General features: G+C 60.1%; 39 protein-coding genes and 2 tRNA genes. 25 read left to right on the top strand and 16 right to left on the bottom strand.

What is annotated here, in order from left to right:
* Positions 1-218 precede the first annotated feature (218 nt).
* Positions 219-306 (top strand) — tRNA-Ser (locus HMPREF2527_RS01500).
* A gap of 118 nt (positions 307-424) precedes the next feature.
* Positions 425-748 carry a type II toxin-antitoxin system VapB family antitoxin gene (locus HMPREF2527_RS01505; RefSeq protein ID WP_005507186.1) on the top strand — a complete coding sequence of 108 codons (324 nt, stop codon included), beginning with the start codon at positions 425-427 and terminating at the stop codon, positions 746-748.
* A 143-nt stretch (positions 749-891) separates the two neighbouring features.
* On the opposite strand, the gene HMPREF2527_RS01510 is transcribed toward HMPREF2527_RS01505, so the two are convergent.
* Positions 892-1,587: a TetR/AcrR family transcriptional regulator gene (locus HMPREF2527_RS01510; RefSeq protein ID WP_005509262.1), complete on the bottom strand. Its 696-nt coding sequence runs from the start codon at positions 1,585-1,587 to the stop codon at positions 892-894.
* Between the two features lie 109 nt (positions 1,588-1,696).
* The gene (locus tag HMPREF2527_RS01515) at positions 1,697-2,749 is read right to left on the bottom strand and encodes an alpha/beta hydrolase family protein (RefSeq protein WP_070505889.1); all 1,053 of its coding nucleotides are present in this window, start codon (positions 2,747-2,749) and stop codon (positions 1,697-1,699) included.
* Positions 2,750-2,983: 234 nt separating this feature from the next.
* On the opposite strand from HMPREF2527_RS01515, the gene HMPREF2527_RS01520 reads away from it, so the two are divergent.
* From HMPREF2527_RS01520 to HMPREF2527_RS01550, 6 genes are all read left to right on the top strand, one after another.
* Positions 2,984-3,712: a queuosine precursor transporter gene (locus HMPREF2527_RS01520; protein WP_070505891.1), complete on the top strand. Its 729-nt coding sequence runs from the start codon at positions 2,984-2,986 to the stop codon at positions 3,710-3,712.
* A gap of 107 nt (positions 3,713-3,819) precedes the next feature.
* On the top strand, positions 3,820-5,274 hold the full coding sequence (locus HMPREF2527_RS01525; protein ID WP_070505894.1) for an amino acid permease: 1,455 nt from the start codon (positions 3,820-3,822) through the stop codon (positions 5,272-5,274).
* Positions 5,275-5,500: 226 nt separating this feature from the next.
* A complete protein-coding gene (locus HMPREF2527_RS01530; RefSeq protein ID WP_070505897.1) occupies positions 5,501-7,006 on the top strand; it encodes an amino acid permease in 1,506 nt (501 codons plus the stop codon).
* Positions 7,007-7,352: 346 nt separating this feature from the next.
* Complete coding sequence (locus HMPREF2527_RS01540; protein ID WP_049340311.1) at positions 7,353-7,865, top strand: acyl-CoA thioesterase; 513 nt, start codon at positions 7,353-7,355, stop codon at positions 7,863-7,865.
* Between the two features lie 111 nt (positions 7,866-7,976).
* Positions 7,977-9,101, top strand: coding sequence for a phosphoglycerol transferase (locus tag HMPREF2527_RS01545; protein WP_070505899.1), 1,125 nt, complete (start codon positions 7,977-7,979; stop codon positions 9,099-9,101).
* Positions 9,102-9,319: 218 nt separating this feature from the next.
* The gene (locus HMPREF2527_RS01550; protein ID WP_070505901.1) at positions 9,320-10,009 is read left to right on the top strand and encodes a hypothetical protein; all 690 of its coding nucleotides are present in this window, start codon (positions 9,320-9,322) and stop codon (positions 10,007-10,009) included.
* Between the two features lie 122 nt (positions 10,010-10,131).
* On the opposite strand, the gene HMPREF2527_RS01555 is transcribed toward HMPREF2527_RS01550, so the two are convergent.
* The 5 genes from HMPREF2527_RS01555 to HMPREF2527_RS01575 all read right to left on the bottom strand — a co-directional run bounded on the left by HMPREF2527_RS01555 (position 10,132) and on the right by HMPREF2527_RS01575 (position 15,845).
* Entirely contained in the window at positions 10,132-10,641 is a 510-nt protein-coding gene (locus tag HMPREF2527_RS01555) for an SRPBCC family protein (protein ID WP_070505903.1), read from the bottom strand.
* Between the two features lie 32 nt (positions 10,642-10,673).
* Positions 10,674-11,984: a tRNA guanosine(34) transglycosylase Tgt gene (tgt, locus tag HMPREF2527_RS01560; protein ID WP_049340315.1), complete on the bottom strand. Its 1,311-nt coding sequence runs from the start codon at positions 11,982-11,984 to the stop codon at positions 10,674-10,676.
* Between the two features lie 184 nt (positions 11,985-12,168).
* Positions 12,169-13,107 (bottom strand): Dyp-type peroxidase, encoded by a 939-nt coding sequence (locus tag HMPREF2527_RS01565; RefSeq protein WP_070505906.1) that lies wholly within the window; start codon positions 13,105-13,107, stop codon positions 12,169-12,171.
* A gap of 152 nt (positions 13,108-13,259) precedes the next feature.
* Entirely contained in the window at positions 13,260-14,522 is a 1,263-nt protein-coding gene (locus HMPREF2527_RS01570; protein ID WP_070505908.1) for a glycoside hydrolase family 76 protein, read from the bottom strand.
* A 162-nt stretch (positions 14,523-14,684) separates the two neighbouring features.
* Positions 14,685-15,845 carry a pseudouridine synthase gene (locus tag HMPREF2527_RS01575; protein ID WP_070505910.1) on the bottom strand — a complete coding sequence of 387 codons (1,161 nt, stop codon included), beginning with the start codon at positions 15,843-15,845 and terminating at the stop codon, positions 14,685-14,687.
* A 570-nt stretch (positions 15,846-16,415) separates the two neighbouring features.
* On the opposite strand from HMPREF2527_RS01575, the gene HMPREF2527_RS01580 reads away from it, so the two are divergent.
* On the top strand, positions 16,416-17,000 hold the full coding sequence (locus HMPREF2527_RS01580) for a TetR/AcrR family transcriptional regulator (protein WP_005507171.1): 585 nt from the start codon (positions 16,416-16,418) through the stop codon (positions 16,998-17,000).
* Between the two features lie 284 nt (positions 17,001-17,284).
* On the opposite strand, the gene HMPREF2527_RS01585 is transcribed toward HMPREF2527_RS01580, so the two are convergent.
* Complete coding sequence (locus HMPREF2527_RS01585) at positions 17,285-22,894, bottom strand: DEAD/DEAH box helicase (protein WP_070505912.1); 5,610 nt, start codon at positions 22,892-22,894, stop codon at positions 17,285-17,287.
* A 142-nt stretch (positions 22,895-23,036) separates the two neighbouring features.
* Between HMPREF2527_RS01585 and HMPREF2527_RS01590 the strand changes: the two genes are divergently transcribed.
* Positions 23,037-23,624 (top strand): malonic semialdehyde reductase, encoded by a 588-nt coding sequence (locus HMPREF2527_RS01590; protein ID WP_049340324.1) that lies wholly within the window; start codon positions 23,037-23,039, stop codon positions 23,622-23,624.
* 152 nt (positions 23,625-23,776) lie between these two features.
* Here the strand turns inward: HMPREF2527_RS01590 and HMPREF2527_RS01595 are convergent, their stop codons facing one another.
* From HMPREF2527_RS01595 to HMPREF2527_RS01615, 5 genes are all read right to left on the bottom strand, one after another.
* A complete protein-coding gene (locus tag HMPREF2527_RS01595) occupies positions 23,777-24,730 on the bottom strand; it encodes a DUF4232 domain-containing protein (RefSeq protein ID WP_070505914.1) in 954 nt (317 codons plus the stop codon).
* A 2-nt stretch (positions 24,731-24,732) separates the two neighbouring features.
* Positions 24,733-25,053, bottom strand: a complete 321-nt coding sequence (locus HMPREF2527_RS01600; RefSeq protein WP_005507166.1) for a 2Fe-2S iron-sulfur cluster-binding protein — start codon at positions 25,051-25,053, stop codon at positions 24,733-24,735.
* Positions 25,054-25,346: 293 nt separating this feature from the next.
* Complete coding sequence (locus HMPREF2527_RS01605; RefSeq protein WP_070505916.1) at positions 25,347-26,612, bottom strand: cell wall biosynthesis glycosyltransferase; 1,266 nt, start codon at positions 26,610-26,612, stop codon at positions 25,347-25,349.
* Positions 26,612-28,204: a DNA repair protein gene (locus HMPREF2527_RS01610; protein WP_070505918.1), complete on the bottom strand. Its 1,593-nt coding sequence runs from the start codon at positions 28,202-28,204 to the stop codon at positions 26,612-26,614. The genes HMPREF2527_RS01605 and HMPREF2527_RS01610 overlap by 1 nt, the downstream gene beginning before the upstream one ends.
* A gap of 385 nt (positions 28,205-28,589) precedes the next feature.
* Positions 28,590-28,665: transfer RNA gene (locus HMPREF2527_RS01615), tRNA-Arg, on the bottom strand.
* A gap of 499 nt (positions 28,666-29,164) precedes the next feature.
* Here HMPREF2527_RS01615 and HMPREF2527_RS01620 point away from each other — a divergent pair.
* The 3 genes from HMPREF2527_RS01620 to HMPREF2527_RS01630 all read left to right on the top strand — a co-directional run bounded on the left by HMPREF2527_RS01620 (position 29,165) and on the right by HMPREF2527_RS01630 (position 33,638).
* Positions 29,165-31,015: a phosphoenolpyruvate carboxykinase (GTP) gene (locus HMPREF2527_RS01620; RefSeq protein WP_044150793.1), complete on the top strand. Its 1,851-nt coding sequence runs from the start codon at positions 29,165-29,167 to the stop codon at positions 31,013-31,015.
* A gap of 359 nt (positions 31,016-31,374) precedes the next feature.
* Positions 31,375-31,845, top strand: coding sequence for an RrF2 family transcriptional regulator (locus HMPREF2527_RS01625; protein WP_049340331.1), 471 nt, complete (start codon positions 31,375-31,377; stop codon positions 31,843-31,845).
* A 611-nt stretch (positions 31,846-32,456) separates the two neighbouring features.
* Complete coding sequence (locus HMPREF2527_RS01630) at positions 32,457-33,638, top strand: FAD-binding oxidoreductase (RefSeq protein WP_070505920.1); 1,182 nt, start codon at positions 32,457-32,459, stop codon at positions 33,636-33,638.
* 156 nt (positions 33,639-33,794) lie between these two features.
* Here the strand turns inward: HMPREF2527_RS01630 and HMPREF2527_RS01635 are convergent, their stop codons facing one another.
* A complete protein-coding gene (locus HMPREF2527_RS01635) occupies positions 33,795-35,201 on the bottom strand; it encodes a phosphomannomutase/phosphoglucomutase (protein WP_070505923.1) in 1,407 nt (468 codons plus the stop codon).
* A 137-nt stretch (positions 35,202-35,338) separates the two neighbouring features.
* On the opposite strand from HMPREF2527_RS01635, the gene manA reads away from it, so the two are divergent.
* The 3 genes from manA to HMPREF2527_RS01650 all read left to right on the top strand — a co-directional run bounded on the left by manA (position 35,339) and on the right by HMPREF2527_RS01650 (position 38,461).
* Positions 35,339-36,526 carry a mannose-6-phosphate isomerase, class I gene (gene manA / locus HMPREF2527_RS01640; RefSeq protein WP_070505925.1) on the top strand — a complete coding sequence of 396 codons (1,188 nt, stop codon included), beginning with the start codon at positions 35,339-35,341 and terminating at the stop codon, positions 36,524-36,526.
* A 299-nt stretch (positions 36,527-36,825) separates the two neighbouring features.
* Positions 36,826-37,095 (top strand): ACT domain-containing protein, encoded by a 270-nt coding sequence (locus HMPREF2527_RS01645; protein WP_070505928.1) that lies wholly within the window; start codon positions 36,826-36,828, stop codon positions 37,093-37,095.
* A gap of 10 nt (positions 37,096-37,105) precedes the next feature.
* Complete coding sequence (locus HMPREF2527_RS01650) at positions 37,106-38,461, top strand: PFL family protein (RefSeq protein WP_070505930.1); 1,356 nt, start codon at positions 37,106-37,108, stop codon at positions 38,459-38,461.
* Positions 38,462-38,575: 114 nt separating this feature from the next.
* Here HMPREF2527_RS01650 and HMPREF2527_RS01655 read toward each other — a convergent pair whose 3' ends face one another.
* Positions 38,576-39,718 carry a DNA polymerase III subunit delta' gene (locus tag HMPREF2527_RS01655; RefSeq protein WP_070505932.1) on the bottom strand — a complete coding sequence of 381 codons (1,143 nt, stop codon included), beginning with the start codon at positions 39,716-39,718 and terminating at the stop codon, positions 38,576-38,578.
* Positions 39,715-40,431 carry a dTMP kinase gene (gene tmk, locus HMPREF2527_RS01660; RefSeq protein WP_083294444.1) on the bottom strand — a complete coding sequence of 239 codons (717 nt, stop codon included), beginning with the start codon at positions 40,429-40,431 and terminating at the stop codon, positions 39,715-39,717. The genes HMPREF2527_RS01655 and tmk overlap by 4 nt, the downstream gene beginning before the upstream one ends.
* Positions 40,432-40,591: 160 nt before the next feature.
* Between tmk and HMPREF2527_RS01665 the strand changes: the two genes are divergently transcribed.
* The 9 genes from HMPREF2527_RS01665 to rlmB all read left to right on the top strand — a co-directional run bounded on the left by HMPREF2527_RS01665 (position 40,592) and on the right by rlmB (position 49,051).
* A complete protein-coding gene (locus HMPREF2527_RS01665; protein WP_070505934.1) occupies positions 40,592-41,794 on the top strand; it encodes a trans-sulfuration enzyme family protein in 1,203 nt (400 codons plus the stop codon).
* 48 nt (positions 41,795-41,842) lie between these two features.
* Positions 41,843-42,160 carry a DUF2516 family protein gene (locus tag HMPREF2527_RS01670; protein WP_005507153.1) on the top strand — a complete coding sequence of 106 codons (318 nt, stop codon included), beginning with the start codon at positions 41,843-41,845 and terminating at the stop codon, positions 42,158-42,160.
* 220 nt (positions 42,161-42,380) lie between these two features.
* Positions 42,381-43,118, top strand: a complete 738-nt coding sequence (locus HMPREF2527_RS01675) for a phosphoglyceromutase (protein WP_049338203.1) — start codon at positions 42,381-42,383, stop codon at positions 43,116-43,118.
* Between the two features lie 167 nt (positions 43,119-43,285).
* The gene (locus tag HMPREF2527_RS01680; protein ID WP_012904157.1) at positions 43,286-44,428 is read left to right on the top strand and encodes a sensor histidine kinase; all 1,143 of its coding nucleotides are present in this window, start codon (positions 43,286-43,288) and stop codon (positions 44,426-44,428) included.
* A 41-nt stretch (positions 44,429-44,469) separates the two neighbouring features.
* Positions 44,470-45,153 (top strand): response regulator transcription factor, encoded by a 684-nt coding sequence (locus HMPREF2527_RS01685; RefSeq protein WP_005507150.1) that lies wholly within the window; start codon positions 44,470-44,472, stop codon positions 45,151-45,153.
* Positions 45,154-45,168: 15 nt separating this feature from the next.
* The gene (gene ispD / locus HMPREF2527_RS01690) at positions 45,169-45,912 is read left to right on the top strand and encodes a 2-C-methyl-D-erythritol 4-phosphate cytidylyltransferase (protein WP_049358236.1); all 744 of its coding nucleotides are present in this window, start codon (positions 45,169-45,171) and stop codon (positions 45,910-45,912) included.
* Between the two features lie 73 nt (positions 45,913-45,985).
* Positions 45,986-46,468: a 2-C-methyl-D-erythritol 2,4-cyclodiphosphate synthase gene (ispF, locus tag HMPREF2527_RS01695; protein ID WP_005509302.1), complete on the top strand. Its 483-nt coding sequence runs from the start codon at positions 45,986-45,988 to the stop codon at positions 46,466-46,468.
* A gap of 82 nt (positions 46,469-46,550) precedes the next feature.
* Entirely contained in the window at positions 46,551-47,969 is a 1,419-nt protein-coding gene (cysS, locus tag HMPREF2527_RS01700) for a cysteine--tRNA ligase (protein WP_049358237.1), read from the top strand.
* Positions 47,970-48,064: 95 nt separating this feature from the next.
* Complete coding sequence (rlmB, locus tag HMPREF2527_RS01705) at positions 48,065-49,051, top strand: 23S rRNA (guanosine(2251)-2'-O)-methyltransferase RlmB (protein ID WP_005507146.1); 987 nt, start codon at positions 48,065-48,067, stop codon at positions 49,049-49,051.
* The last annotated feature ends 461 nt before the right edge of the window (positions 49,052-49,512 follow it).

Consider the following 49,512-nt stretch of genomic DNA (forward strand, 5'->3'; position numbering starts at 1 on the left):
ATAGTCGCCCCTACCCCCAGCACGGCATGACCCACGCCGACTGGGGAGGAATCCCGCCGCAGCGGGTACGCCTCGACACCCTTATCACCACCCAAAAACAGGGGCACAAGCATCCATAAATGTGCTTTCTGTTATTTTTATTGCTCAGGGCTTGCATGCTTAGCAAAAGCGTAGTAAGGTTTTATTTGTTGCCTACGCAATGCGTAGAAAACATAGCTGGAGGATTCGCCTAGCGGCCTATGGCGCACGCCTGGAACGCGTGTTGGGTTAACACCCTCGGAGGTTCAAATCCTCCATCCTCCGCCACCGATCCCCGGTCTTAGAATCTAAGACCGGGGATTTTTTATACCCCTTGGTACTATTTCTTCAGAACCCCACGGTTACACGTGCCGCCGAGGCGCCCCATACCTGAGAAAGCACCACCATGATTTTCAAAAAAGTAGGCGATAGTCGCCCCTACCCCCAGCACGGCATGACCCATGCCGACTGGGGAGGAATCCCGCCGCAGCAGGTACGCCTCGACACCCTCATCACCACCCAAAAAACCCTCAACCTCGAGACCCTACTCGCCGAAGACTCCACCTTCTACGGCGACCTCTTCCCTCACGTCGTCAAATGGGGAGGCGAACTCTACCTCGAAGACGGCGTGCACCGCGCACTGCGTAACGCCCTGCACCGCCGCGCCGTCATGTATGCGCGCGTACTGGACCTGGACTCCATCTCCCCGGCGCTGCTGCCCGGCGCGTAAAAACCTACTCGCGTAAAAACCTAACCGCGTAAACGCCTACCCGAATACAGAAAATGCCGCGGACCGATGCAAAGAAGCATCAGGTCCGCGGCATTTTTGTGACGTATAACTGAGCTACGTTCCGCTACGCAGAGATACCACGCTTAGGACGCAACCTTCAGGCCCGCCTCCTGCACCGGGGATTGCTCCGGCAGGGACTCCTCGGAATCCAGGCGAACCGGGTTGCCCTCGGCGTCAAAACGCGCGCCCAGGCCCATCTGAATAAAACGGATAGTATTCAGAATCTGGCGCTCACGGGTTTCCTCATCCGGTGCGTCCTCGGCGCGACCGGCGCTTGAGGAGAGGGAGCCGTGCACGAGCATCGCCAGTTCGCGAATGTCGTTCTTCGGAATGTAGTTCTCGGCAATGGCGGCAGAAAGAATATGCGCGAGCACCATCTGCAGCTCGTGAACGTGCTTGCCGAGCTTCGCGTAGGACTCGGGGGAGAGCATGGAGCGCATCGCAGGGCCCGGAGGCAGGTGGCGGCGCGCCAGGTCGTTGATTTGCAAGCGAATGTAGACCGCGAGCTGGTCAATCGGGTTTTCGATGCCCTCCAGGCCGACGCGCAGCTCGTTGAGGAAGCGTTCGGTCTCGTCCAGGGCGTAGGCGACCAGCAGTTCGCCCATGTCGGCGAAGTAGTTGTAGACCGCGGTGCGGCCGATTCCGGCGTTCTTGGCGACGTCGGTCATGGTCAGGCCGGAGAGGCCGCGGTTGTAGAGGATCTCGCCGAAGGAGTTGAGGATGGCGCGCTTGGTGTTTTCGCGCTGGGCGGCGTTGGTTGCTGCAGAAATACGAGGCATAGTGACACTCTACCCCAAATCGTCAGCAAATGACGAATTTATCGAATGTGTCACCAAGAAATTTGCCCAATCCATGCGAATTTTCACAAATATGACAGAACGACCGGCACTACAAGAAGCCCAAACGCGTAGCCACCGCCAAATCAGCACCCACCAACGACGCAATCGGATACCCCGTATGGCCACGCCCCGGAGTCACCTGCAACAAAGTCCGTGCCCCCAAACCCTCGTAGAACGCGCTACCCTCCTGCACCGCAATCCGCGCCGACCAACTCCCCTCAGAACTCGTCGCCATACGCCGACGACCCGACGGCGAGCGCCCATCCAGCACACCCACATGCCAACTCATCAACAGGTGCTCATGAGAGGAAGGATTCAACGCCGCCCGTTCACGCACCTGTGCCGGCACACCGTCGGCACCGCCGCCACCGATAAAAGTGGCGCCGCCTCCGCGAATCCACTCAATATCGTGCGACAGTAGCTCGTAGCTGAGGAACTCCGCGCCGCCCGAATAGCCCGCAAGCCACACGCGGCTCATATCCACCCCGTACGCCAGGGCAATCCCTTCAATGAGAGCGCGGACCATCCTGCCGTTCGAACGGGCGCGAACCCACCAGTTATAGGTCAGCGGAGGCGCATAAGAATCACCATCGGTCAGGCGCGGCTCCCGCAGACTACCCGGCGACAGCACCGGCACCGACAGCATATTGAACTCAGCCGCCACCTGCGCCAGCTCGGCACGCAGGGGGGAAGTTCGGCGCAACAGGCGGCTACCGGCACGCGAGAGATGATCACCATCAAAATAGAACAGCACACCGGGCGCAGACTCAGAATCGGTCAGAAGATACAGGTTATCGACCCGATAGTAGATATTGCGCCCGCGATGCGTAAACGATCGGTAACCGAGTAGCTCAGACGAAGCCAGAAGCACTGGCTCTAGCAGGGAAGCTCCGGTGCGCACAGCCTGCGCCGCATAGGTGAACAGCGGATGCAGACGCGGAATATGCGCGCTCAGCCGCCGCTGGTTACGGTGCCGCCGCCTCCGCACCTGCTGTGAAGAACCCCGTACCGACCGCCGAAGCGAGGCGCGTAGCGCACGCCCCGCCCCCAGCAGGGATACCACCTGCTCAGTGCGGTGAATTCCGTGGCCCAGATTCTTCATACATTTATTGTAAATGTGCGGTCAGGAAGGCTGGCGGGGTGGTCATGAGCGTCCACACTCTTGAACGAAGCCCGTAAACCTGCCGCCGCCACGGCATATAGGTACTATTAGATAGGCTCGGGTGGCAGACGAGCCGGTGAGTAGCGCCCTGCATAGCGCACTCACCCACCACACGTGAGGGCTCGTACCCTACGTGAAGAAACACATCGCATGAAGAAAGACTTGGGGAAAGTAATGGCTAAACCCGTTAGCGAATCTAAGGCTCAGACGAGCACCGTTACGGTGCCCTGGGCTGGTCGCCGCGGCTACTTTGATCTGCTGCTGGGCGCATCCTGCGTCATCCTGATCATTTCGAATATTGGTGCAACCAAGGGCGTGGAGTTCGGCCCGCTGCCCTTCGAGCTGCCCCTCATTGGTAACACCATCGTCACCGACGGTGGTTTCTTCCTCTTCCCGCTCGCCTACGTGATTGGCGACCTTCTTTCAGAGGTGTACGGCTTCAAGCGTGCCCGCCGCGCGATTGTAGCCTCCTTCGGCTCGGCTGCTTTTGCTGCCCTGTGCTTCTTGCTGATCGTGCACCTGCCCGCTGCGAGCTTCTACACCGGCCAGGAGGCATTCGCTAGCGTACTGGGCCCGGTCTGGCAGATTTTTGCGGGCTCCCTGCTCGGTTACCTCTTCGGTCAGACCCTGAATGCCTGGGTCATGGTGGCAATGAAGAAGGCAGGCAAGGGCCGTTTCCTGTGGCTGCGTATGATTGTCTCCACCCTGGTTGGTGAGCTGCTCGACACCCTCATCTTCTGCTCCATCGCGGCACCGGTGCTCGGCATCGACACCATGGAAGCATTCATCAACTACGTACTAATCGGTTATATCTACAAGTGCCTGGTCGAGGTGATCCTCATGCCGATCAGCTACCCGATTATTGGTTGGTTCAAGCGTCACGAACTCGAGTACGTGGCATAAGCTAACCTCCTGACAGCTGATGTGCAGAGCCGCCCGGCCTAACGCCTGGGCGGCATTGCCATTTCAGCTTTATTCAATACACAGCATGTCTAAGAAAGAGATACGTTATGTCTAAACTGCAGGGGAACACCCCCGCGCAGTCGGAGAAGAACGACTCGTTGAATCGTTCCCTCTCCCACGGCCAGTTGACCATGATTGCGATGGGCTTGGCGCTGGGTACGGGCCTGTTCCTGGGCTCCTCCTCCGCCATTAAAATTGCGGGCCCTGGCGCAATCCTCTCTTACGCTATTGGTTCGATGATTGCGGCAACCATTGCTGCCTGCGCGGGCGAAATGTCCGTGCGTCACCCCGTCCAGGGCGGTTTCGGTACCATTGCGAGCCGATACCTGAACCCCTTTAGCGGCTACCTGACTCGCTGGGCGTATTGGGCGTGCACCGTGCCGCTGGCTGGTGCTGAGCTGGTGGCGGTTGGCCACTACATGGCGTACTGGTTCCCGGACGTTCCCCTGGCTGTGTTCGTCGCCCTCTTCGGCGCGATTATTCTGGTGCTGAACCTGGTGAGCGTGAAGTCCTTCGGCGCGCTGGAGTTCATGCTCTCTTCGATTAAGGTTTCTGCCGTCATCGTGTTCATGGTGATTGGTGTACTGCTGGTGTTCGTGGGTCTGCCCGGCCACGCCGCGGCGGGTACCGCAAACCTCGTGAACGACGGCGGCTTCCTGCCCAACGGCCCGGCATCCATCTGGATTTCGATGGCTGTTGTCATGTTCTCCTTCGGCGGTGTGGAAATGATTTCTCTCTCCGCAGCGGAGGCGAAGGACCCGGCACGCTCGGTGGCAACCAGCGTGAAGGCAATGATTTGGCGCCTGTCCACCTTCTACGTGGTGTCCATGGCAATTATTCTGTGCCTGGTGCCCTGGCAGACCGCCGCACAGAACTCGGAGCTGACCGAGTCGCCGTTCGTGCTCGTCTTCTCTGAACTGGGTATCCCCTTCGCGGCGGACATCATGAACTTCGTGGTGCTCGTTGCTGCGCTCTCTGGCGCTAACGCCTCCCTGTACGCGGCAACTCGCCTGCTGCACGCCCTGGGCTCTGACCGCATGGCTCCCGCAGTGGCTGCCCGCACCTCCTCGCGCGGCGTGCCGGTCGTGGCCCTGCTCATCTCCTTCACCGGCGTTGTCGTGGCAACCGTGATGGCTGTTGCCAAGATTGGTGACATCTTTGCCCTGCTCATGGCGCTGGTGACCCTGTGCATCCTGATTGTGTGGATCATGATTCTGCTGACCTACCAGGCGTACAAGAAGGACCAGAAGGACGCCTCCTCCTTCACCGTGCTGGGTGGCCGCGTCACCGCAGGTCTGGCTCTGGCGGGTGTTCTGGCGACCCTGGCGGCAATGTTCATGCTGCCTGGCTCGGGCGTTCAGGAATCGATCATGGTCGGCATCGTCTTCTTCGTGCTGATTTCTATTGGCTACGCCATCTCCTCGAAGGTTCAGGGCGGTTATGAGCGCCCCGACCTGGACGCTATGCACGCCGACGAGAACACCAGCGCGGCACAGCACTAAATAAAGCCTCGCGAGGCTAAAACATAAAAGGCACCGGATGGGGGAGCACCCCCGTTCGGTGCCTTTTCGCTTTTGTACCCTAGACGGCGCTGTTCTGAGCGGTGTGAGTGTGCCCGTAGAATAGTTAACTATTCGTACCCGTCAACGAGGCTAGAAGCCGCAGAAGCCGGGTGCGAGCACACATTGCACATCACGCCCCTAAGGCGTACTGACGGAAGGCACCTTCGTGTCCCACAACGACGATACCCGCAGCCACGCTGCAGCGGGGACCGCCGGATCGCGCACCCTGAAGCGTTCTCTGTCCCACGGACAGATGACCATGATCGTGATGGGTTCCGCGCTCGGTACGGGCCTCTTCTTGGGTTCGGGCACCGCCATTGCGATGGCTGGTCCCGCGGTCATTCTCACCTACGCTATTGGTTCTGCGCTCGCTTCGGTGATTGGCGCGGCAACCGGTGAAATGGCGGTTCGCTACCCTGTCCGCGGCGGTTTCGGTACTATTGCTACCCGCTACCTGGGCCCCTTCGCGGGCTTTTTGACTCGCATCGCCTACTGGACGGCGACTGTGCTGATTGCCGGTGTTGAGCTGGTGTCGGTTGCGATGTACTTGAATTATTGGTGGCCGCAGCTTCCGCTGTGGGCGGGTATTGCCGCGTTTGGTGTGGCGCTGATTGTGCTGAACCTGACCAGCGTGAAGTCTTTCGGCATGTTGGAGTTCTTCCTGTCTTCGATTAAGGTCATTTCGATTGTTGCCTTCCTGCTGGTGGGCCTGTGCCTGGTTTTCTTCGGTCTGCCCGGTCACGCTGCGGTGGGTACCGCGAACCTCTTCAACGACGGCGGTTTCATGCCTAACGGCCCCCAGTCGGTGTGGCTGTCGCTGGCTGTTGTGATGTTCTCCTTCGGCGGTATTGAGATGATCTCGATCTCTGCTGCGGAGGCGAAGGACCCCTCCCGTTCGGTGCGTTCCTCGGCGAAGGCGATGATGATTCGCCTGGCGACCTTCTACGTGCTGGCAGTTCTGATTGTTGTGGCTATTATTCCGTGGCGTTCGGCGTCGGGCCTGGGCGACGCGGTGGAAGCTTCCCCGTTCGTTCTGGTCTTTGAGCAGCTGGGTGTGCACGGTGTGGCGCACTTCGTGAACTTTGTGGTGCTGATTGCGGCGCTGTCGAGCGCGAACGCGAACCTGTACGCGGGTACGCGTCTGATGCACTCGCTGGCGGTTGACGGTATGGCGCCTATCCAGCTGGCTCAGGTGAACCGTGCCGGCGTTCCGGCGCGTGCGGTATGGCTATCAACCAGCGGTATGGTGATTGCTATTCTGCTGGCTCTGTACAGCCCGAAGGAAGCGTTCCTCTCCATGATTTTTGTGATTATGGTGTGCGCGCTGACCGTGTGGGTTCTGATTCTTTTCGCGTACATCGTGTACAAGCGTGTTGAGCCGGCGACCGATGGTTTCCGCCTGTGGGGTGGCCAGTTCACCGCAGCGGTGGGAGTTCTGCTGCTCTTCGCGGTGTGGGTTGCGCTCTTCATGGTGCGCGGTTCCATGGTTCCGGCAATTGTGGGCGTGGGCTACTTTGTGGTGCTGAGCCTGCTGTACTTCGCCCGTATTCGCCACACTCACATGATTGATGAGCAGACCTTCGTGGAGGCTCAGAAGGCAACCGGTGAGTATGACGCCATGAAGTACGACGCTGATCATGCCCTGGAGACTGCGGCTAAGCTGGGCCGTTAAGGTTCTGTAGCTGCCGGGAGAGCCGGTGCTGGGGCCTGCAGAGACTCCAACACAGTAATAAACGAAAAATACGGAAAATTTCTGGAATTCCTCGTAATAAAACCGTAAAAATGCAGTTGGCCCTCAGAGTGGGGTCTATCATAGACAGTGAACCGTATGATCTTGTATGCGTTCAAATGTCTGTGTGTTGGATGAGGCTCGAAAGCATCGTAGCTTTCGAGCCTCATCGCTTTAACTACCAAATATATTTCTAGCCCCCGAATCATCATCAGCTGATTCATTTGCTGTACCTTGCGGATTCGTACGAATAGCCCCCTCAAAGCGGCGGGGGAGTAGAGTTAAAACCATGCAAAGCCACGAAAAGAACCGCGAAAACACCCCCGCCCCTGAGGCCGGTACCACCGACGAACTGCTGGTGCACGTACCCGCACGCTGGGGCGATATGGACGCCTACGGGCACGTCAACAACGTTGCCATCCTCTCGGTCATGGAAGAAGCCCGCGTGGCGCTCTTCGGCCCACCGCCCTCCTCCGGGCAGAAGCCCACCGTGGCACCGCAGCCTCCGATTCCGCTTTTCGACCTGGTTGCCGAGGGTGTGCAGGCACTCATTGCCGAGCACGGCATCCGCTACCTGGCTCAGCTGCCCTACACTGGTGAGCCCGTGCCGGTGCGCCTGAGCGTGGAGAAGGTCAGCGCCGCATCCGTGCGTATTGGCTACTCGATTCTCTCCCCGGTGGACGGCCGCGAGTGCGTGCGTGCCTTTACCGTGCTGGCGTTCTGGGATTCGGTTGTGGGTCGTTTGACCCGTCTGAGCCCCGAGCAGCGTGAGCTGTTGAGCTCCTACCTGCCGCAGAAATAGGGGTAGATACCGGCGCTCCGCTGTAATAAACCGGTCTTGAACGGGGTCAAGCGTATGCTTTAAATACCTTCTGCAAAGGGTGCAAAAGGTTCATTCCCGGGAGAGATAACAATGTCGTTCCACCACACTCAGGCAGACTCCGCCAGCCGGGGTCGCCGCACGATGCGCGCCACCGGATGCGCCGCCGCCCTGCTCCTCGCCCTGACCGGCTGCTTTGGCGGTTCTCAGAGCGAAAACTCTTCGTCGAGCCCCAGCCCCTCCAACACGGCTAACCACTCGCAGTACCCGCTCCCTTCCTCCACCGCGTCCCCGTCACCGACGAAGAAGACCGAGCCGACCGTCACCGAGACTCGGGTGTCAGCCCCCGCAGAGAGCGCCGAGGCGAAGGCGTCCGAGTCCTCCGCACCCGCTGAGGCGAAGGCAACCTCCGCAACGGTCGCAAACCCCACTGTCGCTGCGCCGCCCCGTGCGCCCGAAAAGGTGGAGGCTGAGCGCGCCTCCGCCGGCGAGCGCTGCGGACACATCGGACGTAAGGGCTACCTGAAGACCGGCGCGGAAATCATGGTGCTGCGCGGTACCGTGGACTGCGCCCACGCCCTGGACGTGCTGACCGAATACGTCACCACCCCGCGTGCCGACGACAACCTGACCCAGCACCAGGTGGCGAAGGTTCAGGATGCCACCTGCTACTGGAACCCGCAGTACGAGATGGCTGAGAACCGTCGCGAGGATCGCGGTGCCCCCGAATGCACTATTGGCGATGATGTCGCCTTCGTGGCTCGCCTGGACAATCCGGATGCTCCCCAGATTCCCTTCCTCATGGAGCCCTCCTACTACGATTCCGGTGCCGGCTACTACCGTTTCAAGAGCGATGACGAGCGCACCCTCTGCGAGCTGAACCCCGCGGACGGAACCCTGGTGTGCGAGCGCCGCACCGGCGAGCAGACCGGCAACGGTAACGGTGCTGTCGGCCGCACTTTTGCCGGTCCGGTGGAGGTGACTCGCATGAACTTCCTGACCGGCGCCAGCGAGGTGAATACCGTGAATGAGTCCTCGGCTCTGCACGCGGAAACCACCACCGCAAACACGAAGATAATGCACGCCTTGGATGTGGTGATCTTGCCCGTTGCTGAGGGCAAGCAGCTGACCTGCTTGGGCGAGATTGAGACTGGCTCGATGACCTGCCATGACGGGAACGGCCGCACTATTACGGTCGGTGGCAGGCGAGAAGGATAAGCGCCCGCGTCAGAGTTAATGAGCTGTCAATGAGTTGTGAAGAGCCAAGGAGGGGCTTCCCGCACTGCCGGGGAGCCCCTCTTATTGCGCTGTGCCTCTACCCGCTGTGTCCTAGCGGGGGCACCCTGTGGGTTCCTAAGATGCCGTATAGCTAGCTCACAGGTAGCGTCTTTAGAATACTGGTTAGGAACCCGAACCGATGACGCAGAAAGGTCACCATGCATCCGGCACAGAAGCACTCTACCCAGACTTCTTCTACTACCCTCCGTACCGCTCAGCGCTACAGCCCCGTAGCGCTCGGTGCCACGCTCCTGCTGGCGCTGTCGGCATGCTCCGGAGGCGCAACCACCGCCTCCCCGAGCGCCACCGCAATCCCTAGTCCCAGCGCTACGAGCGCGAAGGCGACCCCCACTCGCACCGTAACGGTCACTGAAAGCACCCCGACTGCCGGTACCGTGCACACCCCCACCGCGGCGGCTACCGTGAGCCCCGGAACCATCACCACCGCAAGTCCCGCGGCGACCGCGCAGGCGAGCGCGGCGTCGAGCCCTTCCGCATCGGCTAAGGCGAATACTTCGGCGAAGGCGTCGAGCACCGCGAGCCTGTCCAGCTCGGATGTTCAGTCTGCGGGCGGTAGCTGCGGCAGCATGGACGCTACTGGCTACCTGAAGCACAACGCTACGGTTCAGGTGACCTCGGGTGCGGTGGATTGCCTGTTTGCGCGTGAGCTGATCCGCCAGTTTGTGGTGCAGAACCCCGCCGAGGTGACCGATAAGGCGAATGGTGAGCGTACCGTCATGTCGGCGCGCTGCTACTGGAAGCCGGGCGACGGCGCGGATCGTGCGACCCCCGAGTGTGTGTCCCTGGATGGTGGCAGCACCGTCATTACCGTGAAGCTGACCAACTAGTTTACGATTCCCACCCGGCAAGGCACGGGTATTAAACACAAGCGCCGCGTTGACGTATCATTCGTCAACGCGGCGCTTTAGTATTCCCACCCGCAGGCGGGCAGAATCAGAGCTGGTGCGAGTTAGAACTCTCCGCGGGCACGGGTGGCAAGCACGTTATCCAGGCGGGCGAAGGTCGAACGCCAGGTGGTGCGTACCTCCTCGTGAACCGAGGCGGGCATGGGGCCAATCTCAATAACGATGCGGGTACCGGCTCCCACGCCGTCGGCGGTAATCACGGTTTCGGGGAAGAAACGGTGACGCTGGTACACCAGCACGCTACCGGGGTTGCCCAGGTGGTCGGGCAGCTGCTCTGCGTATTCGAGCTCCTTGAACGGTTCAATGCTCAAAAAGCGGCTCTGCAGAATGCAGGACACCGAGGGGTCAACCTCGTTGATCATGGACAGGCGCTGCAGACCGCCGACGACGGGCTCCACGACTACGTCGGTGGGGCGCACGTGCCAGCCGGCGGGGCCGTACCAGCGAACCAGCAGTTCGGGGTCCAGGTAGGCGCCGAAGACGTCCTCGACCGGGGCTGCAATCTCGTGGTCGAAGACGAGAAGCTCCTCATCGGGAACATGAGTGATGCTCATAGGGTTCTCCTTAAACGGGTTGAAGAGCGGGTTTAGGGCTTCTTGCCGGAGTAGTAGTTGCCGAGGAACTCGTCACGGTACTCGAAGTAGGTGCCGTCCTTGATGGCTTCGCGGGCGTCGTCCACCATGCGCACGATGAAACGCTCATTGTGGATGGAGGCGAGGGTTGCCGCCAGACGCTCGTCCGCCTTGAAGAGGTGACGCAGGTAGGCGCGGGTGTAGTGGGTGCAGGTGTAGCAGTCGCAGCCCTCGTAGATGGGCGAGAAGTCCGCCTTGAAGCGCGCGTTGGTGATGTTGTAGCGGCCGGTGGGGGAGTAGACGGCTGCGTTGCGTGCCACGCGGGTGGGGGAGACGCAGTCGAAGGTGTCTACACCGTTTTCGATGCCGACGAAGATGTCGTCGGGTTCGGAGATGCCGAGCAGGTGGCGGGGCTTGGATTCGGGCAGCTCTTCGGCGCACCAGCGCACGATGGTGCCGAGGTTTTCCTTCTCGAGCGCACCACCGATGCCGAAGCCGTCGAAGGGCATGGAGCCCAGGTCCTGGCATGCCTTGCGGCGCAGGTCCTCGTACTGGGCACCCTGAATGACGCCGAACAGCGCCTGGTAGGGCTTGCCCACGCGCTCAGTGGTCAGGCGCTGGTGCTCAGCGATGCAACGCAGCGCCCACAGGCGGGTGCGTTCGAGCGCCTCCTCCTGGTAGCCGCGGGAGTTGTAGAGGGTGGTCAGCTCGTCGAAGGCAAACATGACGTCGGCACCGATCTGGTGCTGAACCTGCATGGACACCTCGGGGGTGAATCGGTGAATCGAGCCGTCAATATGCGACTTGAAGTTCACGCCGTCGTCGTCAATGTGGGCGAGGCGCTCTTTACCCTTCGCCACGTCGTCGTCACCGAGGGGGCGGCCGTCGGCGCCCTTAGCGCCCGCGACGGTACCCATGTCGATCACCTTCTTGAAGCCGGAGCCCAGGCTCATGACCTGGAAGCCGCCGGAGTCGGTGAAGGTGGGGCCGTCCCAGTTCATGAATGCACCCAGGCCGCCTGCTGCGTCGAGGATTTCGGGGCCGGGCTGCAGGTACAGGTGGTAGGCGTTGGAGAGCAGAGCCTGAGCGCCGAGCTCCTTCATGGATTCGGGTAGGACCGCCTTGACGGTTGCCTTGGTGCCCACGGGGGTGAAGGCGGGGGTCTGGATCTGTCCGTGCGGGGTGGTGATGACACCGGTGCGTCCGCGGAACTGTCCGCCGTTGGCTTCTACACGTTCAGCGCTGGGGGAGGCGGTGTCCGCCAGGCGGCTGGTGATGGTGAAGCCAAAGTCCTCGGTGGGGAAAGAGTTATCTAGAACGCTCATTCTTCTCTCGATTGTTTGCTTTCCGTCTGAATGTCTATACCCTAGCCTACCGGAAAACCCCGCCTCTCTCGCCGGAGGCGGGGTTTTCGCGGGTACCGTCAGGCTAGGGTACAGCCAGGCTGAGGTACAGGCAGACTAGGGTACAGGCAGGGTGGCTGGGTTTAGCTCGCCCTAGCCGGTGAAGTTAGCCGGCGAAGTCGCCGAGCATGTCCACAGTCGGCACGAAGAAGAGGGTGCCGGTCACCGCGGTGCTGAAATCCAGCAGGCGGTCGTAGTTGGCGCCGTCCACTCCCATGAACATGTTCATGAGCATCTTCCTGACGGTCGAGAAGGTGCTGGCGTAGCAGATGAAGTAGGTGCCCAGCTCGTTGTTGCCCACGGTGCCGAAGGGCATGTTGTCGCGAATGACCTTGAAGTCGTCACCGATATTGGCGATGGCGGAGTGCGAGTTGGCGGGCTTTTCGTCCTCGCTCATCTCGATGTCGTCGTGCTTGGAGCGGCCGATGACCTTCTCCTGCTCGGAGACGGGCAGGGCATTCCATGCGGTCATGTCGTGAATGTACTTCTGCACGAATTGGTAGCTGCCGCCCTTGTACATGGGGTCGTTGTCACCGATGAGACCGAAGTATTCGCGTGCCGCGGGGGTCTGCGGGTTTTCGGTGCCGTCCACAAAACCGATGATGGAGCGGCCGTCCCAGTAGCGGAAGCCGTGCACCTCATCCGCGGTCTCAGCAATATCGCGTAGCGCCGCAGTAATAGCGGAGGCCATATCGTAGGCGACGGACGGCTGGGTCGCACGGATGTGGAAGTGCAGATCACCGGGAGTGGACACCGCGGTGTGCTTGGGGCCCCTAATCTCCTCAAATTCTTCGAGCTCCTGCGGCAGGGGCTTGGGCAGATCCAGGGTCAGCCACGCGCTGTGGCTAATGCCCAGAACAACGTTAGCGTTCTCGGGCGAGTAGCGGTTCGCGGCGGTGTGGTTGAGGTTAATGACGAGCCCGCAGAGGTTCTGGAACCCCTCAATGAGCGCATCCTGAGAGGTGCCTTCCTTGAACTTCCAGACCATGAAAATGGTGTTAGCGTTCGGGCTGGCAGTGACCTGTTGTGATTCTGGTGCAAGCATAAAATTCACCGTACGCCCGTGTACACGCCCCCGCAATGAATCTAGCCCTAACCTTCTGCACAGGCCCTAACCTTCTGCACTGAAGGGAGAAGATGAGGGCTGGGGGCAAAGAACAGCAGGGTTTTAGAAGCCGTACTTTAGAAACTGTGCTTTTAGAAACTGTGGGAGGCGAGGTGACGCGCATGCGCCAGACGCGCCGCCGTCTCAAAAATGGTCCACGCCTGCACCTGAGTGGACAGCTCCACCGGTGCACCGGGCTTCACAACCTTGCTCATCGGCTCGGTGAACCGCGGGGAGAACTGCACGAGCGCCTTACCGCGAATCTCATTCGGGTCAATGCCGTACTCGTTCATCGGCAGGTTGGGGTCGAACTCGCGGCGACCCTCCCACAGGGCGCGTGCGGTCGAGTACACCAGGTTCGAGGCGAGCGCTCGCGCCTCATCGCTGAGCAGCGGCGAGGATGCCGCCATGCCCAGGTAGCGCACGAGAATGCCGGTGAACAGGCCGCCGTCGCCGTCGCCGTGCGAGATGAGGATGCGGCGGCGCGCACCGGAGAGGAACTCCACCTCTTCGGTCATGTGCTTGACGATGCCGACGATGAGGCGCTCTGCGCGTTCTGCGGGGTCCACCTCGCAGGGCACGCCGGAGGCGGCGAGGCTCAGCAGGGCACCCAGGGCGGTTCCCTGGTTGTAGGTGTATTCGCCGCGTTCGTAGTCGTACTCGTCGCCGCGCACGTTCACACCGTCAATATAGAGCGAACGTTCTGCATCCCAGAGGGTTTCATTCATCCAGTCCATCAGCGCGGCGGCAGTCTTCGGGTCGCCCGCGCGCACATACGCCAGGGCGGTCGGCGCGGTCGCCGCAGCATTCACGAAATCACGCTTGGACTTGCGCCAACTCATGCCACCCACCGGGGAGAAGCCCTTTGCCAGCTGCTCGAAGAGAGCCGCGCCGGCATCCTGAGCGGCAACATCGTTCGCACCGGTCAGCTCAATGCAGAAGGAGTTCATGCGGCCCACCGCGAGGGTCAGCCATGCCATATCGTCAAAGTAGTCGTTCGCGAAGCGGCCGTAATTACGCACGTTAATGCCGCGCAACAGCGCGCGGGCACGGTGCAGCTCCTCCTGGGCGGCAGTAATATCGCCCTCGCGCAGGTGACGCTGACCGGCATCAATCACACAGTCCAGCAGGTGCGCCTGCCACCAGTAGTGCCAAGCGTTCAGACGCTGGCTCAGCGGGCGCGGGTCGGGCACCTGCACCGAACCGATGAGGGCGCCGGGAACGCCAAGAATACGGTGCACGAAGGTGTCGGTAACGCTGGCGGCTGCGGCAGCGGCATGCGAGGAGGTGCGCTCGGCGTACTCGCTAATCGACTCCAGAGACTGCGCGTTGTGGGAAGACGGCTGGGAATTCATGGACCCTCTGTAGTTGCGGTGAAGTATTACGTCTGAATTATCCCACTTTTTGCCCTCTGAGCGCCCGGATGCTGTGGGCGGGCTCTCGGGTGTGATTCCTTTTCGAGAGACCGCCGAGAAGATGCACCGCAGGGAACGGGGTGAACGCCATTCAAAAACCAGTTAGGAGGCGGCAGTGAGTGAGCGGCCACTGTACAAATCCACTCGCTCGCCGGTGATGGGATGCTTAAAGTGCAGGCTGTACGCCAGCAACTGCAGCGGGTACTCCGGGCGGTCTGGCGCGTCGGGTAGCACCTGCGGGTAGAGCACATCGCCCAGAATGGGGGAGCTGAGCATATTCAGGTGCGCCCGCAGCTGGTGCGTTTTGCCGGTGTGAGGCGCCAAATCATAGAGCGCCCATTCTCTATTCGGTTCCGCGCGCCACCCCTCAACCGCCTGCGCACTCGGAGTGAAAGTCCGCAGAATCTTCACGGTCGTCAGCGTATTCGGCTCCACACCCTGCGCCGCGCACTCTTGCTCAGAAAGCTGCTGAACCTGCAGCTGATCGCGAATCTTCTGAATATGCGAACGCACCTGCAGTCCCTCCGCACTCAACGCCTGCTCGGCGGCGGCGGCGGGAACCGGCGCCACGGCACGGTAAGTCTTCGACACCTGACGGTGCTGAAACATCATCTGGAAGGGGCGGCGCGCCTCCACGGTCTTGGCAAAAAGCAGCACGCCCGCGGTTGGGCGATCCAGGCGGTGAATCGGAATCAGTAGCGGGTTCTGCTCGCGCACCCGTAGCTTGGTCAGCGCGGTCTGCGCAATATAGGCGCCGCGCGGGGTGGTCGGCAGAAAATGCGGCTTATCAATCGCCAGCACGTGCTCATCCTCGTAGAGCACCGGCATGTCGGAGGGTAGCTGCGGCTCATCCGCAAGCTCGCGGAAATACCAGATGCGCTCACCCGGCATATAGGGGCTATCGCCGGTCAGGATCGTGCCGTCGTCCAGGCGCACCTCACCGGTATTAAAGCGGGCGTAAATAATCTGCGGGTCGTTCGGGTAGAAGCGCGCAATCAGGTAATCCGCAATGGTTGCCGGAGCCGTATTGTTCGGTGCGGTGTTGTTCGGTGCAGTTTTGCTCGGGGCGAGCTCGGCGGAGAGCTCCTCCACGCGCGGCAGGATCAGCTGAATCGGGTCGATACCGTTCTTCTGAGCCAGCGGAGGGGCCAGCAGACGGCGATGCGTGCGGCGTGCAGGCTTTGCCTGATAGGCGGGCTGTATTCCCTGCTGTGTATCGGGGCGCGCGATAGGCAGCGGGCGTGCGGTGTTCTGTGCGGGCATGGCTCTACTCTACCGCCTGGGCGGGGTAGGTTCGGAGGCAAGCTGGAGGCGTACTGAGTGAGTTGGGCTGAGCTACGTGCGGGTGGAAATATTGCCGTGGGCTTGGGTGTGGGGTTGCGGAAGACAGTTTTGTCTGACACTCATGAATGTTTGTGTGAATATGTGGAACAGAAAACGAAAACTTCACAAATTTTTGAAATTATTGGACATTTAATTTAAAAAAACTACATTAATTTTACAAAAAATAGCGTTTAAGTGCGGTATTTTCGAAAATGCTGTCAAATCATAAATCAATAACCCTCAATTTAGCCCCTTTGGTTTTTCTAAGTATAAAAGATGTAAAGCAATTAAAGACATGCTAACCTGGGCACCCTACGTCATAAACACCTTAATAAAGGCTGAAAGTAGCCTTAAAGCGGTACGATTAAGACACAGAAGTTCGATATTTCGAACGAAGGGGTCGAAATGGGACAGAAACAGCGCAAGGATGCAGAGGTTAAAGGAACACCCCCAAATACAGCGGTGCAATCGGACAATTCCAAAGCACCGGAAAATGCGATAGGAGAGGTTATGGAACATTCACAAAAGAATGCGGAGCCTCGCACCGGTGCCCTGCGTATGGAGCCGCACGAACGCGAAGAGCAAATTCTGAAAATCGCTGCAGAACATTTCGCTCGCCGCGGCGTGCTCGGTGCCTCCATGAGCGCTATCGCCCGCGATGCAGGCATTACCCGCGCCCTGCTCTACCACTACTTCCCCGGCAAGGACTCCCTGGCGGCCGCTGTCACCCGACGCGAAGCCAACGCAGTCCTTGAGGCCCTGGGCGAGCATCACGAAAACCCCGAAGAGGCGTTGCGCAATGCGCTACGCACGTACTTCCTCGTCGTAGCCGGTGTCCCCACCCCCGGTGGGGAGGACTTCCCGAACAACCCTACCGACTACCTCGAATGGATGCTTGAACGCACCGGCATGCCGATTAATGACCGCACTCGCGTCATCCTCGGAGGCTGGTTGCAACTCGTCGACTACTTCGCCATGCACGTCGTGCAGCTCAACCCCCGCGATCAGCGCACCGTTCGCTCCCGCGGGCTCGGGCTCGAAGAAGCCATCGACCTGTGCCTGGGGGCCGTTGACACCCTCACCGGCGGCTACTAGCCACCTCAAGAGGTGACAGGTCTACACAGGACTTCCCGCTCCGATGTTTGGTTATGTGCTCCACGGCAAAGATGACGTGGACATCCGGGCGGTTATTCCTCCGCTACGCCGCTTGCGACGTGGTGGACTCCGGGAACACCACCCGGTTCGTGAGTAGGGAAACATAATGCCCCGTACCCCCTTCCGTGAGGGTGCGGGGCATTGTGATGCTCAAGTTGAGGTTGAAGAAAATAGTTTTACTCTGAGGCTAAGCTTGAGGCTCGGGCTAAATGGAACGGCGCAGTCTAAATGGAGCGGCGTAGCGATAAGCCGCGAACCGTCGCATAGAAACCCTGCGCCTGCAGCGCCGCACGCAGCGCCTCCACCGGATGCTCCACAACCTCGCCGCCGGATACGCCCAATATGGATGTGCTCACCGTGTGGGTGCTCAAAAGCTCCACATCGTTGACCTTCTCCACCGAAATCTTCTCCGCACCACCGGCGGACACCAGGCGCGCCAGGGCGGGGGCTGCCGCCTCCAGAAGTACCGGGTCGGTGGTGAAAGCCAGCAGGGTCTTCGCGCCACGCTCCACATACAGCACCGGTGCGCCGTCCACCAGCACCACGCAGGCACCCGCCTTGCGTGCCGGGCGGTGCTTCACGGTGCCCTCGCCCTCGTGCGCAAAGGAGGGAATCGCGGGCCAGCTCAGCGCCGCACCGTACGGGTTCGCCGGGTCGGTCGCCGCCAACAGGGTCACCGTGAACGTGCCGTACACCCGCTCCGTATCGGTACGCTGCGGGGTGTAGGCACTCGCACCAAAACCCTGTGTCGCGCCAAAACCCTGTGGACTTGCGGGAACACTGAGGCTATCGGCGGTAGAACGCAGCAGGTCCACCGTCGCGGGGGCGGCAAACTGCGCCGCGCCCAAACCCTCAATAAAGTAGCCGCGACGCACCAGCGCACGATCCTCAGCCGCCGAATAAATCCGGTACAGCTGCGAGAATCCGCCGGTAGAATCCTCCACCTGCAGGCACCCGCGAGTCAGCACACCGTAGCGGTCCAGCAGCAGGTCGGCGCGTGCGAGTGCCGCAACCGTCGCCTCCACAGGCTCCTGCAGTAGCGTGTCCACGCGTGAGAAGCGGCCGCTATCCTGCGGGGCAACGGCGGGAGCGGCGCCATGGAACCCGCCGCGCAGGGAACGCAGACCACGCCCGGTGGCAGGCGCAGAGTAGCCGCTGGAACTATAGCTATCAGCGCCGTAACCGCCGGCCAAGCCGTTACCCATGGAGGCGCGCGCCGCCGCAATACGACCCGCACCGCGGCGACCCACTCGCGACAGGCGCGCAGGGGTTGCCGGAGTCGGATGCGCACTGCGGACACCCGCAAGCATCGCCCGAACTGGCGCGAAACTATCGTTCGTCACCGCACCAGCCCACACCAGGCGCCACAGCGCCGCCGAAATCTCCGCCGTATCCGGGAAAGTCACCACCTGACCGGCTGGTGCCGCCGCGCTCATCAGCTGCGCCACCCGCTCACGTAGCGCCGGCACGAACAGGCCGCCGTGAGCCAGCGCCTCATAGATGGCGTGCTCCAGCGTGCCCGGAGCCTGCAGTGCCTCCCAAAGCTCGGGGTTCTCCGCGCGCAACAGCTGCTCCGGGTAGTCCTCACCCAGGGTCAGCGAGGAACTCTCGCTCAAGTGCAGGCGAATCCAGCCGTCAGACTTCTGCGCGCTACCGCCGCCGAGCTGCCCGGCGCCGGTGAAGAACACCCTGCCGCTTGCCATCAGCTCGTCCAGCATGTGCGGCTGGTAGCCGGGCACGCGTGCCGGAAGAATCAGCGTCTCCAGCGCGGAAGCCGGTACGCGCACACCCGCCAGCTGGTCGATGGTGGTGAGCAGATCCTCCGTGGCGGAGGCGGAATCTTGTCCCGTATGTTCTGCGCCGTGCTCAGTCATCGGGGTGGGTGCCATCGGGTTGGGTGTTGCCGAGCCGAGGGGCGCCACCCTCTCGCCTACCACCGTGGCAGCGCGGCGGGAAGGGATGAAGGCACCGTAGGCGCTCGCCTCCGGCAGGGTTTGCGCAACCCGCACGGATAAAGAACGAACGTTCTGCCACGAGGGTAGGAATACACCATAGACCTGCGCCGATACCGGCTCAATCTCCTCACGCAACGCCGCCAGAGAACGGGCACGAATCGTGCGCAAAACCTGCGCATCCACCCACTCAACACCGGCAGACCCCAAAGCACGCAGCACCTCGGGCAGGAACTCGCCGGAGCTCAGACGGCGCTGCTGCTGAAGACGCTGCAACACCGGAGTCAGCACGCCCACACCCACCGGGGTCAGGCGCGAAAAATGCTCTGCCGCCTGCTGCGCCGTAAAGGGAATATGGGTGCGCGCGTAGCGAGAAACCAGATCCTCCAAAGGCTCCGCAACCGGCTCCAAAAGGGCAACAGGAAGCGCCGCGGCGGGCATAATGCCCAGCCCATCGCGCAGACGCGCGGCATCCTCAACCGCCGCATAGTACAGCTGCGGCTCGGCGGAACCGTCGGCAGCTCCCATGTCGGCAGCTCCCATGAACGAGAACGCACGGCGCGAGCGCACCAGCTCCTCCGCCAGGGCGCGCGCCTGATCCGTGCTGGCGTGCGCGCCGTACTCCTCGCCGTAGTGTTCAGAGTCCTCGGACTCGCCTAAATCTTGAGAACCGTGTGCCGCCGCCTGCAAGCTGTCAGCCCGCAAACGCAGGCTCAATTCCCGCGCGCTCAACGGGCCCAGCTGACGCAACAAATCCGCCACGCCCTCCACACCGCAGGCGCGGTAACGCTCACCCGTGCGCTGCAGACGCTGCTGAGTCTGCACCAGAACCGCCGGGTCCAGTAGCTCGCGCAGACCGCTCGACCCCAGCAACTCAGCCAGCAGAGCCGGGTCCAGCGAGAGCGCGGCGGCGCGGCGTTCGGCGGCGGGCGCATCGCCGTCGTAGAGGTGCTCGGCAACGTACTCAAAGAGTAGGGTGCGCGCAAAAGGCGAAGGGTCGTTCGTCTCAACTTCCAGCATGGACACCGCCCGAGACTGCAACGAACGGTGTACCTGAACCAGCGCCGGAACATCGTACACATCCTGCAGGCACTCGCGTGCCGTCTCCAAAAGCACCGGAAAATCAGGGTACTTACGCGCCACATCCAGCAGCTGCGCCGCACGCTGACGCTGCTGCCACAGCGGGGTGCGCTTACCCGGATCACGGCGCGGCAACAGCAGGGCACGCGCCGCATTCTCACGGAACCGAGACGCAAAAAGCGCCGAATCGCCCACGCGTTCGGTGACAATCGCCTCCAACTCATCCGGGTCGAAAAGGAACAGGTCAGCGCCGGGTGGCACATCCTCCATGGCGGGCAGGCGCAGAATCAAGCCGTCATCACTCGCCATGACGGAGGCGTCCACCCCGTACCGCTCTTCGATGCGGGCGCGCACCGCCAGCGCCCAGGGTGCGTGCACCCCGTAGCCGAGCGGCGAGTGCAGGACCACGCGCCAATCGCCCAGTTCGTCGCGGTGCCGCTCCACGATCATGCGGGTGTCGGAAGGAACCGCCCCGGTGGATTCGCGCTGCTCACGCAGGTAGGCGAGCAGGTTATCGACCGCCCAGGTGTCCAGTCCGAGCTGTTCGAGCTGCTGGCGGGCGGCGGCGCTATCGGTGGCGTCCAGGCTGGAGAGGGCGCGCGTGAACGCACCCGTCTGCACGCCCAGGGCGTAGGGGCGGCCCATGCGGTCGCCGTGCCAGAAGGGTAGGCGCGCGGGCTGACCGGGTGCGGGGGAGACCCGTACCGCGTCGTGCGTAATTTCTTCAATGCGCCAACTGCTCGCGCCGAGGGTGATGACCTCGCCGGCGCGGGATTCGTACACCATTTCTTCGTCGAGCTCACCCACACGCTTGGGGCCGCGCTCTTCATCGCCGCTGACCAGGTAGACGGGGAAGAGCCCGCGGTCGGGAATCGTGCCGCCGCTGGTGACGGCGAGGCGCTGCGCACCGGGGCGGCCCTCAATACTTCCGGAGGGTGCCTCCTCGGTGGGGGTGCGGTCCCAGATGATGCGCGGGCGCAGTTCGGCGAACTCATCGGAGGGATAGCGTCCGGCGAGCATTTCGAGCACGGAGTCGAAGAGGGCGCGCGGTAGCTCGGCGTAGGGTGCGCTGCGGCGTAGCGCCTCGTACCAGGAGTCCACGCTGATGGGGCCCAATGCGCAGGCGGCGACGGTCTGCTGTGCGAGTACGTCCAGGGGGTTGGTGGGGACGGCAAGCGGTTCGAGGGTTCCGCTGCGCATTCCGGCGAGGGTGACGGTTGCACCGAGCAGGTCGCCGCGGTGCTTGGGGTAGAAGAATCCGCGCGAAATTTCGCCCACGCGGTGTCCGGCGCGACCCACGCGCTGCAGCGCGGAGGCAACCGATGGAGGCGCCGCCACCTGGATTACGAGGTCCACGTGACCCATGTCGATACCCAGCTCCAGGGAGCTGGTGGCGACCACGCAGCGCAGGGTTCCGCCCTTGAGCGCCTCCTCGATGAGGGTGCGCTGTTCCTTGGATACGGAGCCGTGGTGCGCACGGGCGAGCGGCGGCACCTCGGCGATGTCGCAGATGCCTGCCGCATAGTCTTCGGGATCAATTCCCTGCTTCGCGAGGACGCGGCGCAGGTGAATATCGTTGAGTGCCGCGGTGAGTTTTTCCGCTAGTCCGCGCGAGTTAACGAAAACAATCGTAGAACGGTTGTTCTCAATATGGTCGACGATGCGCTCCTGCACACGCGGCCAGATGGAGGTCTCGGGGCGCTCGCTATCGGCGGTGTCTCGCAATGCCTTTTCGCGCAGCTCCCCTTCGTGCAGTGCTCCCTCACGCAATGCCTCTTCCTGGATGGTGAGCGTATTTTTGGGCGCGGTGTTATCGCCCTGTCGCGCCGGGTTTGCTTGCCCAGTTTCTTGCGCGGGTTCCTGCGCCAGGTTTGCCTGCCCGGGGAATACGCCAATGGCATCTTCCAGCGTGTAGGGCGTGCTTGCCGGGGTATTCGCTGCGCTGGGGGCAGGCTGTGCCGCGCCCTGCGCCGAGCCGGCAGAAGTTGAGCCCCCGCCGCCCGGCACCTCCGAGGGCGCATATTCTGATGGGGCGTAGAGCCCCTGCCCGTAGTCGTTGGCGCCTCCGAGCGCCGCCATATCGGGCACGGGTACACTCAGGCGCAGGTCCCATTCTTTGGCAACCGGGCGGCTCATGATGGTCACCGGCTGAATGCCACCGAGGAACCGGGCGACCGCCTCCGGGTTTTCGACGGTTGCGGAGAGACCAATGCGCTGTGCGGGCTTTTCGAGGAGCGCATCGAGGCGTTCGAGGGATACTGCCAGGTGCGCGCCGCGTTTGGTGGCGGCAAGGTTGTGAATCTCATCCACGATCACGGTGGTCACGCCGGCGAGGGTGTTGCGGGCGGCGCTGGTGAGCATGAGGTAGAGGGATTCAGGGGTGGTGATGAGAATGTCGGGTGGGTTGCTGATGAGTTGGCGGCGTTCGCGTGCGGGGGTGTCGCCGCTGCGCACGCCCACGGTGATGCTCGGCTCGCCAGTGTCGTTGCCGCTCAGGCGGGTGATTCCGGCGAGGGGCGCGCGTAGGTTGCGTTCGACGTCCGCACCGAGTGCTTTGAGGGGTGAGATGTAGAGGATGCGCGTGCCGCCTGCAGTTCCGGCTTCGTGTTCGCGGTGCAGGGCGTCGAGTGCCCAGAGGAAGGCGGCGAGGGTTTTGCCGGAGCCGGTGGGGGCGATGATGAGGGTGTTGTTGCCGTTGCGGATGCTCTCCCATGCGCCTTCTTGGGCGGCGGTGGGTGCGCTGAAGGTGGCGCGGAACCAGTCGCGTACGGGTGCGGAGAAGTGGGAGAGTGCGTCGGTCATGTATCTATTATGGCGGGGTTTATGGTGTGCGCCTCTTGAATTGTTGGGGGCTGGGGGAGGAAGATGTGCTTGACAGGTAATGCATCACCCCGTAATGTTTTACTCGTAAAGTAATTAGGAACTTAGAAAAAGGAGCACCACCATGACCCGCCTGAACGACGAACAGCTCATCAACCTCTTCCACGAGCCGCGCACCGTCTCCTCCTTCACCGAGGAGCCCGTCACTGACGAGCAGCTGCGCCGCATCCAGGAACTGACCTTCTACGGCCCCACCGCCTTCAACAGCCAGCCCCTGCGCATCACCTGGGTCAAGAGCCCCGAGGCACGCGAGCGCCTCGTCGCACACCTGGCAGACGGCAACAAGGCTAAGACTCAGGCGGCACCGGTCACCGCGATTCTCTCCGCAGACGCAAACTGGGTAGAGCATGCTGACACCTTCAACCCCAACGCTGCCGGCTTCATCAAGGGCTTCTACACCTCCGAGGAGCTTGCTACCCCCGCCGCTGAGCTGAGCGCTCACCTGCAGGCAGGCTACTTCATCACCGCGATCCGTGCACTCGGCCTGGATGCCGGCCCCATGACCGGCGCAGACTTCGCCGGCATCAAGAAGGAATTCTTCGCGGACAACGCAGAAATCCCCTTCCTGGTCGTCAACCTCGGTCACGGCGAGGCGCCCGCATACCCGCGCGGTGCACGCTTCAGCCACGATGAGGTTGCCCGCTCCCTCTAAGAGTGCGCGGCTACCGCATAGCTAAAGCTAAACCCTAGGTTTATAGACAGTTCAAGGGCGGTTCCCCATCGAGGGGAACCGCCCTTGAACTATATGCGAACTATATGCGCACACAACGTGCCAGAGATGTTGTCACATCTGCAACGGGCGCGTTAGCGGGCACCAAATTGACCCACCGACAGCTGCGGAACAGACGAGGAACATGCGGTCGTATCCAGCGGAACAATCACGCCACCGGAACCGGAGGGAAGACCCACCAGGAAGCCCTGAACCGGGCGGCTACCGCAATCGTCACCGAAGCGTGCCGGGTACACCGAACGCAGTACCGCGGTGGTGCTATCGCCGGGGTTGAGGGTCACTCCCGCAGGGTTCATGTACTCGTCGGAGGTGGAAGCCTCACGACCAACCCAGGTTCCCGAGGGGCCCGCATGGACCACGCGCGGGTAGCCGCGCAGGGTGCAGGGGGAGTTCGAGGAGTTCTGGAAGTACAGGGTGTAGTTTCGGGCGCCGGGGGAGCCTTCTCCAATGGCAACCGAAACGTTCAGGTCGTCCAGATCGCACTGGGTCGGTCCCTCAGCAGCGTTATTGTTGGAGGAGTTAGAGGACTTCTCCGAAGAGCTCGAAGAATTCGAGGAGTTGGAAGAATTCGACGAGTTCGAGGAACCGGAGGAGTTCGAAGAGTTGCCCGAAGAGCGAGAACCCGACTGCGAAGACGAGTCTGAGCTCTTCTGGGAATCCTGCTGAGAATCAGAGTCGTCCGACTTGTTCTGCTCGGAACCCTTGTGGGAGGACTCAGAGGAATGAGAGTCAGAGTTCTGCTTCGACTCGTGAGTCTCGGTGTGGGAAGAAGACTCGGAGTGATCAGAGGAAGAGCCGTGGTTCTCCGCCTCGGGGGAGTTCACCACGGTAATGGAGCCCGGAGTCACCGAAGGGGTAGCCCCGTCAGAAGCTACTCGAATCGTGCCGGGCTTGACCGAAGCCGAAGCACTCGGCTGCGCCGAGGTGCCTTCAGCTTCCTGACCGGCCTGGGACGCGCCGCATCCACTGAGCGCTAGCACGCAACAGAGGAGGGTGGTTGATGCGAGTACCTGAGCCGATTTAAACATGATTACATCGCCGCCTGCATTTGGATTTCTGCTCCGTCCATACCGGGGGCGTACTCGACCTGGCAGCACAGGCGGGAGTACTCGTTGGCGACATCGTCGACCATGTCGAGCAGATCCTGCTCAGCTTCGGTACGTTCACCGGAAGCTTCGAAGTGCTCGGGGTCGATGAAGCCGTGGCAGGTAGCGCAGGATGCGTTACCACCGCAGGTTGCGAGGACCGGCACACCGTTAGCCTGGAGGGCTTCCAGGAGGGTGTGGTGGTCTTCCCACTGAATGTCGTAGTTTACGCCTGCTTCGTCAGTGACCTTAATCGTTACGCCCATGCGTTCTCCTTCTTCTGTAGTGATGCGTTTCTATTGTAGAGGTAGGGGCTGTTATTCACCGTACTTTGTGGCGCATCCCCAACCCTACCGTCACGCATATCACGGGAACGCATATTAATTTTTATGCTGAGTAGCATGTCTGTATTGCCCCCAGTCTACCCCGTATTGCCCTGACAACGCGGGATATAGGCGCATATGAATACTGCCCCCAGATGCAAAGACATGCTGGGGGCAGTATAAAGAACCGGCACGCGGGCGCGCTTCAACGGCTATGCTTCAACTGTGACGAAGACCTACTCGGATTCCTTCTCCGCCGTCTTCTCCGCGCTCTTCTCGGCGTCCTGCTTTTCTGCGCTGTGGTCATCAGTATTCTGGGTGTTTCGTCCCGAGCCGCGCACAATACCGCGTACACTATCGCGCGGATCAGCGTAACGCAGGTCGATACCGAAGGTATTGCGGATCTGGCGCGCCGAGTTCAGGTGCCAGCGCTGCGAATCCGAGGGGGTTACGGAGGTGACCGCCTTCTGACCCGGAGCCAGCTTCTCATGGCGAATATCGTAGTGTTTACCGCCCATGGTGATGGTGAAGCCGTGCTCCTGCAGCAACTGCACGAACGCATCCACATCGTGCGGAATCTTGCGGCCGCGCTGCCTCTTTGTACCGCTCATCCTCGGCTGCGACTCGAAGGGGTTGCGGCTGGGCGCGGCGCCGCGACTAATGCGAATGACCTGCTGGTCGGAGTGCGAGAACTCCACCTGGTAGCCGTTGAGCGAGTACACGGTGCGGCTACTGCCGGGAATCGGGCGGCGGTCCTCGGCCTCATCCAGGATGCGGGCAATGTACTCGCCGGTCAGTCCGAGCGATTTGAGCTGAGCCTGAGCCTCGGGGGAGAGCTGGTAGCCTCCGGCGAGAGCCTGCAGCGGGCGTAGCGCGAGCACCTCGGCGGTCAGGGGGTTGAGCACCACCTGGTAGCCTTCCTCTTCATGCGTGTAGAGGGTGACTTCTCGGCCGTAGCGGTTCTCTTGCGCGCTTTCTTGAACCACCGTGCTTGCGGGGGATTCGATGATGTCCAGAAGCAGCTCGTAGGTGAGCCCGTGGCGCATCATGTAATCCATTACGCCGGGGAGCACACCGTAGATGCGGCGGCGCGGCGGCACGTCACCGTAGAATTCCTTCTCGATGCGCGCGGCAATACGCTGGTTCTCCAGCGGCACCTCGGTCAGCGGAATGAGGCGCTGGTTGGAGGGGCGAATCTTGGCGCGCGCGGCGGCGGGCTTGGGCGCCTGACGGTATGCGTCCACGAGTGCCTGCTGCTGCTCCATGAATTCCTGGGCAATGAGCGGTAGGAGGGTGAAGTACAGCTCTGCCGCTTCGGGCTTGAGTGCGCCGTTCTCATCGAGTAGGGACGCGCCGTCCTTGGAGAGCAAATCCCACGGTTTATCGCTTGCACTGTTCTCTTCGGAGCCCTGGTTCTCCCGGTAGCTATAGGTTGCGAGGGAAGCAAGCTCCTGCAGGCGAACGTACACCTCAAGAGGAACGGTAATCTGCTTCGCGGACATTATTTCTCCTCCTCAACGGTGTTTTCTGCCTGGGTTGCCTTATCTTCTGCCTGCTTTGCCAGGGTGTTGCTGAGCTCTTCGAGCTGAGCCTTACGCAGGGCTTCCGCGTGCAAGTGATGGAAATCCGGGGTCTTCGCCAGAGCCATAACGGTCCGCTCATCGGGCGAAATCGCAATTTCCAGACCCTGCGCCGCGTAGATGCGGGTCCAGCCTTCAGCCATGCGCACGCTCTCGGGGTTGCTCAGGGCATGAAGCATCAGATCGAAGACGAAGGGCGGGTTCTTCTTCAAGAAGGTGCGGGCGCGCTCGCTGAATTCGAGTTCCAGGGCGTTGAGCGAGTTGTATTCGCCCTGCGCCAGGGATGCCTGCGCCGCTTCGTTGTATTCGGCGTCGTATTCGTCAATGACCGTAATGACTTCTGCGGAGGCGGTGTTGACGTCCACCCGGTAATCGTCGTGGGTGAAGCGAATCGTCCAGTCGTTGAGTCGTTCTGCCGCGCCTTCACGCAGGATGGTGCGCACGAGCTCTTCGCTGATGTTTTCGCGTTCGAGGCGGGCGCGCAGGCTCGGGCGCAGGCGGTAGCTGCGTTCGCGGTCCTCTTCGCTGACGCCGCGAGGCGCGGTCGGTTCGGCGGCTACCGGCTCTGCGGCGGGAGCGCTCGGGGTAGGCGCGGCAGGCTTCGGCGCACCTGGTTTCGGCGCGGCAGGCTTCGGGACCGTAGCTATCGGTGCAGCGTGGCTGAGCACGGGCAACTCTTCAGCAGATACCTGTTCGGTACCCGCTACCGACTGCGCGGCTTCCGGGGCGGCGGCTTCGGCCGCCTGCTGGCGGGCGCGCAGACCCTCCAGGTACTCTTCGATGCGCGGCGGTCGGTAGGTGAGCGTGGACTTGCGGAACATACCGGGGGAGGGGGCACCGGGAGTCGGTGCGGCAGGCTTCGGCACTGCAGACGTAGGAGTTGCGGGTTTGGGCGCAGCTGGCTTCGGTACAGTGGGCTCGGGTGCCGCTGCTACAGACGTTGCAGCGGTAATCGTTGCCGGGCTCGGCACCGGTGCGGTCTTTTCTGCGGGTGCTTCTTCCGGCACGCTGGGAACCGGGCTGGGGGCTTGCGCTGCGCGGGCCGCAAAGAGCGCGGGGGAAGGCGCAGGCTTCGGGGCTGCAGGCTTGGGCGCAACAGAAGCGCTAACTTCAGCATCCTCAATTACTGCAGATTCTGTGGGGTTAGGTTCAACCTCAACATCAGCCGTAGAGTCTGCGGTAACTTTGGTTGTCTGCTCCTCATCGCTGAGCTCATCGTCGCCACGACGCAGAGCGGCAACGAGTTCCTGGCGGGAAGTATAAGGAATGATTTCCTCGGGCGAATCGATATATCGCGGGAAATTCTCGTAGAGAATCTTCGCCGCGGCCTCAAAGAGCTTCTCCGCGGTGGTGTTGGCGGCGGGTGTGCAGGGGCAGAGGAGCTCCTGGCGCTGCGCGTCATAGAGGGACCAGTGGGCGCATCGTTCGGTGGGCGGGAAGTAGTCGAGTGTTCCAAGGTCGGCTATATCGATGAGTGCACCTATCAGGGACTGCGGAATGGATAGCTGTGCCATAGTGCTCCTTCGCGTTGTCTGCTCTCCAGCCTATGTGTGGAGGGTCCTCTTTCCATCCTATGCGTTTTTTGGCGGGTGTGCCCCGGGGCACGTCATCTGGGAGCATAAATCTGTGGATTCACAGGTTGGGGTGCTTTGGGGCGCGGTTTTTGGCACGGATGGGGCAGCGTCAGCTGGTGAAGCGTCCTTGCTACACCTAGCTAGAGCCTGCGGCGTGTCGTACTGCAACATGTTGTACTGTGCAGTGGCTTGAGCTCTGCCCGGGGCTTGTGTCAGAGCGTTTTCAGCGCGCTTGTTTCCCAAAGATGTCTTCCAGGGGTGTGTCTTCCGGGGTCTATCTTCTGGGCATACAAAAAATCCCCGGTTCCAAAGAACCGGGGATCGGTGGTGCGCCCGAAGGGATTCGAACCCCCAACCTTCTGATCCGTAGTCAGATGCTCTATCCGTTGAGCTACAGGCGCATGTTCCTCGCTTCGGATTTCTTCAACCCGTCGCGGCAACAGGTACTACTATACGGATGTCTCCAAGGGTGCGCAAGCCGAAAAACTCGAAATTGACCCAAAATCCCCTCCGAAAGACTCGATAATGCCCTGTTTTACCGCATGATTCCGGGGTTTTTGGTGGCGTAAAATTTTTTCAAAATATTTTCTCGGCACCCTAAAACCGGTGCTGTAGGCCCCTAAAATCCCCGAAGGGTCCCGCCATACGACCTAAAAATTCTTTACAGAAATCTTCTCGTACTCTAAGAATGTGATGCGCAGAACTTAAGAAATGGTGTCATAGAAAGCTCTGCAGACCATTAATGCGTTATTCTGTAAGCATCACGAGGAAGTGGAGACTGTCCAAGCGTGCATATTCACATTTGTTTGCACGCTTGTAGTGTTTAACTGCTTCTTTGTTACCGCAGACCTAACCGGATCAATGTAGTATCCGGGCCACCGATTGAAGGGGAAAATGTCAATGGCTGACACCTCAACTCGTACTCTCTCTGCCGAACTCGAAAAGGAGCTGCAGAGCGCACCTACCACCCACCAGGGCCTCCTGGATTGGGTTCGCGAGGTTGCGGCACTGACCCAGCCCGCACACATCTACTGGGTCGATGGCTCCCAGGAAGAATATGACCGCCTGGCACAGGAACTGGTTGACGCCGGTACCTTCGTTCGCCTCAGCGATCACGAATTCCCGAACTCTTACGCAGCTTTCTCCGATCCCGACGACGTTGCACGTGTCGAGGAGCGCACCTTCATCTGCTCCGAGACTGAAGAAGGCGCAGGCCCGACCAACAACTGGCGCGACCCCGTCGAAATGAAGCAGACCCTGACCGGTCTGTTCGAGGGCTCCATGCGCGGTCGTACCCTGTACGTCATTCCTTTCGTCATGGGCTCCCTGAAGGCTAAGAACCCCAAGATTGCTGTTGAGCTCAGCGACTCCGCATACGTTGTCTGCTCCATGCGCATCATGGCAACCATTGGTAAGGACGTTCTTGCCAAGCTGAACGAGACCAACGGCTTCTTCGTCAAGGCTCTGCACTCTGTTGGTGCACCCCTGGAGCCCGGTCAGGAAGATGTTCCCTGGCCTTGCAACCCCGAGAAGTACATCGTCCAGTTCCCCGAGACCCGCGAAATCTGGTCCTTCGGCTCCGGCTACGGCGGTAACGCACTGCTCGGTAAGAAGTGCTACGCACTGCGTATCGCATCCGTTATCGGTCGCGATGAGGGCTGGATGGCAGAGCACATGCTCATCCTGAAGGTCACCAACCCCGAGGGCAAGGTTCGCTACATCTCCGCAGCGTTCCCTTCCGCATGTGGCAAGACCAACTTCGCAATGATGGAACCCACCATTGACGGCTGGAAGGCTGAGATGGTCGGCGACGACATCGCATGGATCGAGTTCGACGAGAACCACCAGGCACGCGTGGTCAACCCCGAGGCTGGCCTGTTCGGCGTGGCACCGGGCACCGGTTACTCCACCAACCCGAACGCTATGAAGGCTATCGCCAAGGGCAACACCATCTTCACCAACGTTGCACTGACCGACGACGGCTCCGTCTGGTGGGAGGGTAAGACCGATGAGGCTCCCGAGCACCTGATTGACTGGACCGGTCAGGACTGGACCCCCGAGTCCGGCCGCCCGGCAGCTCACCCGAACTCCCGCTTCTGCACCCCCGCATCCCAGGTCGACATGCTCGCTCCCGAGTACTACGACCCCGAGGGTGTGCCGCTGAGCGCTATCGTTCTGGGCGGTCGCCGCAAGACCACCATCCCCCTGGTTTCCGAGTCCGAGAGCTGGGAGCAGGGCGTCTTCCGCGCAGTTACCCTCTCCTCCGAGACCACCGCGGCTGCTAAGGGCGCTGTCGGTGTGATTCGCCGCGACCCGATGGCAATGCTGCCCTTCATCGGCTACAACGCTGGTGATTACTTCAAGCACTGGCTGGACCTGGGCAAGAAGCACGGCGCTGAGAATATGCCGAAGGTCTACTACGTCAACTGGTTCCGCCGTACCCCCGACGGTGGCTTCGCATGGCCCGGCTTCGGCGAGAACTCTCGCGTTGTGAAGTGGATCTGCGACCGCCTCGACGGCAAGGCTGGCGGCCAGGAGACCTTCCTGGGCACCGTTCCCACCAAGGAAGACCTGGACCTGACCGGTCTGGAAATCTCCGAGGAAGAACTGAAGGCTGCTCTGGCTGTCTCGAAGGAAGAATGGGTTGCTGAGCTGCCCAGCATCGACGAGTGGCTCGAGAAGTTCGGCGACAAGCTGCCTGCTGAGGTTCGCGAACAGCGCGACGCTCTGGCGAAGGCTCTGGAGGGCTAAGACACTCCAGCTAATACCTAAGGTTTAGCGCATTGAAGGAGCGGAATCTCCCGATGAGATTCCGCTCCTTCCTTCTGCTTGGGGAAAATTTGAATCCCCGTCAGCTGGGGGGAATGATAAGTTTTCTCGCAAAGGTGTGAATGTAAGGCTATGCAGTCCACTTGCTCTTGAGAAATACTTTAAATCCCCGCCGGGGTGGTTGGGGCACAGAAGCAGCTGGTTATAATTTCTTGCCTCTCTTATCACCCCTATACAATTCCAATGTAAGATTTTTGAATGCGCATGGCTTTCACGAGCTGCGCATATCCGCTGCTACATGTACTGATATGTGGTGGCACGAGAGATTAGAAGGAGTATCCATGCGTTTGACAGCATTCTCGGATGTCTCGCTCCGCGTTCTGATGCTCCTGTCTGCTCTGGAGCCCGGTCAGAAGCTTTCCACCCAGAAGATCGCTGAAGGTGTGGACACCCCCTACAACCACGTGGCGAAGGCTGTAGCTTTCCTCGTGAACATGGGTTACCTGGACTCGACTCGCGGTCGCGCCGGTGGCGTCATGCTTTCGGATGCGGGTCGTTCTGCGACTGTCGGCACTATTCTTCGCGCTACTGAGGGCGATATTCCCATGATTGAGTGCGAGGATGAGAATGGCCACTGCCCCCTCGATAAGTTCTGTCGCCTGCGCAATGTGCTGGCGAAGGCTCGCGAGGCATTCTATGCATCGGTTGATTCGGTGATCATTAGCGAACTGACTGCCGGTGCGCGCCCCGTTGGCCCGGTGTTCGTCGAGCTGGGCTTTGGGCCTCCGGAGAATGCGTTGCCTGCGCGCTAGTCGTAAGTATTCAAGCGATACGTGATGCCTGTGGAGCTTTCCGGTGGGAGGCTCCATAGAGTTTTTAAGGCATTCTTGCGGCTAACGCGGGGCTGTTGGGATTTTCCCGGTGGCTTTCTGCGGAGGTTTTTGAGGGGGTGTCGGGGGTGTCTATGCCTCTGTCTGCGGGGGTGCTGGAACCTGTGTGATTCCTGAATTTGTGCAGGAAATACAGAAAATTGCAAACTTGCTTTTCAAATGCAGAAAATGTGACCATATTCATTTTTGCACCACACTGCATACTTTCCCGGGTAAATATATTTTCACTCCGGTATTTTTATACATGTTTCCAGGCTGGTCACCCGCCGATTGTAGAAGTGCGACTGAAAATATATAGTGTGACGCGCAACTCTATCTTTGAGTCAGGGTGAACCATAAGTCGCATCCACAGTGCCAAATAACCCTCAGAGCATGACCTGCACTCAGCGCAAACACCCCGCAAAATGCTACGGTAAGGGTGCTTTATAAACACTCCGTCACCAACTGAGTTGTCCGAGTGAACGCCCCAGCATCACACATATCAAGGGCATCATCACAACGACCGAGGTGACCACACAGGAAGAAGGCATGACATGCTCTCTGAGAAGTCCCGCCCCATTATTGAGGCAACGCTGCCCATTATCGCTGAGCGCATCAACGACATTACCCCCGACTTCTACCGTCGAATGTTTGCTGCCCGCCCCGACCTGATGGACGGCATGTTCTCCCGCTCCTCTCAGCTCGAAGGCACCCAGCCCCGCGCACTTGCAGGCTCCATCGCTGTGTTCGCTTCCTACATCGTTGAGCACCCGGACTCCTACCCCGACGAAGTCCTCTCCCGCGTTGCTCACAAGCACGCCTCCCTGGGCCTGAAGGAAGAAGAGTACCCCACCGTCTACAAGTACCTCTTCGAGGCAATCGCCGCTAACCTGGGCGATCTGGCTACCCCCGAAATCGTTGAGGCATGGACCGAGGTCTACTGGCTCATGGGCAACGCCCTCATCAAGCTGGAGAAGGGCCTGTATGCATCCCAGGCAAACGATGTCATGTTCGCCCCCTTCAAGGTCGTTGACCGTAAGGAGACCGGCGAGAACGTCGTCGTGCTGACCTTCGAGCCCGCCGATGAGACCCCCATGACCGAGTCCAAGGGCGGCCAGTACATCTCCATCGTCGTTCCCGCACGTGACGGTCTGCGCCAGGCACGCCAGTACACCCTGCTGCCCAGCGAAAAGAACCAGCGCCGCATCGCTGTGAAGCTCGACCCCAACGGCGAGATGACCTCCATCCTGCACGAACTGAAGATCGGCGACGTCGTCGAGATCTCCAACCCCTACGGTGACCTGACCCTGGAAGGCTTCGGCAACCCCGAGGCACCCCTGTACCTCTTCTCCGCAGGTATCGGCACCACCCCCATGCTCAGCTTCCTCTCCGAGCTGATTGAGAAGGGCTCCCAGCGCCCCGTAACCGTAGTTCACGCGGACCGTAGCCTGGACACCTGGCCCCTGCGCGAAGAGCTCACCGAGCTCGTCAACAAGCTGCCCAACGCACGCCTCATCTCGTTCATCGAGGGTGAGGGTGGCGACTTCGCCGGCCGTGTCGACGTGTCCAAGCTGGACGTGCCCTCCGACGCTAACGTTTACCTCTGCGGCCCGCTGCCCTTCATGCAGGGCGTACGCTCCGCACTGGTGGAGGCAGGCGTCCCCGGCAAGAACATCAACTACGAGATCTTCGGCCCCGACCAGTGGATGCTCCACGACCAGGCTCGCGAAGCGTAAAAACCCCGTAAGCCGGCTCGTCCGCTAGGTTCCTTAAACCCGGCTAGGTTCTCCTCTTAGACAGAAGAACCTAGCCGGGTTTTTAGAACTCAAAATAAAAAGTCCCGCCCCGCAGACGAATCTGCGGGGCGGGACTTTTTAGTAGCTAGCTAGTGCTTAGCCCTGGCGAACCAGAGCCAAAACCTCGTCACGGACGCGCTCCATAGTCGCAACATCCGGTGCCTCAAGGTTCAGGCGCAGGAAAGGCTCAGTGTTCGAAGGACGCAGGTTGACCCACCAACCCTCTTCAGTGTTGGTGAAGGTGGTGCCGTCAGAGTCCTCAACAACCACGGGAGCGTTAGCGTAGTGTGCACGAACGCGGTCCACAGCGGCAGCCTTGTCTTCCAGCTCGGAGTTAATCTCACCGGAAGCAACGTACGGGGAGTACTTCGCGCTGATCTCGGAGAGGGGCTTGTCGCCGCCACCCAGAGCAGCCAGCACGTGCATTGCAGCGAGCATGCCGGTGTCTGCGTTGAAGAAGTCCTTGAAGTAGTAGTGAGCGGAGTGCTCGCCACCGAAAACGCCGTTCTCCTCAGCCATAACAGCCTTGATGAAGGAGTGGCCCACGCGGGTCTTCACTGCGCGGCCGCCCAGCTTCTCAACCAGCTCAGGAACAGCCTTCGAAGTAATCAGGTTGTAAATGATGACGGGCTCTTCATTGCCCTCAGCCTTCGCACGAGCAATCTCGCGCTCAGCAACCAGAGCGGTCACAGCCGAAGGAGTAACGGGCTCGCCCTTCTCGTCGATGACGAAGCAGCGGTCAGCGTCGCCGTCGAATGCCAGACCAATGTCGGCACCGTGCTCAACAACAGCCTTCTGCAGGTCAACCAGGTTAGCCGGCTCCAGCGGGTTAGCCGGGTGGTTCGGGAAGGTACCGTCCAGCTCGAAGTACAGGGGAACAATTTCCAGGGGCAGGCCCGGCAGGATGGTGTCGCCCAGAACAGCGGGAGTGGTCATACCACCCATGCCGTTACCAGCGTCAACAACAACCTTCAGGGGGCGGATGGAAGACAGATCAACCAGCTTGCGCAGGTACTCTGCGTAAGGCTTGAGGATGTCCTTCTCAGAAACGGTGCCGACCTTCTCCACCGAAGGAATCTCGCCCGCATCCAGGTACTTCTGAGCCAGATCGCGAATATCGAACAGACCGGACTCGGAAGACAGCGGAACAGCGCCAGCCTTAGCCATCTTCATGCCGTTGTACTCTGCGGGGTTGTGGCTAGCGGTGAAGGTAACACCGGCAGCGTTCTCAACGCCACATGCGAAGTACAGAACGTCAGTGGAGATCAGGCCGATCTTCTCAACATTTGCACCGCGAGCGGTTGCACCCTGGGCGAATGCATCCATGAATTCGGGGGAGGAGGGGCGCATGTCGCCACCGACCAGGATGGTCTGGCCCTCCAGGCCCAGAATGTCTACGAAAGCCGCGCCAGTGGCACGAACAGTCTCTGCGGTAATGGTCTCGCCGACGATGCCACGCACGTCGTACGCTTTGAATGAGTCATGTAGATTAATAGTAGTCACGCCTTTTATTTTAGCGGTAAAGAAGTGTAATTAGCCTCTATAATGGGCAGGTAAAACCTTATAAATTCTGCTGAATGTATGGGTTTTTTATCACGTCACTTGCTTCAAACAACTCACGTCGAGAGGTATTTTCCCCCATGGGTGAGATTTTTTCCCTAAAAAACCAGATTCAGAATTATGCGTGGGGCTCCCGCGAAATTCTCGGACGCATGCGTGGCGTGCCTGTCCCCACCGAACAGCCTGAGGCTGAGGTGTGGGTTGGCGCGCATCCGGCTGCACCTTCCCGTGCCACCGTTGACGGCACTGAATCCCCGCTCAACGAGCTGATTGTGGAGAACCCCTCCCGCTTCCTGCGTCCGGACCGTATCTCTGACTGGTTCCCCTTCCTCTTTAAGATTCTTGCGATTGATGCGCCGCTGTCCATTCAAGTGCACCCCACCCCCGAGCAGGCTATCGCTGGTTTCGAGGACGAGCAGGCACGCGGCATCGCGATTGACGCGCCGCACCGCAACTACAAGGACCGCTACTCCAAGCCCGAAACCGTCATCGCGTTGACCCAGATGCGCGTGCTCACCGGTGTGCGCACCTCCGAACAGCTGGCAGAACTGGCGAGGGCATTCAAGGCTGACTGGCTGGCAGAGCGCGTGGAGCTTACCCCCAAGCAGCTGTTGACCGAGATTATTCGCATGCCCGAAGACGCTGCCGCAACCGCTGTTGAACAGCTCATCGAGGTGGCAGCACAGCTGACCGGCTCCGAAAACGCGCTCATTGCTGACGCCGCTGAGCTCGTACAGATTGTTGCCGGCAAGTACCCCGGCGACCGCGGCCTGCTCGTCGCATTCGTCATGAACCTGGTGCACCTGGCACCCGGCGAATCCGCATTCACCCCCGACGGCCAGGTGCACGCCTACGTCTCCGGTACCGCCATTGAGCTGATGAACCCCTCCGATAACGTGATGCGCGCGGGTCTGACCGCAAAGCACATCGACACCGAAGAGCTCATCAAGGTTCTCGGCGAAAGCCAGGACGCCCCCGTGATTCAGCGACCCACCCCCGATAACGCACCCGTGGGCACCTATGCCATGTGGGATGAGCGCATGAGCGTAACCCGCATCCGCGTTGAAGAGGGCAAGCCGCAGGAATACACCTTTGAGGGTATTAGTGCCGCACTGAGCGTATCCGGTGAAATCACCATTCACGCGGCAGACGGCAACGGCACCGAAGAGTTCGTGCTGGGCGCCACCGAGTCGGTACTGCACGTGGGTGAGCCCTCCGAGGCAACCTTGAGCGGTAATGGCGAGCTGTACATTGCTTCTTATGTTTAGGAAATAATCCTCGATAACTAAAACTTCTAGACAGTTATAATCTAGCCAGATATAAGGAGTGTCGAAAGATACATCAAGACTGGCACATAATAAAGAATCCACGTTCTTCCCTGTATTTATTCAGACCGGGAAGGCGTGGATTTTTTATGCCCCGAATATGGGATGCAGGGGATATTTTTGTGTCTACCTTACACAGTGTGTTCTGGGTAACCTATAATTACTCTTATAAATATGCGTATACCTGTGCCTTTATGCACCTCTTCATTGGGTACGCAGCCCCAAACCACTAGGAGAACACCGTGAAGATTATCCTCACTGTCACAGGCATCGACCACGAAGGCATCATCGCCGCCGTGACCGCAACCCTCGCCGAGCGCAAGGTCAACGTCCTTGACGTCTCCCAGACCATCATGGGCGAATACTTCACCATGATCATGCACTGCTCCTTCGACGAAGAGCAGCAGAACCTCATCGACCTGCAGGAAGCCATGATTGGTGTTGAGCACGAACAGAAGGTCCAGATTCGCATTCAGGCAGAATCCATCTTCAAGGCAATGCACTCCATCTAAGGCTCCACTTATGCGCAACACCAACATTCTAGAAACCATTCGAATGATCGAGGAGCAGAAGCTCGACATTCGCACCGTCACCATGGGCATCTCCCTGCTCGACTGCGCCGACTCCGACGGTGAAGTAGCCCGCCGCAAAATCTACGACAAGATCACCAGCCGCGCCGCAAACCTCGTCAGCGTCTGCGAAGGTATCGAAGCTGAGCTCGGCATCCCAATCGTCAACAAGCGCATCGCCGTCACCCCTATCGCGCTGGTGGCAGGCGCCTCCAACGATGAGGACTATGTAGAGTTCGCTCGCACCCTCGACGCGGCAGCTAAGGCAGTCGGCGTGAACTTCGTCGGCGGCTTCAGTGCCCTCGTCGATAAGGGCATGACCCCCGCTGACGAAAAGCTGATTCGTTCCATCCCTCGAGCGCTCGCAGAGACCGACGTGGTCTGCTCCTCCGTAGACATCGGATCCTCCCGCGCCGGCATTAACATGAGCGCCGTCAAGCTCATGGGTGAAACCATCCGCGCCACCGCAGACCTGACCGCGGACGCACACGGCTTCGGCTGCGCCAAGCTCGTCGTCTTCGCGAACGCCGTCAGCGACAACCCCTTCATGGCGGGCGCATTCCACGGCGTACAGGAGGCAGACACCACCATCTCCGTAGGTGTCTCTGGCCCCGGCGTGGTACACCGCGCCCTGCTGAAGGTCCGCGGCGAATCCTTTGACACCTGCGCCGAAGAAATCAAGAAGGCAGCCTTCAAGATTACCCGCGTCGGTCAGCTGGTCGGTACCCTCGCCGCTGAACGCCTTGGCGTGCAGTTCAACATTATCGACCTCTCTCTGGCACCCACCGCAGAGATTGGCGACTCGGTCGCACACATCCTCGAAGAGATGGGTCTGGAAACCGTCGGTACCCACGGCACTGTTGCGGCCCTCGCGTTGCTCAACGACGCGGTGAAGAAGGGCGGCCTCATGGCGTGCTCGAACGTCGGTGGCCTCTCCGGGTCCTTCATCCCGATCTCTGAGGACATCGGCATGATTGAATCCGCAGCCGCCGGACACATCAGCCTCGATAAGCTTGAAGCGATGACCGCCATCTGCTCGGTGGGCCTGGACATGGTCGCGGTTCCCGGCGATACCCCCGCCGCCACCCTCGCAGCAATGATTGCCGACGAAGCAGCAATCGGCGTGATGAACCACAAGACCACCGCGGTCCGCGTCATCCCGGCGGTTGGTCTGGGCGTAGGCGACATGGTTGAGTTCGGCGGCCTGCTCGGTCGCGCACCCGTCATGCCCACCCACACCCCCAGCGCGGAGGCGTTCATCGCCCGCTGTGGTCGTATTCCGTCGCCGGTTCACGGTTTCCGCAACTAAGTTTGATTCCGCAACTAAGCCCTAGGCGCGCTGAGAACCAACAGAAAAAAGGGGAGGCACCGAAGATCATCTCTTCGGCGCCTCCCCTTTTTCGCTGTATGAGCTACCAAGAAGCTACTGATACACGAAGCGGCTCATCAATGCCTCAAGCGCCAAACGCGCATTCGCGTTCGTCCGCAGACGACGCAGAGTCAGCTCGACCGCCTGCACATCCTCCAGCAGCTGCTGGGCGGAACGGCGGGTGCAGAACGCCTCCAGGAGCTCACGCAAATGCTCATTGACCAGCGGAGCCTGAGCCGACAGTGCCACCGTCAACGCATCACGCAGAACCGTCTGAACCTGCGCCACGGAACGCAACAGCGTATCGGAGGAAACGCGCTTAGCGCGGCGCTTCTGCTGCTCCTCCAGGCGGCGAACCTGCGCTCGCAAGGACGGAGAAACACGCTCACCCTCGCGAATACCCAGCAGAGCCAGAAGTTCCTGGCGCTCCTGCTCATCTTTGAGAGCGGAGACAGCCTGTGCGTCCTGGTCGGCAAGGTCGGTGAGCTTCTCAGCTGCATTGAAAGCCGAAGAAATAGAACGAACATTCAGAATCAGGGAGGTAATCAACTCCCGACGAGCCATCGCCTGCTCATCGGTCGCCAGACGGTACCCCTCCTGTGCATCCCCCAGAGCCAGACGCGCCGCGCGCTGCGCCAAAGGATCCACCACACCGTGCGCCAGTAGGTACTCGTGCACCTGCGCATCGGTGGGAACCGGCAACTGCACCGGACGGCACCGCGAACGAATCGTCACCAGCACATCGGTGGGGGAGGGCGCCGTCAACAACCAAATCGTATGCGGCGGCGGCTCCTCAATCGCCTTCAGCAGCACATTGGAGGTACGCTCCGGCATACGCTCGGTGTCCTCCACCAGAATCACGCGCCAGCGACCCACGGTCGGGCGGTCCTGAGCCTTCATGACCAGCTCGCGTGCCTCATCAATACTGATGTGCGTCGCCTCGGTACTAAAGTGCGTAAAATCTGCGTGCGAACCGTTCATGACGGTCACGCAGCCCTTGCACTGGCCGCATCCGCGGTCCTGCGGGTCGGGCTGCTCGCACAGCAGTGCGGCAGCGAAAATTTTTGCCGCCTCACGGTGCGGCGCACCGGTCGCGCCCGTGAAAAGCCAAGCGTGCGTGGGGCGGTCGGCGGCAGCGTCCGTGCGTAGCTGCTGGAGCTTATCGGCGGGAATTAGCAGGGTATCCCAGAGGCTCATGAGTCCTCCTTGCCGGTGCGGACCAGCTTGCGGGCGGCAAGCAGAGGCTCAATCACCTCGAGCACGCGCGCGTGCACCTGCTCAATCGTGCCCACACCATCAATGATGCGGTGCGAGCCGTTAGCGTCCTCGCGGGCGATTTGCTCGAACGCACCGTGAATGCGGGCCTTGAACGCGGCGCCTTCAGCCTCAATACGGTCGACGGTGCCGCGCTGATCCATGCGCTCCTGCTCGGCGCTCAACGGCACACTCAGCAGTAGGGTCGCGTCGGGCACCAGATTGGCGGTAGCCCAGCGGCTCAAATCGACGATGGTTTCAACACCCAGGTCACGGCCTACGCCCTGGTACGCGGCAGAAGAATCAATATAGCGGTCGCTCAGCACGATGGCGCCCTCAGCGAGCGCCGGACGAATCAACTGGGAGGCGTGAGCCGCGCGGGATGCCGCGAAAATCAGCGCCTCGGTGCGGTCGTCAATGGTACCCTGACCCGCTTCAAGGACGAGGGCACGCAGCTTTTCGCCAATCTCGGTGCCGCCGGGTTCGCGGGTGGTGATGACACGGTATCCGCGGTCGCGTAGTGCTTCATCCAGCAGAGCGAGCTGGGTGGTTTTGCCGGCGCCGTCGCCTCCTTCGACCACGATAAAAAGCCCGCGGCGACCGGTCGGGTCGGCGGGAAGATTCTGCGCATCGGGGGTGTAGCTGAGAGTATCCATCACTTCTTAAGGGTACCGGGTCTGCCCAAATCCTCGGTGTGGCTTTGGTGACGGTTCTGAACAACGCTGAGTATGCCTGTAGGTAAAAAACATGTAAATCCTGTCCTCTGTTACCGGCGTGGGCGTGCGTTCTGGGCGTGGGTGTGCCAGGCTTAAAAGCATGACTGCAGATAACCACGACATGAATTACTCCGCTGAGACCTTCGTCGTCTCCGGCGGCCGCCCGGCACACGAGCATGACGCGCCGGTGAACCCCCCGATTGTTCTTTCTTCCACCTACCGCGGTGTGGACGCCGTCAATATTGAGCAGGACCGCGTGTACGCCCGCTTCTCGAACCCCACCTGGGAGGGTATGGAAGAGGTTGTGGCGAAGCTGGAGAACGCTACCCAGCCGGGTCTGCTGTTCCCCTCTGGTATGGCTGCTGTCGCTGCTGTCATCGACCTGGTGCCGGTTGGTTCCATTGTTCTGATTCCGAAGCACGCATACATGGCGTCGGTGACCCTGTGCAAGGATTTGGAGCGCCGCGGCATCATTGAGCTTGTTCGCGTGGACATTGAAGACACCGAGAGCGTTATCGCCGCTATGGAGGATGCCGCATCCCGCACCGGCGTGACCCCGGAGAACGTGAACTACTCGGCACCGAAGGTCCTGGCGTGGCTGGAAAGCCCCACGAACCCGATGCTTGAGGTCGCTGACCTGCCTGCCCTGCTTTCTGCTGCTCGCCGCCTGGGCATTGTGACCGCGGTGGATAATACCTTCGCAACCCCGATTCTGCAGCGTCCCCTGGATTTGGGTGCTGACGTGGTGGTTCACTCCGCTACGAAGTTCCTGGCGGGCCACTCCGATGTGCTGCTGGGTATGGCTCTGACCTCGAACGAGGATCTGTACAAGGCGATGCGTCACCACCGCATCACCAACGGCGCAATCCCCGGTCCGGTGGAGGCGTGGCTTGGTTTGCGCGGTCTGCGCACTCTGGCACTGCGTGTGGAGCGTGCTGTGCAGAACGCACAGGTGCTGGCGGAGCGTCTGAGCGAGCACCCCTTCGTGACTGAGGTGCGTTACCCGGGTCTGGAGAGCGACCGCGGTCATGAGGTTGCGAAGAAGCAGATGGACGGTTTCGGTGCGATTTTGTGCGTCACCCTGGATACGGACGCTACGGGTGCCCGTAACGTCGTGGAGGCGTTGAAGCTGTGGACCCCGGCAACCTCTCTGGGCGGCGTGGAGTCTCTCGTGGAGCGTCGTCGTCGCCACGGTAACGAGCCGGATTCAATTCCGGAGTCTTTGCTGCGCCTGTCGGTGGGTATTGAGAACGTGGATGACCTTTACAATGACTTGGTTGAGGCCTTTAAGGTCGTCCGCTAAGCGCTTTGCTAGGGTTGTCTAGAGAAGCTGCTGATTCTAAGGAATACTATGTCTCCTATTCTGCTGGTCTGGTATGTGACCACTTTTGTTGATACGCTGCTGGCTATCGCTGGTGCTGCGGTTGGTGTGCTGGCTTTTGTGCGTGCGTGGATGTCTCCGGCGAACGCGTACGATTTTGCCGGTAAGCGCCCGAAGAACACGTGGCTGGCTTTGACCGGTGGTTCTGCTGCGGTGTCGCTGTTTAGTGTTTTTGCTGCGGTGACTGGCGGCGGTAATACTGTGCTGATTCTTCAGCTGGTTGCTGCTGTGATTAGCTGCGTGTTCCTGGCTGGTGTGTGGCCTTCGGTGGGCCGCCGCCGTTTCTAGCGTTAGCTTTTGCGCTCGCTTTGTGCGATAGATGGTGAAGCCTCGTGCGCTGTCTGACGGGTTTGTCCCGGTCGGATGGTGTGCGAGGCTTTTCCCTTTTTTGGCGGGGTTTTTGAGCCTTTCGTTCTGGTAGAAAAGACCCTTATAAATTTTTGGGAGAATGAATATTTTCTAGGCTCTAAGGCATGACAAACCGGCGGGTAAATGAAAAAATAGAGGTATGACTTACAAACTAGTACTCCTGCGCCACGGCCAGTCCGAGTGGAACGAGAAGAACCTGTTCACCGGCTGGGTGGACGTTAACCTGACCGATAAGGGCCGCGCTGAGGCTAAGCGCGGCGGCGAGTTGCTGGCAGAGCGCAACATCCTCCCCGATGTTGTTCACACCTCCCTGCAGCGTCGCGCAATCAACACCGCAAACCTTGCACTGGATGCAGCAGACCGTCTGTGGATTCCCGTCAAGCGCACCTGGCGCCTGAACGAGCGTCACTACGGTGCTCTGCAGGGTAAGAACAAGTCCGAAATCCGCGAGGAATACGGCGACGAGAAGTTCATGACTTGGCGTCGTTCCTACGACGTTCCGCCGCCCCCGCTGGATGACAACGACCCCTACTCGCAGGCACACGACCCCCGCTACGCGGATGTTGAGAACGCTCCTCGCACCGAGTGCCTGAAGGACGTTCTGGGCCGTATGCTTCCCTACTGGGAGTCGGACATCAAGCCCGACCTCGCAGCAGGCAAGACCGTTCTGGTGGCTGCACACGGTAACTCCCTGCGTTCGCTGGTCAAGCACCTCGAGGGTATTTCCGATGAGGACATTGCTGGCCTGAACATCCCCACCGGTATTCCGCTGTACTACGAGCTGGATGAGAACTTCAAGCCCGTCAAGGCTGGCGAGTACCTGGACCCCGAGGCTGCTAAGGACGCTATTGCTGCCGTAGCAAACCAGGGCAAGTAATACCTCCGGCAGGGTTTCACCCCTGTCATTGTGATGAGCCGTCCACCGTTGAGGTGGGCGGCTCATTGCGTTCTCTGCAGGGTTTCTGCACGGGGAGCCTGTCTGAGAAGAGGGGCGTTCGCCCAAGTGCTGGGTATCGGCCACATTTATACTTATGGGGTACCCGAATGGAAGGGAAGTACATGGATGCCGGTCTGATCGCCTTTATCGCGGGCATGATAGGTCTGCTGGTGGGCGTCCTGAGCATGAACGCGGTGGCGCGTAGTGAGCGGGAGCAGGAGCGTAGCTTGGTGTCGGCGCCGGCGTTGCGTGATGGTGCTGCCCAGGTGCTTGCTGTGATTGGCCGCGCTTACCTGGTGATTGATGAGGTGGGCGGCGTGGTTCAGGCTTCTCCGGGTGCTTATGCGATGGGTCTGGTGCGTGGCCATACGGTGGCGTCTGATGAGCTGGCGGATATGATTCGCACGGTGCGTCATCGCGGTATTTTTGCGGAGCGTACTTTTGAAATTGACCGCGGTGAGGGTGAGGCGCTGGTGCTGGACGTTCGCGTGGCTTCTTTGGGCGACGAGTACATTCTGGTGCTTGCGGATGACCGTACTGAAATTTCTCGTGTGCAGCGTATGCGTAATGATTTTGTGGCGAATGTGTCGCATGAGTTGAAGACTCCGGTGGGTGCGGTGAGTCTATTGGCTGAGGCTATTGAGCAGGCGAGTGATGACCCGGAGGCGATTGAGTATTTTGTGGGGCGTCTTCATAAGGAGACGCGCCGCCTGTCTGCGCTGGTGCGTGACATTATTGAGCTTTCGCGTCTGCAGTCGACCGATGTGATTGCGCGTGGTGGTCCGGTGTCGGTGCCTTCTTTGGTGGCTGATGCGGTGGATCGTTCGCATATTGTGGCGGAGGAGAAGGACATTCAGATTTCTACCCGCATCGAGGAGGTCCCCGAGGTGTACGGTGACGCCGAGCTGCTCGGTATTGCTGTGCAGAACCTGGTGGAGAACGCGGTGCGTTATTCGCCGGAGCATACGAAGGTGGATATTTGGGTGCACCGTGTGGCTGATCAGCTGCTGGTTGAGGTTGCTGATCAGGGCGTGGGTATTCCGGAGGACGAGCAGAAGCGTATTTTTGAGCGTTTTTACCGGGTTGATCCGGCTCGTTCGCGTCAGACGGGCGGCACTGGTTTGGGCTTGAGCATTGTGAAGCATGTGATGACTCAGCACGGTGGTAGCGTGACGGTTCGGTCGATGCCGCAGGAAGGCTCGACGTTTACGTTGGCGTTGCCGCTGAACGAGCCTCCGGCCGCAGTGTAGTGTTAGCGGTATAGGTTTTATGGAATCGAAGGAAGTTATTGATGTCTAAAATTCTGATTGTTGAGGACGAAGAGGCCCTCTCGGATCCCCTTGCGTTTTTGCTGGGTCGTGAGGGTTTCCAGACGATTGTTGTGGACAACGGTCTGGATGCTCTGCCGGTGTTCGACCGCGAGGGCGCGGATTTGGTGCTGCTGGATGTGATGCTTCCGGGCATGTCCGGTATGGAGGTGTGCCGTAAGCTGCGTGAGGTGTCTTCGGTCCCGATTATCATGCTGACCGCTAAGGATTCTGAGCTGGATAAGGTGCTCGGTCTGGAGCTGGGCGCTGATGACTATGTGACGAAGCCGTATTCAGCGCGTGAGCTGATTGCTCGTATCCGCGCGGTGTTGCGTCGTCGTTCGGCGGAAACTGATTCTGCTACTGAGTCGGTGCTGCAGGGCGGCCCGGTGCGCATGGACATTGACCGCCATGTGGTGACGGTTAATGGTGAAGAGATTTCTATGCCGCTGAAGGAGTTTGAGCTCCTGGAGATTCTGCTGCGCAATGTGGGTCGTGTGATGACTCGTGGCCAGCTGATTGAGCGCGTGTGGGGCGCCGACTATGTGGGCGATACGAAGACCCTGGACGTGCATATTAAGCGTCTGCGTTCGAAGATTGAGCCGGATTCTTCTGCCCCGCAGTATGTGGTGACGGTTCGCGGCTTGGGCTATAAGTTCGAGGCGTAGATGGGCTTGAGACTGATGAGTTCTGCTTCTGCGGCGAATACTGCTGTGATTGTTTTGGCGGCTGGTTCGGGTACTCGCCTGGGTGAGCCGATCCCGAAGGCCGCTGTGCGTGTGCATGGTCGTACCCTGCTGGATTATGCGTTGGAGGGTGCGCTCGCTTCGGGTGTTGCTGAGCATGTGGTGGTGACTGTTCCTGCTGATTGTTCGGCGAGTTGCCCGGAGCTTTTGGAGGATGCCCGCCGTGCCGGTGCGTTGATTACTGCCGGTGGTGATACGCGTACTGCTTCGGTGGTTGCGGCGTTGGATGCTTTGAAGGATGCGCAGGTTCCGGTGGATTATGTGCTGATTCATGATTGCGCTCGTGCTTTTACTCCGCCGCAGGTGTATCACCGCGTGCTTGAGGGTTTGGGTTCTGCGAGCCCGCAGGGTGTTGTGCGTGCGGTGATTCCTGTGTTGCCGGTGGTGGATACGGTGAAGACTGTGGATTCTGCTGGTTTGGTGACGGGTACTCCTTCGCGTGCGCAGATGCGTGCGGTGCAGACTCCTCAGGGTTTTGAGGTGGCTGCCCTGTTGGCGGCACATGAGCGTAGCCGTTCCCTGCCTGCTGAGGAGGCTGAGCTGTTGACTGATGATGCGATGGCGATGGAGGCGGCGGGTGAGCCGGTGTTGACGGTTGCCGGTGATGCGGATGCGTTTAAGGTGACGACTCCGATGGATTTGCGGGTTGCTCGCGCGCTGTTTGGTGATTCTGCTGCCTAAGCTTGCCGCCTAACGCCTCTTTTGCGGAGGCACTGCTGCTGAGAAGATGTTTGATCGATTGAAGGGTCCTGTGATGACTGTTATTCCTCGTGTTGGTACCGGTGTTGATGTCCACGCTTTTGGCGAAGAGGGCACTCCTCTGTATATTGCTGGTCTGCATTGGCCGGGTGAGCGTGGTTTGAGTGGCCATTCTGATGGTGATGTGGTGGCTCATGCTGCTGCGGACGCTCTTTTTGCCGCCTCCGGCACGGGGGATTTGGGCTCTAATTTCGGTGTGGACCGCCCGGATATGAAGGGCGCTTCTGGTGTTCGTATTCTTTCTGAGGCTGCGGCGATTGTGCGTGCTGCTGGTTTTGAGATTGGTAATGTGAGCGTTCAGCTGGTGGGTAACCGCCCGAAGTTCTCTCCGCGCCGTGATGAGGCGAACCGTGTGCTGAGCGAGGCGGCGGGTGCTCCGGTGACGGTGATTGCGACGACTACTGATGGTTTGGGTTTGACGGGCCGCGGTGAGGGTGTGGCTGCTATTGCGACGGCGCTGGTGTATCCGCGTTCGTAGGTGTTTGGTTGCTTCGAGCCATTCTGTAACCTATCGCTGATTTACCGCCCCGGCGTTTGAACCGACCCCGTAGAATGAGAGTGTGACTATGCGTTTTTATGATTCAGCTTCCGCGACTATTCGTGAGTTTGAGCCCGTCGTGCCCGGTGAGGCGCGTATCTATTATTGTGGTGCTACGGTGCAGGGTGAACCGCATCTGGGCCACATCCGTTCGGCGTTGGTTTTTGACCAGTTGAGCCGTTGGATGCGTTACCGCGGTTTGAAGGTGACGACGGTCCGCAATGTTACTGATATTGACGACAAGATTTTGGCGAAGTCTGCTGAATCTATGGAGCCCGGTTTTGAGGGTGAATTCCCGAATGAGCAGTGGTGGGCGCTCGCGTACCGTTTTGAGAAGGTTTTTGCTCAGGCGTATGCGGCGCTGGGTATTGATCCGCCGACCTATGAGCCGCGTGCGACCGGTCATATTCCGGAGATGTTTGCTCTGATTCAGCGTCTGATTGATCGTGGCCACGCGTATCCTGCGCTGGATGATTCTGGTGATGTGTATTTTGATGTGCGTTCGTGGGATAAGTATGGTGCGCTGACGAATCAGAGCGTTGAGGATATGCAGGATTCTGCGGATGCTGATCCGCGCGGTAAGCGTGACCCCCGCGATTTTGCCCTGTGGAAGGGTTATAAGGAGGGTGAGCCGCTGACTGCTTCGTGGGAGTCTCCGTGGGGTCGCGGCCGTCCGGGCTGGCATCTGGAGTGCTCGGCGATGGCTGGTAAGTATTTGGGTTCGCGTTTCGATATTCACGGTGGCGGTTTGGATTTGCGTTTCCCGCACCATGAGAATGAGCTGGCGCAGTCGACTGCTGCTGGTGATGATTTCGCGAACTTCTGGATGCATAACGGCATGGTCACCTATGAGGGTGAGAAGATGTCGAAGTCTATCGGTAATACGATTTCGCCGGCGCAGATGCTGCAGATGGCTCGTCCGCTGGTGGTTCGCTATTACCTGGGTAGTGCGCATTACCGTTCGATTCTTGATTACCGTCCGTCGTCTCTGCAGGAGGCGGCAACCGCTATTGAGCGTGTTGAGGCGTTCCTTGCTGCAACTCAGGATGTGCTGAAGCCGGGTCGTGAGGTTCCGGAGGCTTTTGCTGAGGCTATGGATGATGACGTGAATATTCCACGTGCTTTGGCGGTTCTGCATGAGCAGACTCGTGCGGGTAATGCTGCGCTTGCTGCTGGTGAGGATGCTTCGGAGGCGGCTAACGCTGTGATGGCTATGGCTGAGGTTCTGGGCCTGGCGCAGCTGATGAGTTTTAATGCTGAGGGTACTTCGGGTGCTGAGCATGAGGCTCTGGATGCGCTGATTCAGGCTGTGTTGGCGGAGCGTGCTGATGCTCGTGCTCAGAAGGATTGGGCGAAGGCTGATGCGATGCGTGATCTGTTGGCGTCTGCTGGTGTGCAGGTGAAGGACGGCGCGAATGGTTCGAGCTGGAGCGTTGGCTAGAGGGTGATGTGCCCCGCGTTTGTGCGTAAGGCTTAGGTCGCGCGGGTTTCTCTCGCGTAGACTCGTATTCATTACTTTGACGAAGGAAGAGAAGAATGGCTAAGGCAGGTTCGCGCCCGGGCGCTACCAGCAAGAAGAAGGGTGCTACTAAGGGCACTGGTGGTCACGGTCGTAAGGCGCTTGAGGGTAAGGGCCCTACTCCGAAGGCTGAGGACCGCGTTTATCACAAGGCGTATAAGATGAAGCGCGCGGCGGAGCGTCGTGCTGCTACCGGTACGAACCGTAAGTTCCAGACTCGTCTGGGCGGTAAGCGTGCTAGCGATGAGCTGGTGACTGGTCGTAATGCGGTGCTTGAGGCTCTGCGTACTGAGATTCCCTCGAAGCACTTGTACATTATGAGCCGTGTTGAGGTTGATGACCGCGTTCGCGAGATCATGACTATTGCGAATAAGCGCAATATTCCGATGCTGGAGATTCCGCGTAGCGAGCTGGATCGTTTGACTGATGGTTCTGTGCATCAGGGTGTTGCGATGCAGATTCCTCCGTACAAATACCCGGACGCTACTGACCTGGTGCTGGATACTATGGAGCGTTGGCACTCGGGTAAGCTGTCGACTCCGCCGCTGTTTGTTGCTTTGGACGGTATTACTGATCCGCGTAACTTGGGTGCGATTATTCGTAGCGTGTCCGCGTTTAGCGGTGATGGCGTGATTATTCCTGAGCGTCGTTCGGCTGCTGTGACTGCTGGTGCGTGGAAGACTAGTGCTGGTGCGGCTGCTCGTATTCCTGTTGCGATGGCGACTAATCTGACTCGCGTGATTCAGCAGGCTAAGGAGCAGGGTATTTTCGTGATTGGTCTGGATGGCGGCGGCGATATTGAGTTGCCGGCTCTGGAGCTTGCGAATGAGCCGCTGTGCGTGGTGGTTGGTTCTGAGGGTAAGGGTCTGTCCCGCCTGGTGACTGAGAACTGCGATCAGATTGTGTCGATTCCGATTGATTCTGCGATGGAGTCTTTGAACGCGGCGATGGCTGTGGGTATTACTCTGTACGATGTTTCTCGTCGTCGCGCTTCCGCGAACTAAAGTTTTGAAGCTAGCGAGCTACAGCCTGTAGCTCTGTAGTTTGAATAAGGAGGGCGCCCCCGTGAGGGGTGCCCTCCTTTTCTGTGCTCTTCTGCGCTCTCCCCATATGTAGGTGCTCATATATAGGGAGGTGCAGAACGGGGGAGTGCAGCGGTACAGAAATACGGCGGTATGAAATACAGAGATGGGGGAGGGGCGGAGCCCCTCTTCCCATCTTTTCTTCCCGTCTTCTCTTCCTATCTTCTTGATGCTGAGGGGCTCTTCTGCCCTTCTATATGGGCTCTATAGGGAGCTTCTGCAGGTTTTCGAGGTCTTTTGAAGGTTTTTAAACTTTTTTTGAAGAACTTTCGGGAGGCTTATCCTGCGTTGACTAGGGGTTTTGCTGTTCTGTTTAGGTCAGGATGAACCTAAACCCCCGTATTTGTGCTCTACTTCACCCATTTTCGGGTTGCAGGGGCGTT

It is taken from the genome of Rothia sp. HMSC071B01 (assembly GCF_001808945.1).
Lineage (GTDB): Bacteria > Actinomycetota > Actinomycetes > Actinomycetales > Micrococcaceae > Rothia.

What these genes read in the sequence shown, in the direction of transcription:
- HMPREF2527_RS01505 (WP_005507186.1), top strand. Translation starts at nt 425, where the DNA reads ATGATTTTCAAAAAAGTAGGCGATAGTCGCCCCTACCCCCAGCACGGC.
- HMPREF2527_RS01510 (WP_005509262.1), bottom strand. Translation starts at nt 1,587, where the DNA reads ATGCCTCGTATTTCTGCAGCAACCAACGCCGCCCAGCGCGAAAACACC.
- HMPREF2527_RS01515 (WP_070505889.1), bottom strand. Translation starts at nt 2,749, where the DNA reads ATGAAGAATCTGGGCCACGGAATTCACCGCACTGAGCAGGTGGTATCC.
- HMPREF2527_RS01520 (WP_070505891.1), top strand. Translation starts at nt 2,984, where the DNA reads ATGGCTAAACCCGTTAGCGAATCTAAGGCTCAGACGAGCACCGTTACG.
- HMPREF2527_RS01525 (WP_070505894.1), top strand. Translation starts at nt 3,820, where the DNA reads ATGTCTAAACTGCAGGGGAACACCCCCGCGCAGTCGGAGAAGAACGAC.
- HMPREF2527_RS01540 (WP_049340311.1), top strand. Translation starts at nt 7,353, where the DNA reads ATGCAAAGCCACGAAAAGAACCGCGAAAACACCCCCGCCCCTGAGGCC.
- HMPREF2527_RS01545 (WP_070505899.1), top strand. Translation starts at nt 7,977, where the DNA reads ATGTCGTTCCACCACACTCAGGCAGACTCCGCCAGCCGGGGTCGCCGC.
- HMPREF2527_RS01550 (WP_070505901.1), top strand. Translation starts at nt 9,320, where the DNA reads ATGCATCCGGCACAGAAGCACTCTACCCAGACTTCTTCTACTACCCTC.
- HMPREF2527_RS01555 (WP_070505903.1), bottom strand. Translation starts at nt 10,641, where the DNA reads ATGAGCATCACTCATGTTCCCGATGAGGAGCTTCTCGTCTTCGACCAC.
- tgt (WP_049340315.1), bottom strand. Translation starts at nt 11,984, where the DNA reads ATGAGCGTTCTAGATAACTCTTTCCCCACCGAGGACTTTGGCTTCACC.
- HMPREF2527_RS01565 (WP_070505906.1), bottom strand. Translation starts at nt 13,107, where the DNA reads ATGCTTGCACCAGAATCACAACAGGTCACTGCCAGCCCGAACGCTAAC.
- HMPREF2527_RS01570 (WP_070505908.1), bottom strand. Translation starts at nt 14,522, where the DNA reads ATGAATTCCCAGCCGTCTTCCCACAACGCGCAGTCTCTGGAGTCGATT.
- HMPREF2527_RS01575 (WP_070505910.1), bottom strand. Translation starts at nt 15,845, where the DNA reads ATGCCCGCACAGAACACCGCACGCCCGCTGCCTATCGCGCGCCCCGAT.
- HMPREF2527_RS01580 (WP_005507171.1), top strand. Translation starts at nt 16,416, where the DNA reads ATGGAACATTCACAAAAGAATGCGGAGCCTCGCACCGGTGCCCTGCGT.
- HMPREF2527_RS01585 (WP_070505912.1), bottom strand. Translation starts at nt 22,894, where the DNA reads ATGACCGACGCACTCTCCCACTTCTCCGCACCCGTACGCGACTGGTTC.
- HMPREF2527_RS01590 (WP_049340324.1), top strand. Translation starts at nt 23,037, where the DNA reads ATGACCCGCCTGAACGACGAACAGCTCATCAACCTCTTCCACGAGCCG.
- HMPREF2527_RS01595 (WP_070505914.1), bottom strand. Translation starts at nt 24,730, where the DNA reads ATGTTTAAATCGGCTCAGGTACTCGCATCAACCACCCTCCTCTGTTGC.
- HMPREF2527_RS01600 (WP_005507166.1), bottom strand. Translation starts at nt 25,053, where the DNA reads ATGGGCGTAACGATTAAGGTCACTGACGAAGCAGGCGTAAACTACGAC.
- HMPREF2527_RS01605 (WP_070505916.1), bottom strand. Translation starts at nt 26,612, where the DNA reads ATGTCCGCGAAGCAGATTACCGTTCCTCTTGAGGTGTACGTTCGCCTG.
- HMPREF2527_RS01610 (WP_070505918.1), bottom strand. Translation starts at nt 28,204, where the DNA reads ATGGCACAGCTATCCATTCCGCAGTCCCTGATAGGTGCACTCATCGAT.
- HMPREF2527_RS01620 (WP_044150793.1), top strand. Translation starts at nt 29,165, where the DNA reads ATGGCTGACACCTCAACTCGTACTCTCTCTGCCGAACTCGAAAAGGAG.
- HMPREF2527_RS01625 (WP_049340331.1), top strand. Translation starts at nt 31,375, where the DNA reads ATGCGTTTGACAGCATTCTCGGATGTCTCGCTCCGCGTTCTGATGCTC.
- HMPREF2527_RS01630 (WP_070505920.1), top strand. Translation starts at nt 32,457, where the DNA reads ATGCTCTCTGAGAAGTCCCGCCCCATTATTGAGGCAACGCTGCCCATT.
- manA (WP_070505925.1), top strand. Translation starts at nt 35,339, where the DNA reads ATGGGTGAGATTTTTTCCCTAAAAAACCAGATTCAGAATTATGCGTGG.
- HMPREF2527_RS01650 (WP_070505930.1), top strand. Translation starts at nt 37,106, where the DNA reads ATGCGCAACACCAACATTCTAGAAACCATTCGAATGATCGAGGAGCAG.
- HMPREF2527_RS01655 (WP_070505932.1), bottom strand. Translation starts at nt 39,718, where the DNA reads ATGAGCCTCTGGGATACCCTGCTAATTCCCGCCGATAAGCTCCAGCAG.
- tmk (WP_083294444.1), bottom strand. Translation starts at nt 40,431, where the DNA reads ATGGATACTCTCAGCTACACCCCCGATGCGCAGAATCTTCCCGCCGAC.
- HMPREF2527_RS01665 (WP_070505934.1), top strand. Translation starts at nt 40,592, where the DNA reads ATGACTGCAGATAACCACGACATGAATTACTCCGCTGAGACCTTCGTC.
- HMPREF2527_RS01670 (WP_005507153.1), top strand. Translation starts at nt 41,843, where the DNA reads ATGTCTCCTATTCTGCTGGTCTGGTATGTGACCACTTTTGTTGATACG.
- HMPREF2527_RS01675 (WP_049338203.1), top strand. Translation starts at nt 42,381, where the DNA reads ATGACTTACAAACTAGTACTCCTGCGCCACGGCCAGTCCGAGTGGAAC.
- HMPREF2527_RS01680 (WP_012904157.1), top strand. Translation starts at nt 43,286, where the DNA reads ATGGAAGGGAAGTACATGGATGCCGGTCTGATCGCCTTTATCGCGGGC.
- HMPREF2527_RS01685 (WP_005507150.1), top strand. Translation starts at nt 44,470, where the DNA reads ATGTCTAAAATTCTGATTGTTGAGGACGAAGAGGCCCTCTCGGATCCC.
- ispD (WP_049358236.1), top strand. Translation starts at nt 45,169, where the DNA reads ATGAGTTCTGCTTCTGCGGCGAATACTGCTGTGATTGTTTTGGCGGCT.
- ispF (WP_005509302.1), top strand. Translation starts at nt 45,986, where the DNA reads ATGACTGTTATTCCTCGTGTTGGTACCGGTGTTGATGTCCACGCTTTT.
- rlmB (WP_005507146.1), top strand. Translation starts at nt 48,065, where the DNA reads ATGGCTAAGGCAGGTTCGCGCCCGGGCGCTACCAGCAAGAAGAAGGGT.